We start from the raw sequence: 55,598 nt of genomic DNA, 5'->3' as shown, positions 1-55,598 counted from the left end.
GCCATGGTGCTGCCCTATGCGGCCCTGTTTGCCTCAAGAAAGTCCTGCGCAAACCGCTGCAAGACGCCACCGGCTTCGTAAATCGACACTTCCTCTGCAGTATCCAGGCGGCAAGTCACCGGCACCTGCAGTTGCTCGCCATTGCGCCGGTGGATCGACAACGTCAGCGTGGCGCCGGGCGTGCGCTCACCCACCACGTCGAAGGTTTCGCTGCCATCGATGCCCAGGGTCTTGCGATCGGTGCCCGGTTTGAACTCCAGCGGCAGCACGCCCATGCCGATCAGGTTGGTGCGGTGAATCCGCTCGAAGCCTTCGGCGACGATCACTTCCACACCGGCCAGCCGCACGCCCTTGGCCGCCCAGTCGCGCGAAGACCCCTGCCCGTAATCGGCGCCAGCGATGACGATCAGCGGCTGCTTGCGCGTCATGTAGGTTTCGATCGCCTCCCACATGCGCAGCACCTGGCCTTCCGGCTCCAGCCGCGCCAGCGAGCCGGCCTTGACCTGCCCATCGACCACCGCCATTTCGTTGATCAATTTGGGGTTGGCGAACGTGGCGCGCTGCGCGGTGAGATGGTCGCCGCGATGGGTGGCGTAGGAATTGAAGTCCTCCTCCGGCACGCCCATCTGCGCCAGGTATTGCCCAGCCGCGCTGCCGGCCATGATCGCGTTCGACGGCGACAAGTGGTCGGTGGTGATGTTGTCGCCCAGCACGGCCAACGGGCGCATGCCGCGTAGCGTGCGCGCACCGGCCAACGCGCCTTCCCAATACGGCGGACGCCGAATATACGTACTGGTCGGGCGCCAGTCGTAAAGCGGGTTCACGCTGATCCCCTGCCCCACGCTGCGCTTGAACATCGGGTCGTACACGCTGCGGAAGTGTTCCGGCTTGACGCTGCGCGCCACCACCGCGTCGATCTCGGCATCGCTCGGCCACAGGTCCTTGAGCGTGACCGGCACGCCGGCGGCGTCGATGCCCAACACATCCTTCTCGATATCGAAGCGCACCGTGCCGGCAATGGCGTAGGCAATCACCAGCGGCGGCGAGGCGAGAAACGCCTGCTTGGCATACGGATGGATGCGCCCATCGAAATTGCGGTTGCCCGAAAGCACCGCCGTGGCATACAGATCGCGATCGATGATTTCCTGCTGGATCGCAGGATCCAGCGCCCCGCTCATGCCATTGCAGGTGGTGCAGGCAAACGCCACGATGCCGAAGCCCAACTGCTCCAGCTCGCTCAGTAAACCGGCCTCTTCCAGGTACAGCTGCACGGCCTTGGATCCGGGCGCCAGCGAGCTCTTCACCCACGGTTTGCGGGTCAATCCGCGTGCATTGGCGTTGCGCGCCAGCAAGCCGGCAGCGATGACATTGCGCGGGTTGGAGGTATTGGTGCACGAGGTGATCGCTGCGATGATCACTGCGCCATCGGGCATCTGCCCCGGCACCTGCTCCCACGCACCGGCAATCCCACGATCCGCCAGCTCGGTAGTGGCCACGCGTTTGTGCGGATTGGATGGCCCGGCCATATTGCGTACCACGCTGGCCAGATCGAACTGCAGCACGCGCTCGTACTGCGCGGTGGCCAGATCGTCTGCCCATAGGCCGGTATGCCGCGCATAGGTCTCCACCAACGCGACTTGCGCATCGTCGCGACCGGTCAAGCGCAGGTAATCGATGGTTTGCTGGTCGATGTAGAACATCGCCGCCGTCGCACCGAATTCCGGTGTCATGTTGGAAATGGTCGCGCGGTCGCCGATGGTCAGTGCGCGTGCACCATCGCCATAAAACTCGAGATACGCGCCGACCACGCGCTGCGCGCGCAGGAATTCGGTCAATGCCAGCACGATGTCGGTGGCGGTGATGCCCGGCGCCGGCCGGCCGGTCAGTTCCACGCCGACGATGTCCGGCAGGCGCATCCACGAGGCGCGCCCCAGCATGACGTTCTCCGCTTCCAACCCGCCAACGCCAACCGCGATCACGCCCAGCGCATCCACGTGCGGCGTATGGCTGTCGGTGCCCACGCACGTATCCGGAAACGCCACCCCGTCCAGCGTGTAGATCACCGGCGACATCTTCTCCAGATTGATCTGGTGCATGATCCCGTTCCCCGGCGGAATCACTTCCATATTCTCGAACGCACGCTTGGTCCATTCGATGAAGTGGAAGCGATCGGCATTACGACGATCTTCCACGCTGCGATTCTTGGCGAACGCCTGCTTGTCGAAGCCGGCGTATTCCACCGCCAGCGAGTGATCCACGATCAACTGCACCGGCACCACCGGATTGACCTGTGCCGGGTCGCCGCCCTGGTCGGCAATGGCATCGCGCAAGCCCGCAAGATCCACCAGCGCGGTCTGACCCAGGATGTCGTGACACACCACCCGTGCCGGAAACCACGGGAAATCCAGATCGCGCTTGCGCTCGATCAATTGCCGCAGGTACGCCTCCAGCAGTTGTGGCTCTGCCCGCCGCACCAGGTTCTCGGCATGCACGCGTGCGGTGTATGGCAAGGTTGCATACGCACCGGGCTGCAGCGCATCGACGGCGGCGCGTGCATCGAAGTAATCCAACGAGGTGCCCGGCAAGGGCTTGCGGTACTGGCTATTCATGGCTGGCGATATCGAAGCAGGCGGGGGGAAATCGGGGATCGGGAATCGAACTTGGCGTTGCAGAGGTTTGCAAGTCTTGCTGCTGACCTGGCTTGCGAGGTCCGATCGCCTTCATCGAAGGCGACCGAAACCCAGAAATCAGCGGCTGCGCAAAGCGTCCTCAGCTGCGCTGATCCAGCGGCACGAACACCTGATCTTCCGGCCCGGTGTAATTGGCCGAGGGGCGAATGATCTTGCCGTCCATGCGCTGCTCGATGATGTGCGCGCTCCAGCCGGCTGTGCGCGCCAGCACGAACAAGGGGGTGAACATCGCCGTCGGCACGCCCATCATGTGGTAGCTCACCGCACTGAACCAATCCAGGTTCGGGAACATCTTCTTGATGTCCCACATCACGCTCTCCAAACGCTCGGCGATGTCGTACATCTTGCGGCTGCCCTGCTCATCGGACAGCTCGCGCGCCACCTCCTTGATCACCTTGTTGCGCGGGTCCGACACCGTGTACACCGGATGTCCAAAGCCAATCACCACTTCCTTGCGTTCCACCCGCGCCTTGATATCGGCTTCTGCTTCGTCCGGGGTGTCGTAGCGCTTCTGCACTTCGAACGCCACTTCGTTGGCGCCGCCATGCTTGGGGCCACGCAGCGCACCGATGCCACCAGCGATGGCGCTGTACATATCGCTGCCGGTCCCGGCAATCACGCGGCTCGCAAAGGTAGATGCATTGAATTCGTGCTCGGCATACAGGATCAGGCTGGTATGCATCGCGCGCACCCACGAATCCTTGGGGGCAAAGCCGTGCAGCAGGTGCAGGAAATGGCCGCCGATGGAATCGTCGTCGGTCTCCACCTCGATGCGCTTGCCGTTGTGGCTGTAGTGATACCAGTACAGCAGCATCGAACCGAGCGAGGCCATCAGTTTGTCGGCGATGTCGCGCGCACCCGGGTGGTTATGGTCGTCTTTTTCCGGCTGCAGGCAGCCCAGCACCGACACGCCGGTGCGCATCACATCCATCGGATGCGCCGACGGCGGCAACTGTTCCAGCGCAGTTTTCACCGCTGCCGGCACACCGCGCAGCGAGCGCAGCTTGGCCTTGTAACCGCGCAGCTCGCCGCTGTTGGGCAGCTTGCCGTGCACCAGCAGGTACGCGATTTCTTCGAACTCGCTGGTGGTGGCCAGATCGAGAATGTCGTAACCGCGGTAATGCAGATCGTTACCACTGCGCCCCACCGTGCACAGGGCCGTGTTACCGGCGGCAGTGCCGGACAGGGCAACGGACTTTTTCGGCTTGAAACCAGCAGTAGCAGTGTCGTTCATGCGATGAGCTCCCAAACTGTGTGGTGTCGCGGTGTGGCGTGCGAGGTGGCAATGAGATGATCAGCAGCGCGCAATCATGCGCCTTTGCGCGCAAACAACGCATCCAGGCGCTGCTCGTAATCGTGATAGCCGATGCGTTCGTACAGCTCTTCGCGCGTCTGCATGCTGTCCAGCACGCCCTGCTGATGACCGTCGCGCCGAATCGCGGCATAGACCGCCTCGGCCGCCTTGTTGGCTGCGCGAAATGCCGACAGCGGAAACAGCTGGATCGCCACGCCAGCCTGCGCCAGCTGGTCGCGCGTAAACAACGGGGTCTTGCCGAACTCGGTAATGTTGGCCAGCACCGGCACGCCTACCGCATCGACGAAGCGCTTATAGGTGTCCAGGTCGTAGGCAGCTTCGGCGAAGATGCCGTCCGCACCCGCTTCCACGCAGGCGATGGCACGTTCGATCGCCGCATCCACGCCTTCCATCTGGATTGCATCGGTGCGCGCAATCAGGAAGAACGCCGCATCGGTCTTGGCATCGGCCGCGGCCTTGACCCGATCCACCATCTCGCCCTGGCTCACGATCTCCTTGCCCGGCCGGTGACCGCAGCGTTTGGCGCCCACCTGGTCTTCGATATGGCAACCGCCCGCGCCGGCCTTGATCAGCGACTTGATGGTGCGCTCGATATTGAACGCGCTCGGCCCGAAGCCGGTGTCCACGTCCACCAGCAGCGGCAGCTCGCACACGTCGGTGATGCGGCGCACGTCGATCAATACGTCTTCCAGCGTGTTGATGCCCAGGTCCGGCAACCCCAGCGACCCGGCCGCCACGCCGCCGCCGGACAGGTAGAGGGCCCGATAGCCGGCGCGCCGGGCCAGCAGCGCATGGTTGGCATTGATCGCGCCGATCACCTGCAGCGGCGATTCGGCAGCCAGTGCAGCGCGAAACCGCGTGCCAGCAGAGGGAGTGGACGAGGACGTCATGGCGGTTCCTTGGATGGGATCCACCGTACAGGCGCAAGCACCATGCCAAGTACAAGTCGTTGATTTGATGACAATCCCACACGCCAATTGTTGCAAAAATGCAACGGCTGATCCACTATGAAACATCATTGAAACGCGACACCGTCATGCGCCCCCCTGCCCCTCCGGAAACCGCAGACGTCTCCTTGCCCATCATCTGGACCGTCAGCGTCTCGCGCCTGACCGGCCTGCTGGCCGATGTCATCCCCGAGTTCGACCAGCGCGCGCGCATCGAGCAGATCAACCTCGGCTTTGCCGAAGCGGTCGAGGTCATCGGCCAGCGCCTGCGCCGCGAGCGCTGCGACGCGCTGGTGGCCGGCGGATCCAATGCGGCGTACCTGCGCAGCCGGCTCGCGCTGCCCTTGGCGCCCATCCAGGCCACCGGGTTCGATCTGATGGAAGCGCTGGCGCGTGCGCGCCGCATTGCGCCACGCATCGGCGTGGTCACCCACGCTACCGATGTGCCGTCGTTCCGCGCGTTTCAGCACAGCTTCGATCTGGAGATCGAACACCGCCGTTTCGTCACCGCCGAAGACGCACGCGACTGCATTGCCGATCTGCGCGCCAGCGGCATCCAGGTCATTGTCGGCACCGGCATGGCGATCGACTTCGCCGAGCAGGCCGGGCTGCCTGGCGTGCTGCTGTATTCGGCCGATTCGGTGCGTCATGCGCTGGAACAGGCCATCACGCTGGGCACCGCTCCAAGCATCGATCGCGTCGCCGGCCGTGCCGCCCCGCGCCGTGCACGACGCGCCGACGCCCTGCTGGGCGAAGACGGCGCAATGCTGCGCGTGCGCGAGCTGGTGCAGCTCTACGCACCGCATACCGGCACCGTGTTGATCAGCGGCGACACCGGCACCGGCAAGGAACTGGTCGCACGACAACTGCATGCCGGCAGTCGTCGCCGCGGCCGTTTCGTGGCGATCAACTGTGGCGCCATCAGCGAATCGTTGCTGGAGGCGGAACTGTTCGGCTACAGCGACGGCGCCTTCACCGGTGCACGTCGCGGCGGCCACACCGGCCTGATCGAAGCCGCGCAGGACGGCACGCTGTTCCTCGACGAAATCGGCGAATTGCCCGTGCCGTTGCAGACTCGGCTACTGCGCGTCCTGGAAGAACGTGAAGTAGTGCGTGTCGGCGCAACGGTGCCCGTTGCGATCGACGTGCGCGTGGTCGCCGCCAGCCTGCAGGACCTACAGCAGTTGGTCGAACAAGGCCGCTTCCGCCGCGACCTGTTCTATCGTCTTGCCGCGCTGCGCATCGCACTGCCTCCGTTGCGCAATCGCCGCAACGACATTGCGTTGTTGCTTGCGCATTATTTCCAGCAACTCGGCAGCATCGCATCGCCGTTATCGCCAGCGGCATTGCAACGCCTGCAACAGCACACCTGGCCCGGCAACGTGCGCGAACTGCGCAATCTGGTCGAACGCCTGTGCATTCACTGGAAATCCCAACCGCACGACAGCCTCAGCCTGGAGCAACTCGAACGCTGGGCGCCGGAATTATTCGATACGCATTTCGGCAACCACGAAGCACCGCGTGAGCTTGCCGATTTGGCAACCTCTCGCCTGCAGCTCACTGCCACCGCAGTCCGCGCAGCGCTCGACCGCGCCAACGGCAACCGCGCCCTTGCCGCGCAAGCGCTCGGCGTCTCGCGCACCACGCTGTGGCGCTGGATGCAGGCGCAGGCGGTGGCATCGCGTGCATAAGGCAAGCGCGAACTCGCGCGGCTGACCAGGCCACACATAGAGGCGCGGCCTTCCACACTCAGGCGACAATGAATGGCATGCACGCTCGGCGCATGAATGCCCGAGCCACGCTGATCGCGATATGGACGCACTCAGAACGACACGAGGCAGCGATCTGGTGAAACGATCAACTCGCCGACCGCAAACGCCGCGCGCCTTCATCGCATGTCTTTGAAAAGCGTCTCGCCGTCACTTGACCCGCGTGTACTCGGTATCGCCCGTGCTCAACTTGCCGGTCGCCTCATCGATCGCGTAGTTGACCGTGCCGACCCCGTTGGACACCTGCAGCACGCCCTTGGTCAGCAGCGCCGGATGGTTGCGGGTCTTGACGCCATTGCCGAACAGCTCCGGCTGGGTGTCGCGAATGATGAAACTCTCGCCATTGTGCTCGATGCTCAGCACATTCTTTTCCGACTTCACGTTGACCCACTTGCCCACGTACTGCTCGCCAACGTCGCGCGCGCACCCGGCCAACAGCAATGTCGCAACCAGCGCACTTCCAAGCAGCGTCTTCATCGCCACTCCATCTCGATCCGGGGCCTTGCAGGATGGCAAGTCCCTGTCGAGCTCGCAAGGCACCGGCCCTAGCGAAAAGTGCTTAAATGCAGCATCTGTCGCCAATAGTGCCGAACGCCGCTCTCAATTCAGCATGGTGATACCAGCACCGGAGCCAGTTGCTCTGGCAGTCGATAGGCCAAGCAAACTGTGCAGCGCCCAGTTCAACGATGAATCTGTGTCGTCAAAGCGCTGTCGGGATCGAGCAGATGGATCGCGTCGTTGATGAGTAACAGTTGTTCATTGAGAAAAATCATCTCGCTGACTGTCAGTCCCTGCATTCCAGCAACAAGATCCAGCTACCGCCACCGAAGCGGCAACTTTGCATTCCCGAAATTCCAGTCGTCCCTACGATGGGCATATGCGTTGCGCAAGGCGCGCAGCAAGACAACGGCGGGCTCACTTTGATAGCTCCGCTTGAGGTCTGATGCCAACGCATACTTCCACATGGCATCAGAGATTTCGACGATTGCTTGACGCGCGGTATATCGAACTACTTCCTGCGCACGCTCGCGCAACTGTTCTGGGTAGACCTTAAAGGTCCAGTTCACCCCAAGACCGGGAAATGGCTCGGTCGCAATGTCGTCGCCATCGATAATTAGCTCAAAGGGGACCCCTGCGTCCCGAGCCTCTCGCATGTAACGGAAGCCAGCGATCGCATGCCATATCGCCGAGTTGGCGGCAGTGACCGCCTGTATCGCTGCATCGAAAGGTGACTGCCGCGTAGTCATATCACCAAGCCTGGGGTTGATGCCCTGCAACTACGAAAAAACCGGCTTTCGCCGGTTTTCGTTTGACTCTGAATTCATGGTGGGCGGTACAGGGTTCGAACCTGTGACCCTTGCCGTGTGAAGGCAATGCTCTACCGCTGAGCTAACCGCCCGGTGACGCCAGCCGCACATTATAGGGCAGCGGCGGCGGTCGTCAACAACTGTTTACCTGCCCTCTTTCACGCCAGCCAGATCGCACGTTCATCGCAACGGTCTGCAGCGATGACCTAGCAGCTCCACCGCGAACCTCACTGGCGTCTTGCCGTGCCCCTGGCGCTTACATCGTATGCGTCGGCTTGTCCGAGGTGGTCAACCCGGCCAGCAGCGTCTCGATCTTGTTGCGTACCGCCTCGCCTTCCGGGCCGTCGGGGAACTGCACGCCGATGCCGGCGGCGCGGTTGCCCTGCGCGCCGGCAGGCGTCGTCCAGATGACCTTGCCGGCGACCGGCAGGCGCTCGCTGGAGTCCGGCAGGGTCAGCAGCAGGAAGACTTCGTCGCCCAGCATGTAGCGCTTGGGCGTGGGCACGAAGATGCCGCCGCCTTTCACGAACGGCATGTAGGCGCTGTAAAGCGCTGGCTTGTCTTTCAACGCCAGCGACAAAATGCCTTGGCGTGCATTCATTGCACTCATCGAGTTCCCCTAGAACGTGGCTGGCGCTCTCCCTCGCGCCAGGACAGCAATAATTCCGTCACTGCCAGGTCGGCGCGGACGGTGGTGCGCAGCAGATCGCGGGTGCGGTTGGCAGCGTCGAACCAGGTCGCCAGCTTGTGCAACCGCGATGGATCGGTCAAGCCGGCCGATGCCTGTGCCAATGCCAGATCGGCGGCATGGCGCAGGCGCTGGTCGGCCTGGCCATCGCTGGTCCAGCGCTGCGCGACATCGACTGCGCCGGCGCGGCCACTGGCGATCTGCTCCAGATCCTGCGCGACCGCACGCCGCACGGCCAGGCCGTCTTCGCGCAACCACTGCGCGGCCAGGCCGGGGTGGCCGCGCGCGGCGTCCAGCGCTTCCTGCGCGGCGCGCTCGCTCACGCCTTGCGACAGTAACCAGGCCAGTGCCTCGTGCGCAGGCGGCAGCTTGAATTCCAGGCGCTGGCAACGGCTGCGGATGGTCGCCGGCAGACGCGCCGGTTGCGCGCTGATCAACCACAGGTAGCGCCCCGGCGACGGTTCTTCCAGGGTCTTGAGCAAGGCATTGCAGGCCGAGCGATTGATCGCATCGGCCGGGTCGACGATCACCACCTGGGCGATGCCGTACTGCGGGGTCAGCGCGAGCTTCTGCGAAATCTCGCGCACCTGCTCGATGATGATCTCGGTACGCAGTTTGTCGCCGGTGCGATTGGGAATGAACGAGACCAGTTGCAGGTCCGGATGGGTACCGGCGGCAATCAGCTGGCGCGTGCGCTGCGCCAGCGTCGGGTCGGGCGAGGCGGCCAGGACGTGCTCGGCCAGGGCCAGGGCGACGGCACGCTTGCCCAACCCTTCCGGGCCGCAGATCAGCAGCCCATGTCCAAGCCGCCCCGCATCCAGCGCAGCCACGGTCTGGTCGAAGGCGCGCTGCTGCCAGGGCGAAAATGCGGCGGTCATGGCGTGGTCTCCGTCTGCGGCGTACTCGGCAGGCGGCGGCGCTGCAGATAGCGCGCCACCGCTGCGTTATGTTCGGCCAACGTGGCCGAAAACGCGTGCGCGCCGGTGCCATCGCCCACCGCCACGAAATACAGCGCCTCGCCGGGCGCCGGCCGCACCGCCGCCAGCAGCGCCTCGCGCCCCGGCATGGCGATCGGCGTCGGCGTCAGGCCGGTGCGGGTATAGGTGTTGTACGGCGTATCGGTGGTCAGGTCGCGGCGACGGATATTGCCGTCGTAGCTGCTGCCGATGCCGTAGATCACGGTGGGGTCGGTCTGCAGCTTCATACCCAGCTGCAAGCGGCGCAGGAACACCCCGGCAATGAGCGGGCGCTCGGAGGCCAGCGCCGTTTCCTTCTCGATGATCGAGGCCAGAATCAATGCCTGCTCCGGCGAGACGAGCGGCAGGTTCGGGGCGCGCTGCTCCCAGGCCTGTGCCAATGCCTTGTCCATGGCCGCATGCGCGCGCTTGAGTACATCGATGTCGCTGTCGCCACGCTGGTAGACATAGGTTTCCGGCAGGAAGCGCCCTTCCGGATGCTGCTTGGCAAATCCCAGGCGGGCCATCAGTGCCGCATCGTCCAGCGCATTGATGGAATGTTGCAGCGGCGTGGCGGTCGCCAGTGCGGCGCGCAGCTGACGGAAGTTCCAGCCTTCCACGATCGTGAAGCGGTACTGGATCACCCGTCCCTGGCGCATGCGCGTCAGCAGTTCCCGCGGCGACAGCGCTGGCGATAGCGCGTATTCGCCCACCTTGAGCTTGCCGGCCGCATCGACCTGGCGCGCCAGCAGCTGCCACTCCAGCTCGGTGCCCTGCACCAGGCCGGCAGCGCGCAGTTTGCGCAATGTGGCCTTGAGCGAATCACCGGGCGCAATCACCACGCTGGGCGCGCTCGCAGGCACGGGGGTATCGGCGAAGTGCAGGTAATGCCGCCACGCCACCACGGCGGCAATCGCCAGCAGCGCTGCAAGCAGCAATGCCGTGCCCAGCACGGCCAGACATCCGCGTTTGCCAGTCACCGCCACACCCACCTCGTCATTGCCCCTGCGCCGCGCAGGATACCGCGCGCCGGTGATGTCCCGTTGAAGCGCTCATGTCTGCTCGATCGCACGCAATACGCCCCGTGCCTTGGCGCGGGTTTCGTCCAGCTCGCGCTGCGGATCCGAATCCACCACGATCCCGGCCCCGGTGCGGAACCGCACCTGGTGACCGGCTACCTCGGCCGTGCGGATCAGGATATTCAGATCCATGTCGCCGTCGCGATTGAGCCAGCCGAATGCGCCGGTATAGGCCCCACGCGCGGTCTGTTCGAGCTCGGCGATGACCTGCATGCAGCGCACCTTCGGGCAACCGGTAATGGTGCCGCCGGGGAACACCGCGGCAATCACCTCACCGGGCGTCACTCCGGCACGCAGGCGCCCGCGCACGTTGCTGACGATGTGATGCACATGGGCATAGCTCTCCACGCACATCAACTCGTCCACCTCCACGGTGCCCGGCGCGCAGAGGCGGCCCAGGTCGTTGCGTTCCAGATCGATCAGCATCACGTGCTCGGCGCGCTCTTTCGGATGCCCGACCAGCTCACGGATACGTGCGGAATCGTCGTCGCCGGCAAACCGCGCGCGGGTGCCGGCGATCGGGCGCGTCTGCACCACATCGCCCTGTACCGACACCAGCCGCTCGGGCGAGGAACTGGCCACTGCACGCCCGGCCGCCACGAACAGGCCGGCGAACGGCGCCGGATTGGCCGCACGCAGGCGCGCATGCAACGCGGCCGGATCGACCACCGCAGCGAATGCCGCGTGCCACGCGCGCGAGATATTGGCCTGGAACACATCGCCGGCGCGCAGGTAATCGAGCACGCGCTCCACCGCCGCGGTGAAACGCTCGGGAGCATCTTCGTCCACGGCAAGCGGCCCGGCCCAGGCAGGCAGCGGCGGCAGTGCGGCGCAGGCAGCAATGTCCTCGCCGATCTGCTGCAACAACTCCTCGCGGCCCGGCTCTGCCAGCGCCACGCAGTGCCCGTGCAGGCGATCGCGCAGCACCGCTGCCGGCGCGCGCAAGGCCAGCGCAGTGGGCAAGCCATCGGCGCGCGTCGGCAGTTGCAGAATCGGTTCGACCTGCGCGGCCAGTTCGTAATCCAGCAGCACCGCCCAACCGCCGCGAAACGGCCAGGGGCTTGCAGGCGCGTGCGGCACCCGCTCGGCCTGCCAGGCGGCATCCAGCGCCGCCAGAAAGCCGCCCTCCAGCACTTGCCCAGCGCCATCGCGCGTGCATCCGTCCGGATCCAGCCGCAGGCATGGCCCCTCTGCCAGCAGCAGCACATCCCAGCGACCGTGCTCGGTGCCGGAAGCGCTGGATTCCAGCAGGGCCGGATAACGTTGCGGTGACAGCCGATGCAGCGCCAGCAGGTCGATGTCCGCGTGCAGTGATCGGGTAAGCGTCATCGGTCCGGCATGGCGTGGGATACAGACGCGCCGCTGCCGTACGCAGCGCGCGCGAGGAGTGAATCAAAGGGTGATCGCAGGAGTGAACATCAACCCGCAAGCCGGCAGTGCATGCGGCAGCCAGGCAGGTCGCGCGCCGATGACGGCCACGCGACCGATATGCAGGGTCAAACGCGCTTGAACACCAGCGTGCCGTTGGTGCCGCCAAAGCCGAAGCCGTTGGACATCACCGCATCCACCTGTACCTCGCGCGCCACGTTCGGCACGTAATCCAGGTCGCAGCCTTCGCTTGGCTCTTCCAGGTTGATGGTCGGCGGGATGATGCCGGTGTGCAGCGCCATCACCGAGAAAATCGCTTCCACACCGCCGGCCGCGCCGAGCAGATGCCCGGTCATCGACTTGGTCGAGCTCACCATGGTCTTGTAGGCATGATCGCCCAGGGCGCGCTTCATCGCCATCGTTTCGGCCAGGTCGCCCAGCGGCGTGGAGGTGCCGTGCGCGTTGAGGTAGCCGATCTGCTCGGGGTTGAGCTTGGCATCGCGCATCGCTGCCGCCATGCTGCGCGCCGCGCCCTCGCCGTCTTCGCTGGGAGCGGTCATGTGGAACGCATCGGAACTGGCGCCAAAGCCCACCAGCTCGGCATAGATGCGTGCGCCACGCGCCTTGGCGTGTTCGTACTCTTCCAGCACCAGCACGCCGGCACCGTCGCCCAGCACGAAGCCATCGCGCTGCTTGTCCCACGGCCGCGAAGCGCCGGTCGGGTCGTCGTTGCGGGTGGACATCGCCTTCATGGCGCAAAAGCCGCCCACCGAACTGGGCGACGAACCGCGCTCGGCACCGCCAGCCAGCATCACATCGGCATCGCCGTGCTGGATCATGCGCATCGCGGTACCGATCGAGTGGTTGGACGTGGCACAGGCCGATACTGCCGAGAACGTCGGGCCTTTCAGGCCTTTGATCAGGCTCACCTGGCCGGGCAGCATGTTGATGATGGTGCTGGGCACATAGAACGGCGAAATCTTGCGCGCGCCGCCCTCATGGAATTTGATGGTCTGCTCTTCGATGCCGAGCAGCCCGCCGATGCCGGAGCCGAGAATGGCGCCCACGCGTTCGGCATTGCTTTCGTCGATTTCCAGGCCGGAATCGTCCAGCGCCATGAACGAGGCGCCGACACCGTAGTGGATGAACGAATCCATCTTCTTGACGTCCTTGGCGGACACAAAAAGCGTGGGGTCGAAATTCTTGATTTCACCGGCGATCTTGGTGGTGAACTGCGAGGCATCGATCTGCGTGATCGGGCCAATGCCCGAGCGGCCGTGGACGATTCCATCCCAGCTGGTGGCCAGATCATTGCCCAGCGGCGACACCATGCCCATGCCGGTAACGACAACACGACGACTCATTGCAGATCTCCTCACCACGGAACGGACGGTGCTTGGGGTTTGCGGGTGACACTTGAAAAACACAGGGCCGCATCAGCGGCCCCATGGAATGTCTGATGCGGCAGCGGCTTGATGCACGCCGCCACGATCAGGAACAACGCATCAGCTCTTGACGTGAGCCTTGACGTAGTCGATCGCCTGCTGCACCGAGGTGATCTTCTCGGCCTCTTCGTCCGGGATCTCGCACTCGAACTCTTCTTCCAGCGCCATCACCAGCTCGACGGTGTCCAGCGAGTCGGCACCCAGATCATCGACGAACGATGCGCTGGTGGTGACTTCCTCTTCCTTGACGCCGAGTTGTTCGACGACGATTTTCTTGACGCGTTCTTCGATGGTGCTCATTGGGGATATCGCTCCAGCTGGAGTAGTGGTGGTTCGAGTTTTAGGATCCCCGCACACGGATGTGCGGTGCTCCTGTGAGGGACTCACAAAACGCCATCGCCGCTGCGATGGCCGCGTTGGATAGTGTAGTGGAAGCGACCGGGCCTTGCATTGCATCACAACTCCCGGCCGATCAGCCACTTAGCGCCTCCCGGCGCCGCACGCTTACGGCATGTACATGCCACCGTTGACGTGCAGGGTCTCACCGGTGATGTAGCGGGCCGTCGGGCCGGCCAGAAACGCCACCGCATTGGCGATGTCTTCCGGCTCGCCAAGATGGCCCAGCGCAATCTGCTGCAGCAAGGCGGTCCTGGCCTCGTCCGGCAGCGCCTTGGTCATGTCGGTATCGATGAAACCGGGCGCCACCACATTCACGGTCACCCCGCGCGAGCCGATTTCCTTGGCCAGCGATTTGGAGAACGCGATGATGCCGGCCTTGGCGGCGGCATAGTTGGTCTGGCCAGGATTACCGGTCACGCCCACCACCGAGGCGATATTGATGATGCGGCCCTTGCGCGCCTTCATCATGCCGCGCATGACCGCCTTGGAGGTGCGGAACACGCTGGTCAGGTTGGTGTCGATGATCGCCTGCCAGTCGTCGTCCTTCATCCGCATCAACAGATTGTCGCGGGTGATGCCGGCGTTGTTGACCAGGATCGAGATGGCGCCGAATTCCTTGCCGATGGCATCGATCAGGCCATCGACTGCAGTCGCGTCGGTGACGTTCAACTCACGGCCGTGTCCGCCGTGGGCGGCCAGACGCTCGCCGATCGCCGCGGCGCCGGAAGCCGAGGTGGCGGTGCCGATGACCGTGGCGCCCTGGGCGGCCAGGGTATCGGCAATGGCCGCACCGATGCCGCGACTGGCGCCGGTGACGAGGGCGATTTCGCCCTGCAGGGGCTTGCTCATGATTGCTGTTCCTCGATGGGGGACGCCGCAACCGTGGCCGCGAACGTCGAGGGATGCCGGCACGGCCGGCAGCGGCGTTGGATCAGTGCACCCACGCGTCGAGCGCGCCGGCATAGTCGGCAGGCGTTGCCAGCGGCCGCGCGTCCAGGCTCTTGTCGATACGCTTGATCAGCCCGCTCAGCACCTTGCCCGGGCCGCATTCGGCAATGCGGGTGATGCCCTGGCTGGCGAGCGCCTGCACGCAGCCGGTCCATTGCACCGGCAGGTAGAGCTGCTCCACCAAGGCCTGGCGGATGGCCGTGTTGCCCTCATGCACGCGCGCGTCCACGTTCTGCACCACCGGAATCTGCGGGGCGTGCCAGGTCAGCCCGGCCATCGCCTCGCCAAGCTGATTGGCGGCATCGCGCATCAGCGGGGTATGCGAGGGCACGCTCACTGCCAGCTTGACCGCCTTGCGCACGCCGCGCTCGGCCAGCAGCGCCAACGCGCGATCCACCGCCGCAGCGTGGCCGCCGATCACGATCTGACCGGGCGAATTGAAGTTGGCCGGCACCACCACGTCGCTACCGGACGCCTGGTCACAGACCTCCTGCACCACGGCGTCTTCGGCGCCCAGCACCGCAGCCATCGCGCCAACGCCCGCCGGTGCCGCAGCCTGCATGAACTGGCCGCGCAACCGCACCAGATGCGCACCATCGTGCAACGACAGGGCGCCAGCCGCGACCAGCGCGGTGTATTCGCCCAGGCTGTGTCCCGCCAGCAGCACCGGGCGCTGCCCGCGCTGGGCAGTCCACAGACGCCACACCGCCACGCCCGCAGCCAACAAGGCGGGCTGGGTGTATTCGGTGCGATTGAGCATTTCTTCCGGGCCGCCCTGGGACAATGCCCACAAGTCGACGCCGGCGCCCTCGGAGGCTTCGGCGAACGTTTCACGAATCTGCGGGTGCAGTTCGGACAGTTCGGCCAGCATGCCTAAGGACTGCGAGCCCTGGCCGGGAAACACGAAGGCGAGAGTGGATTCGGTCACGCGTTGCTGCCTACAAAAATCGAGCCGGGATCATACGTGCGAAATCGCCCCGGCGTCTGTACTGCCGCGTATGCAGAAGGCTCCGCGAACGTGTCGCGACGTCGCGAAACCGCACACCGGGCCTGGTCGGGCCGGGCGCGCGCAACGGCAACCGTCGCGCTGACGCGCCGCTATTCGGGTTCAATGGTGAAAGCGTTGCCGGCAAAGGCGGCGCGGCCAGCGCCCGCAAGGCCGGCGGGCGAGGAAGTGAAGGGCCAGGCGCACCCGGTGCTGCCACCTGCGCCTCGTCTACCCTGGCAATGGGAATGTTGCCGCTTGTCCACGCAGCATCCCGTCCTCATCGACGAGTTGCCAGACCACACCGTCGGCGATCCGGAAGCGGGAACCATCCTTCGCGATCCGCACACCCGCGTAGTTCCTGACGACGCCATCGCGGGTGACCGCATCGAGCAAACGCTGACGTTCCGCGCGTTCCGGCAATTCTGCCGATAGCCGCGATGGCATGCCGACGAACTCGCCCCAGCTGTAGCCGAATACGCGCTGCGCCGCCTGGTTCGCATAGACAAACCGCGGATCTGCCGCGGTATCGTGCGCAAGCAGGGCGAACGGCGCATCGCGATACAGCCAATCGGGCTCGATCTGTCGATCTGCGACCAGCGGGCGGCCTGCAAACCGCTGGTAACTGCCAGTGAGCAAGGCGACGAAAACGGGGTCGTGGGCGGGGTGCATGCGCTGACTTTACTTGCCGGCCGGCCTGTCCGACGCACCGGCCCGCAGACGGGTCGCATCCAGCGAATCAAGCCACTCACGTGACCTAAAACCGGGCGCTACCCTTCACGGAATTCAAGCGCTCCGGAAACCTACACAGGCCCCAGGCGGCAAGATTGCCACCATCGCAAGGAAAGACGAGTGTCCCGCCATGCACGCATCCGCGTGAGTGAACGTGCGCACCTGCTCGGCGCAGGACGCAGAAACGTCAGTAGCGCAGCAGCGCCGAGCCCCAGGTAAACCCGCCGCCGAAGGCTTCCAGCAACAGCAACTGGCCGCGCTGCACGCGACCGGAGCGCACTGCCTCGTCCAGCGCCAGCGGCACCGACGCAGACGACGTATTGCCATGGCGATCCACGGTGACGACCACCTGCTCCATCGGCAGCTCCAGCCGCTTGGCGGTGGCTTCGATGATGCGCAGGTTGGCCTGATGCGGAATCAGCCAATCCAGGTCGTGCTTGTCGTAGCCATTGGCCGCCAGGGTCTCATCGACCACCGAGTCCAGCGCCTTGACCGCATACTTGAAGACGTCGTTGCCCTTCATCAGCAACGCGCCGCCGCCATTCTTGCCTTCGCCGAAGCCCACCGAGACCCCAACCGGGTCCCACAGCAGTTCTTTCTTGCTGCCATCGGCGTGCAAATGGGTACTGAGGATGCCGGTTTCTTCGTCGGCCTTGAGGATCACCGCGCCGGCACCATCGCCGAACAGCACGCAGGTGGTGCGATCGGTCCAGTCGACGATGCGGGTCAGGGTTTCTGCGCCCACCACCAGCACGGTCTTGGCGTCGCCACTGCGCACGAACTTGTCGGCCACGCTGAGCGCGTAGACAAAACCCGAGCAGGCAGCGTTGACGTCCATCGCACCGCAACCGACGTTACCCAGCCGGGCCTGCAACAAGCAGGCGGTCGACGGAAAGATCAGGTCCGGGGTGGTGGTGCCGATGACGATCAGATCGATCTCGTCGGCGGTCACACCGGCCGCTTCCATCGCCTTCAGCGAGGCGAAATACGCCAGATCGCTGGTGGTCTGGTCGTCGGCAACGATGTGACGTTCACGGATGCCAGTGCGCGAGAAGATCCATTCATCGCTGGTGTCGACGATCTTCGACATGTCGTCGTTGGTCAACACCTTTTCGGGCAAATAGCTACCCGTGCCCGCGATTCTGGAATAGATCCGCTTGCTCATACTGTTCCCTGTTGCAAGAGCCGCGGTGACCGGCGGCTCCTGAAGAAGCGAGAGTCACCCGGCCGCGTCGAACGCGGCGGGCGCCACGGATCAATCTTCTTGGACGGCCGACGACTTGGTCGCGATCACCTTCTTGCCACGGTAGTAACCGTCGGCGGTGATGTGGTGGCGCAGATGGATCTCGCCGCTGGTCGGGTCGGTCGACAGCTGCTTGGCGGTCAGGGCATCGTGCGAACGACGCTGGCCGCGACGGGACGGGGTGACACGGGATTTCTGCACAGCCATGGGATTGCTCCAACTTTAGTTCGATAACTTGTCTGTTGAGTCGAACAGCACGCTCTACGCCCGCGTCGACCTGTCTTACCGCCCTTAACAGCGGCGGTTACTGTTTCTTCAACGCTACCAGCGCCGCGAACGGACTGGCCTTGTCCTGCTCTTCCTGGGTCGGAACCCATTCGGCGTCGATCGCTTCGCTGCCCGGCGCCACCGGCACCACCGGCACCGACAGCACCAGTTCGTCCTCGACCATGTCGACGGCCCGCAGCATGCCATCTTCCGGTACCAGCAACGCTTCGTACTCGGCCGGCAATGCAGCTTCGTCGGCCTCGTCACGGATCAAACCAAGACGCTGTCTGATTTGCACCGGATACAGGAAGCGTTGCAGGCTGCGCTGGCAGGCCAGCGGAAGCTCCACATCGATACTGAGTTCGACATAGGCGACCTTGAGCAGGGGATCTTGATCGAATTGAAGCGAATAGACACATTCGCCATCGGTATCGACAAGGCTTCCCTGCAGGCGGGTCATCGCAGATAGCGGGATGCGGCCATCGAAGCGCCTGCGCGCTGCGACCATCCGCCAAGCATCCAGCATTTCGGGCACGTTCGCGGACATAAGCCGCAGAATGTTAAAGACCCGCGGTAGCCCTGTCAAATGACCCCATTCATGCGATTGCCGCATGGGCCGCAGGACGGCAGACTCCCGTGACCACCCCGGTAGCGCCCCATGATGCCACGCCTGATCCTTGCGTCCACCTCTGTCTATCGGCGCGAGCTGCTTACCCGCCTGCAGCTCGACTTCGACACCGTCCGGCCGGAGGTCGACGAGCAGGCGCAGCCGGGCGAATCCCCGAGCGCACTGGCCAGCCGCCTGGCCGTGGAAAAAGCCGCCGCGGTGGCAGCCCGCTTCCCCGCCGCCTGGGTGATCGGCTCGGATCAGGTCGCCGACCTGGACGGCCAGCCGCTGGGCAAACCCGGCACGCGCGAGCGGGCCCGAATGCAGCTGACTGCCATGTCTGGCCACACCGTGCGCTTCCATACCGCCGTCAGCCTGGTCGGCCCGGAGCGCCAGCTGCACGCGCTGGACCTGACCGAGGTGCAGCTCCGCGCGCTGACGTCCGCCGAGATCGAACGCTACCTGGACGCCGAACCGGCCCTTGATTGCGCCGGCAGCTTCAAATGCGAAGGCCTCGGCATCAGCCTGTTCGACGCGATCCGCTCGCAGGACCCCACCGCCCTGGTGGGCCTGCCGTTGATCGCGCTGGCGCGGCTGCTACGGGAGGCGGAATTCGACCTGCCTTGAGTGATCGACAGCGATGACTCAGAAGGGCGCACGACCTCACCTGCCAGGCAAGCAGGGCGCCAGAACCGATTCAACCGCTTGAACCACCAGACGCGAAGGCAAGCCTAAAACCAGGCGCTCCTTCTTACCTTGAAAGCACGAAGACACGAGGGAGCAACGCTGCGTGCCGACCAACCAACCCACTGCGCCCCTCCCACACGCGTTGCCATGCCTAGCGGAGCTTCATCGCATACCAGTACCAGCCGCGATGCCGATGTCTCTGCCTTGAAATCAAATCGAACCGCCGAGGCATCTTTCAAGAGGTTACGGACAGGTGTCGCAGCAACATCGTCAATGGCAACTGGATCGGTGGGGACCTGCGTGCCCTCCAGATAGCGCGTTTCTGGCCAAGCGAAGATGGACGTATCTGCTGCCTTCAGTACCGGCAGCGCGTCGGCAACTTCCGCAAGAACCGTCTCTCCGTGGATGGCATCGACATCAATCACGCCGGCCGCTGCTGCGGTTGCCGTCATGTTGGCGGCAGTCTGCATGCGCTGCGCAAGGAGCGCCATCCATAGCGTGCTCGGCACCAGGCAACAGGCCAGCGCCAGGCCCGCCAACGCGACACGGCGCGGGTGCAAATTTCCATACCGAACGAACGACCACAACAATAGACCGCTCCAGAACAGGACCGACCAAGGCAAGTAGCGCGCCGCGAGCAATTGCTCGGGAAACGACTGAAAATACACGGCTCGCGCCAACGCGATTGCCGCTCCGACGGCAAGCGCAAACCAGGCCATCGAGATCGCCGTCAGCTCTGCAGCCGATTCGGCCCGCTGACGCCAGCGCGAGTAGGTAATGCCCATCAACCCACTTACGCCCAACAGCCCGACCACTCTGTGCGGCCAGGCCGAGATCATGACCGGGCCGAATACCGATGTGTACCCATGTGAGATTGCAACGGCCATTGCCCTCAATGATTCCACCGGCAATTTTTCTGCAACGCTCACGTCAACCAGTGGCAGCAAGGCATAGATAAACGGCGCCGACAGCCAACCCAGCACAATATCCAACTGAGAAAGTGGCGCGATGACGCGCGCATTTTGCATGTGCGCATCACCAAAGCCCACGACCAGCAGCAGGGATACAGAAAAGCCCGTTAGCACAATGCACCACTGGAGCCATGACGCCCTCCGCAGCAACAACATCACCAGCAAGGCAACGAACGTGGCAATCCCCGCACCAAAACAGAAGGTCGCTGCGAGCCCGCACAGTGCCGCAAGCACGGCACGCCACCAACCGCCACCGCGACCGAGCAAGCAACAACCGCCGACCAGAAACGTGGTAATCAGATAGACATGCACTGACTCATTTGCATGCGCCAGTGCCCGCTCGTTTCCCAGCCAGAAAACACTTAGCGTACAAACCAGCCCGGCGGCAGCGTACGCCATAGCACCCAGACGCTCAGTCCGAACCAGACGTAGCAGCATCCACACTGTCAGCAAAGCCAGCGCAACACCCGCCCAGATCTGCAGCCATTGATTTCCATCAAACCATCTGAGCTCGGCAAGACGCAGCAGATTGGGCAGGACCTCACGATGTCCGTTATCCACCGCAAGTACATTGCGCGGCCAAGGCTGGCTCAGCAGGTTGTTTGCGAATCGCCATGGATCGGCATAGAGCACCTTGGGCGACAGCGCGACCATTGCCAGCACGCCGACCGCGAGATAGAACCACTTTGCACCAAACAGCAACTGGCGCGAGAACCTGTTCCAAGCCCGGCCTGCTCCCAGCCGGTGGCCGGAGTCGCTGGATAAATCCCTATATTTGCGCTGCAATTGCTTTTCCTTTATTGCCTTGTCGGCCAGCGCCGGCCCTGTCACGACGGAGGAGCCAAGCACAAGGCCTGATGGGTGCATCTTGGCGACCGCCAGCGCGGCCAAACGTTTTCGCTCAGTATCTCTGATCGAGTTGCAACACTCCTCACCCACAGCCTACGTCTTCGGCCCGAGAAACAGGACAACGTAGAAGTTTGCTTGAACAGCGTGGCGACTCTTGCCGACCGCTCTAACGGGCGCTCGATCGGTGCAACTGGGCATCATTTCTGACAGTAATAAGTGGTTGCTCCCACCAATCTTCCACGCTGCCGTCGCGGCCGTGCAGGCGTAGCCCCAACCAATGCGTGCCGGACGGCAAGGCGTGGGTGTCGAGCGTGGCGGTGAAGCCGACGTTGGGGTGCTGTGGGTCGTTGGAGATTTTCCAGTATGGGCGCACATCGAGCGGCGTGCCGTACCTAGCCTGCGCGACCGGGCGACCGTCGAGCAGCAGCTCGACATTCGCCAGCCCGACGCCATCCTTGAAGGCCCAGCCGCGCACCTCAAACTTGCCGGACACCGAGACCTTCGGCAGCGGCGCATCGATCCAGGCCATCGCCGGGGCCACGCACGGGCCCGGCTGGCGTTGCGCAGGCAGTGCGAACAGCAGAAAGCGCTGATAGCCGTGATCGGTGGACACCACGGTGGGCGGCGGCAGCGGGCCGACCATGTCGCAGATGGCGTGGTAGCGCTTCAACAGCTCGCGATAGCGCTGATCGCTGGGTGAGAGCACCAGCAGCCGTGGTCCGGTGCGCGTGCCATCGCTGAGCAGGCCCCACTGCTGCAGCTGCGCGCTGCGCCCGTGCTTGTCGTTCAACGTGGCAGGCAGCACCTCGATCTTGGCGTCGTGCAATTGGAAGCCGAGCTCGGCGCCAACCTTGAAATTTTCTGCCAACACGCGTGTGCCTGGCGGCATCTGCGCCAATCGGGATTTGACCGCATGGGCCAGATCGTTCCAGCCGGCGAAGTTGCGCGGGTAGTACTTTTCGCCAGCGGCATGCGCGCGGATCGACGGCACCGACACCGCCAGGTAGTAGCCGTATGCGCCAAGCATGCCCAGCAGTGCGATGAGCCACGCCGCGCGGCGCTGCGGATGCGGCCAGCGCATCAAGATCACCGGCACCGCCACCAGCAACGCCAGGTAGCCGGGCAATGGCCAGTGGAAGCTGATCCGCTCGGCATCGCTGAAGAAGCCCAGCACGAAGATCGCCACGGTCGAAATGCCGCCGAGCAAACCGAAATAGCGCCACTGCGCGCGCGAGCCGCCGCCGCTGCGGGTGCCGGCCAGACCGACCTTGACCATCGCCCAGGCCAGTAGCGGCGTCACCGCCACCGTCTGGATCAGCACAAACCACAGCCCGCCGATCTGGAACCGCCACGGGTGCCGGTCGACCAATTGAAAACGCAACCCGGCTTCGTCGTGGTCGGTATTCCAGAACAGCAGCGGCAGCCAGCTCACCGCGCCGACGGTCAGTGCCATCCAGATGCGTGGGTCGCGCAACACCGCACGCCCCTGCGGGATGCACAGCAATGCGATGCAGCCCACCCCGATCACCCCGACAAAGCGGTAGTGGCTGAGCGCGCCGATGACCAGGCCGATGGCGAGCTCCAGCGCGCTGGTGGCATCGACCTCGCGCAACAAGCGCGCCCCGGCATCCATGCACAGCACCGCCGCCAATGCCATCGGCACATCCGGCACGGCCAGAATGCCCAGCGTTGCAGACAGCGGCATCAGCAAGGTCAGGCTGCCAGCTTGCCACCCCATCGTGGAGCCGAACCAGCGTGTGGCGATATGCGCGATCAACCAGGGAATCAGCGCGGAAATGGCCAGAAACGGTAGCCGCAGCGCCAGCAGATGATGTCCGCCCAGCTCCACGCCCAGTCGCGCCAGCCAGGCGGTCATGCCCGGCAGATCCGAATACGCCGCCGCCAGATGCTGGCCTTCCTGCCAGTAGAAGGCCTCGTCAACGAAGAGCGGCAAGCGTGCGGCGATCAACAGCTTGACGGCTGTCGCCAGTGTCCACAGGATCACGAAGGTGCGATGTGCGCGTTGGTCCCCCTGCATTGCCCTGTGCACTCTTCTTTTCACCTACGGAATTGTGATGTCGACACCGCTGCGTTCCACGGAAATGCTAACCGATGCGCTGCGCCAATCGCTGCGGCGCGCGCAAGACCAGGTCAATTCGCTGCTGCTGGGCAAGGCGCAGGAAGTGCGGCTGGCATTCGTGGCCTTGCTGTCCGGAGGACATTTATTGATCGAGGACCTGCCCGGCCTGGGCAAGACCACGCTCGCCCACGCGATGGCCTCCAGCCTGGGGCTGGGCTTCCAGCGCGTGCAGTTCACCTCCGACCTGCTGCCGGCCGATGTGCTGGGCGTGTCCGTTTACGACGCCGCCTCGCGGCAGTTCCAGTTCCATCCCGGACCGGTGTTCACCAACGTGCTGCTGGCCGACGAAATCAACCGGGCCCCGCCGCGTACGCAGAGCGCGCTGCTGGAAGCAATGGCCGAGCAGCAGGTGACCCTGGATGGCGTGACGCATGCATTGCCGGAGCCGTTTTTCGTGATTGCCACGCAGAACCCGGTCGATCTGTCCGGCACCTTTCCGCTGCCCGATTCGCAGCTGGACCGTTTTCTGCTGCGGCTGAGCCTGGGCTACCCCAGCGCCGATGCCGAGCGTGCGCTGCTGTCGGGTACGGATCGGCGCGAACTGATTGCCCAGGCCGCCCCGCAACTGAGCGACGCCGACGTGGTCGCGCTGCGCGGGGTGGTCAACCAGATCCATGCCAGCGATGCGCTGATCGGCTATGTGCAGGCCCTGTTGCTGCGTAGCCGCCAGCATGCTGGGGTGCGCGTAGGCCTGTCGCCACGCGCTGGGATCGCCTTGCTGCGCGCGGCCAAGGCCTACGCATTGCTGCTTGGGCGCGAGCACGTGCTGCCCGAAGACGTGCAGGCGCTGTTTGTGGCCGTGGCCGGGCACCGGCTGGTGCCGGAAGCCGAATCGTCGTCCGGGCCGGCACTGGCCAAGGCGCTGCTGCACAGCGTGCCGGTGGACTGACCTGGTGCGCGCGCACCTGCGCGGCATCGTCCGCCGACTCAGCCTGCTGGCGCGGCCGCGGGGCGCGGAGGGCTTGCCGATCGTGCTGGATCGGCGGCGCATCTATGTGTTGCCGACCCGCTTCGGGCTGTTCGTCACGGCGTTACTGCTGGCGATGCTGCTCGGCGCACTGAACTACAACAACAATCCGGCGCTGCTGCTCGCGCTGTTGCTGGCCACGGCCGGGATCGCCAGCAGCATCATGGCGCACCTGCAGCTATCGGCACTGCGTATCGAAGCGGTCTCGGCCGAACCGGTGGTCGCCGGCGAACCGCTGCGCATGCGGGTGTCGCTGGCGCGCCGCGATACCCGCTTACGACGCGGGCTGCGGCTGGATCATCTGGACAGCAGCGGCTTCTGTGCGTTGATCGAGCACGACATGGCCGAGATCGACCTGCTGGTGCCGACCGAGCGCCGCGGCTGGCAGGATATCGAGCGCATCCGCCTGTCCAGCACCCAGCCGCTGGGCCTGGTGCGCGCCTGGTCGTGGGTATGGCCGGAAACGCCGTTGCTGGCCTACCCCCGGCCCGAAGAACAGGGTCCGGCGTTGCCCGAGGGGACGGGCTCGCCCAACAAGACGCGTCTGCATGCGCAAGGCGAAGAGCTGCACCAGCTGCGCCCGTATCGCGCTGGCGACGCTCCGCGCACGATTTCCTGGAAACACTCGGCACGGCGCGACACGCTCTTGGTGCGCGAATACGAACAGCCGCTGGGAATCGACGTCACACTGGACTGGCGGGCGCTCAGCGCGCTGCCGTACGAGCGCCGCATTGCGCGCCTTGCCCGCTGGGTCAACCTGGCCGAGCGCGACGGGCGCCGGTATCGCCTGCTGTTGCCTGGCCAGCCACCGTTAGGTCCCGCGCAAGGACCTTCGCACCACCACCTGTGCCAACGCGCCCTGGCCCTGCTTCCGCATGACTGAGCCCTCGCCCCCGATCAGCCAGGCCAGCCGCGCCTGGGTACTGGCCACCAGTTGGCTGGCCTTGACCCCGCTGCTGTTGCAGTTGCCCGGCCTGCTTGCGGCCACTGTCGCGGTGGCGGCGGTGCTGGTCGGCGTGCTGAGCTGGCGCGGCACCTTGATGGCGCCGGTGCGGCTGTTGTTGGTGATCGCAATGCTGGCGGCGGTGTATTGGCAGATCGGCATGCGCTTTGGCCGCGACACCGGCTGCGCGGTGCTGGCATCGATGCTGGCGATCAAGGCCTCCGAACTGCGCACCTTGCGCGATGCCCGCAGCCTGTTGGGTTTTGCGTTGTTCGCACCGTTTGCCGCCTTTCTGCTCGACCAGGGCCCGGCAACGATGGGCCTGGCATTGTTGGCGGTGGTCAGCGCCTTGCTGAGCATGCAGCGGCTGGCCGACGAAGAACAGCACACCGCCACGCCGGCCCTGCGCCTGCAATTGCGCAGTATGGGCAAGCTGGTTGCCATCGGCGTGCCGCTGGCGCTGGCCACGTTCTGGTTGCTGCCGCGGCTGAGTGCGCCGCTGTGGGGCGTGCCCGAGCGCGCGCTATCCCGGCCTGGCCTGTCGGACAACATGTCGCCGGGCGAATGGATCGACCTGATGGCCGACGACAGCCCGGCCTTGCGCGTGCAATTTGCCGGCAAGGCGCCGCCGCCGCAACAGCGCTACTGGCGCGGCCCGGTGATGTGGGACTTCGACGGCCGCACCTGGCAGCGCGCGCACTGGACCGGCCGCGGTCAGCCCGCTTCGGTCACCGCAGGTCCGCAAACCTACCGTTATCGCCTGGATTACGAGCCCACCGATCGCCGCCAGCTGGTGTCGCTGGATCTGCCTACCCAGGGCGTGCCCAACGCCGAGTTATCGCCGGACTACGAACTGTTCGCGCAACGGCCGTTGAGCGCACTGACGCGCTGGGACCTGCAATCGGCGCCGCCAACACGCTTCGATACCGACCTGCCCGACCAGTTGCGCAAGCGTGCACTTGCCCTGCCGCCCGGTTTCAATCCGCGTACGCTGACGCTGGCACGGCAATGGCGTGGCGAGGCCGGCAACAACGACGATGCGGTGGTGCAGCGCGCACTGCAGTGGATCACCCGAGAATTCGCCTACACGCTGGACACGCCGCTGCTCGGCCGCAACAGCGTCGACGAGTTCCTGTTTCAGCAAAAGGCCGGTTTCTGCGAACACTTCAGCTCCTCGTTCGTGGTGCTGATGCGCGCGGCCGGCATCCCGGCGCGCGTGGTGACCGGGTATGCCGGCGGCACCTACAACCGGTTGGGCAATTACTGGGTGGTACGCCGCATGGACGCGCACGCCTGGGCCGAAGTCTGGCTGGCCGGGCGTGGCTGGGTTCGCGTGGACCCCACCGCCGCAGTGGCGCCGGAACGCATCTACGACACCCTCGAAGATCGCCTGCAAGCCGGCGGCGGCAACGACTTCGCCGACCTCGGCACATGGGCCAGCCTGGGCCAGGTCAGCGACTGGCTGCGGCGCGGCTGGAACGAGCTAGTGCTGTCCTTCGATGCCGACCGTCAGCAACGGCTGCTGCAACCCTTCGGCATCGATCGCCTGGACACCTCGCAGCTGGCCGCCATCTTCGGCGTGTTCGCGGTAAGCGCGCTGGCGTGGATGGGTTGGCTGCTGGCACGTGGCGAACGTGAGCGCGACCCGTTGCTGCGTGCCTGGCACCGCCTGGGCCGCCGCTACCGCAAGCTCGGCCTTGCCCGTGAACTGCACGAACCGGCCGGTGTGTGGGCGCAACGTGTCGCCCGCTCACACCCGAATACGGCACTGTTGGCACTCAGCCAACGTTTCGCTGCCGCGCGATACGCTGGCGCTGATTCGGACAGCGCCACTCTCTTGAAAGACTTGCTGCAGCATCGCCCGCGAACCGGAGCTTCCTCATGAGTACCCGTTTTCTTGTTCCTCTTATCGCTGTGCTCGGGCTCGCAGCCTGCGCCACCGCACCCAAGCCGCTGCAGGGCCAGTTCCCCGCGGTCAGTCCGAGTGATTCAACTGCCAGCGCCCAGGTCGGCACGTCCGTGCGCTGGGGTGGCAAGATCATCAAGACCACGCCTGGCCAGGGCCAGACCTGCTTCGAGCTGATCTCGCGCCCGCTCAATGCCAGCGGTCGCCCCGACCGTAATGCCGTGGATGCCAGCGATGGCCGCTTCCTGGCCTGCCGCTCGGGCTTCTATGATCCGGCGGTGTTCGAGCCGGGCCGCGAAGTGACCTTCATCGGCAAGATCGAAGGCTACGAAACCACCAAGATCGGCGAATACGACTACAAGCTGCCCAAGGTCAATGCCGACGTGGTCTACCTGTGGCCGGTCGTGCGCGACGTGGAAGTCGTGCCGGCTTACCCGTATGGCCCGTGGGGCGACCCGTGGGGCCCGCGCTGGGGCGGCGGTTGGGGCTGGGGCCGCGGCTGGTGGTAATGCGCCGCTGAGCTGGGTTACTCGCAAAAACGCCGCTCGCAGGGAGCGGCGTTTTTGTTTGTGCACGACGATCGCTGCATGACGCGGCTTGCGCGCAACGCGCGATCCGACGACGCGTCAAGGCGTGCCGAAGCGGCCCAGCGGCGCACCGGCCAGCAAATGCAGATGGAGATGGAACACCGTCTGGCCGGCATGCTCGCGGCAATTCATCACGATGCGGTAGCCGTCTTGCGCCAGCCCTTGTGCGCGCGCATAGGTCGCCGCTGCGATGGCCAGCTTGCCAACCAGCAGCGCCTGCTCCGGCGGCACATCGTCCAGGGTCGGAAAGGCATGCTGCTTGGGAATGAAGAGCACATGCACCGGCGCCTGCGGCGCGATGTCTTCGAAGCCCAGCACCTCATCGTCCTCGTAAACGATGGTGGCCGGAATTTCGCGACGAATGATTTTGCCGAAGATGGTGTCGGTCATAGACGGGATTCGGGATTCGGGATTGGCCAAAGCTTACCGCGCGCGCCGACCGGCTTTTGCGAATCCCCAATCCCGACTCCCCAATCCCGGCCCTCAAAGCACCTCACTGCGGGTGCCGAAGGCGTGCGACAGGGTGCCGCGGTCCACATACTCCAGCTCGCCACCCAGCGGCATGCCCTGGGCGAGCCGGCTTGGGCGTACTGCGTGCTGGCGCGCCAGTTGCGCCAGGTAATGGGCCGTGGCCTCGCCTTCGACCGTCGCATTGGTGGCGATGATCATTTCGGTCACTTCGCCGGCAGCCAGACGCTCGCCGAGCCGATCCAGCCCCAGTTCGCGCGGGCCGATGCCATCCAGCGGCGACAGGCGCCCCTGCAGAATGAAATACAGCCCGCGGTAGCCGGTGGCATGTTCGATCGCCAGGCGATCGGCCGGCGACTCCACCACGCATAGTTGCTGCCGGTCGCGGCTGCTGCTGGCGCAAATGCTGCAGATTTCCGATTCGGTGAAGTCGCGGCATTGCACGCAATGCCCCACCTTTTCCACCGCGTTGCCCAACGCAGCGGCCAGCCGCCGCCCGCCCTCGCGCTCGCGCTCGAGCACGTGATAGGCCATGCGCTGGGCCGACTTCTGGCCCACGCCGGGCAATACCCGGAAGGCCTCGATCAGTTGTTCGAGCAAAGTGGACATTGGGTGGCCGGGATTGGAAATTCGGGATTTGGGATTCGCAACGGCAAAGGCCTTTGCGCTTGGCTAATCCCGAATCCCCACTCCCGAATCCCCTCGCTTAGAACGGCAACTTCATGCCCGGCGGCAACTGCATGCCGGCGGTCGCAGAGCCCATGCGGTCCTTGGATTCGGCGTCGATCTTGTTGGAGGCGTCGTTGAAGGCGGCGGCGATCAGATCCTCGGCCATCTCCTGGTCGGAGAGGATGCTCGGGTCGATGCGCACCTTGCGGCACTCCTTGGCGCCGGTCAGCGTCACGCTGACCATGCCACCACCGGCAGTGCCGATGACTTCCAGCTTGGCCAGTTCTTCCTGGGCGCGCTGCAGGTTTTCCTGCATCTTCTGCGCCTGCTGCATCAGTTGGGCAATATTTCCACGCATGGGTCGTTACTCGTCGTAAGGGCGGATGGAATCGGGCACGATCCGCGCGCCTTGCTGCTGGATCAGCAACTGCACCGTCGGGTCGTTCATGAAGGCTGTTTCGGCCGCGCTCTGGCGCTCGCCTTTCTGGCGGTTGGCACGCTCGTGCAAGGTTTCGACATCGGCGCTGCCGGTTTCGATGACGATGCGCGGCGGGTTTCCCAACACCGGTGCCAGCGCCTGCGCGAGGTTGGCGATGGAGCGCTCGGAGTTCAGATATTCGAAGCCCGGCGCCAGCGCCAGCCGCAGCACGCCATCGCGATGGCCGATAAATGCGGCGTTGGCGGCCAGCTGCCGCGACGGGCCATTCAAGCCGCTGCGCGTGACCAGCTCCAGCCATTGCTCGGCATCGGCGATGCGGCCGTCATCGAGCAGGGCCGTCGCGTCGGTCGCCGAGCCTGATGCAGCCCCTGCCGTTGCCGATGGCGCGACCACCGCTGGCTCCTCAAGCGACGAGGGCTCGACAAGCGAAGACACTGCGACCGAAGCCGGAGCCTCCACCACAGCGTCGGACGCAATCGCATCGGGGTGCGCGAGCTCGACGGTGGCAGCTGGCGGAGCCATCGCCGCTTCAGGCGCAAGCACGGCCATCGTGTCGGGTGCCGGCGCGACCTGCGCACGCACCGGCGCATCGTCCACTGCCCACGGCGGGGTGTCGTCATTACGCGCACTGGCTGCAGACGCACGGCTGTCCGGAGAAGACTCTTGGGGGGCAAGCACGACAACGGGAGGCGCAGCCGAAATCGGCGTTGCCCGGGTCGCTGATGCCGGCAAGGACGCTTCCGCAGCCGGCATCGTATCCGTCACCGCAGCAGGCGAGGCCACTACGGCGGGCGCTGCCGCTGCCGGCGCAGCAGCCTGACCGCCGGCAGCGCCAGAACGCGCACCACCGCCCGCCGTGGCACCGCGACCGTCGTCCGAGCCGCCAGCCGGCACCGCCGCTACGGGGCGGAAGGCAAGCATGCGCAGCACTGCCATTTCGAAACCGGCGCGCGGGCTGGGCGCCAGATACAGGTCGCGTCGCCCGTTGAGCGCCATCTGGTACCACAGTTGCACCACTTCCGGCCGCAGCTGCGCCGCAAACGGCGTCGGGTCGATCCCGTCGCCGACAAAGGCCACCGATGGCACCAACTGCTGCACCTGCACCCGGTGCAGGGCCTCGGCCAGGGCCTCCAGCACACCGCTCCAATCGGGCGAAAATTCGGCCAGCGCGGCCACCACCTGCAACAGGCGCGCGCCATCGCCATCGGCAAGCGACTGCAGCATTGCGCCGACCTGGGTGCGATCGACCGTACCCAGCATGGTGCGCACCACATCCTCGCGCAGCGCGCCGCCGGCATAGGCGATGGCCTGGTCCAGCAGCGACAGACCATCGCGCAGCGAGCCGTCGGCCGCCTTGGAAAGCTGCACGATCGCCGAGGGATCCGACTCGATCTGTTCGGCGGCCAGGATGCGCGTCATCTGCCCCTGAATCTGGTCTTCGTCCAATCGCTTGAGGTTGAACTGCAGGCAGCGCGACAGCACCGTCACCGGCAATTTTTGCGGGTCGGTGGTGGCCAGCAGGAACTTCACGTGCTCCGGTGGCTCTTCCAGCGTCTTCAGCAGCGCGTTGAACGCCGCCTTGGACAGCATGTGCACTTCGTCGATCAGATAGACCTTGAACTTGCCGCGCGAGGGCATGTACTGCGCGTTTTCGATCACCTCGCGCACATCGTCCACGCCGGTGTTGGATGCGGCATCGATCTCCAACAGGTCGATGTAGCGCCCGGCGTCGATGTCCAGGCAGGCCGGGCACGTCCCGCAGGGATCGGCACTGGTGCCGGTCTCGCAATTGAGCGATTTGGCGAAGATGCGCGCGATGGTGGTCTTGCCCACGCCACGGGTGCCGGTGAACAGGAACGCGTGATGCACGCGCCCACTGTCGAGCGCGTTACTGAGCGCGCGGACCACGTGTTCCTGGCCTACGAGTTCGGCAAAACGCTTCGGGCGCCACTTGCGGGCGAGAACGAGATAAGACATCGGGCAACCGGCTCTGTTTGAGCCGATATTGTGCCACGCCCGGTCTCAGCGACTGCGGCTGGAAGATTCAGCTTGTGGTACGGGCCGGCGACCGCTAGAATTTGCGGCCCTGTTCGACCACGGTCGGGCAGGCACGGAGAGGTGTCCGAGTGGTTGAAGGAGCACGCCTGGAAAGTGTGTAAGCGTCTAAACCGCGCTTCGGGGGTTCGAATCCCCCTCTCTCCGCCAGTTTCATGATTTGCGCAAAGACACCCATGTCGCAAATCGCAGGGCCATGCCAATGGCCCACGTCTTATGGTGGCCCCGTCGGTCCCTCGCGACGCTAGATCGAAAATCCCGCCAGGGCCGGAAGGCAGCAACGGTATCGATTGATGCGGGCGCCGAGGTCAACCGGCGGGGACACCACCCCAACTTTCGGCAATGCCAGGCGAACTAGCTGGAACCTCTGCCTTGGGCGCGATTGATCGAACAACTGCGATCATCACGTGCAGCGCTGCGCGCATGCGCAAAGCCGAGGCGAAAAGCCGACCAGTCATTCGTATCCGCCGTGGCGACGGCGCCCCCATCCCCGCAACGTGAGCGCTTCCCACGGCGCGATGCGGGCGCCGAGGTCAACCGGCGGGGACACCACCCCAACTTCGCAAGACTCCAGGCGAGCTACCCGGAGGATCGACTTGCGCACGATTGATCCAGCGAAAAGCAGCAGTCAGCTCGTGCTGCGCCGCGCGGCTATGCAAGGCCGGCGCCGGCTCGCGCGCGGGTGCGTGCCGGACCGCATCCGCCTGCTACGGTTGCGATTGGGGATGCAACCAACCCGCATCGCCTTCCAGGTAATGCTCGTTCTTCCAGATCGGCACGCGCGCCTTGACCTCATCGATGATGTAGCGGCACGCATCGAATGCGGCGCCACGGTGCGCCGCACTGACGCCGACCCACACCGCCATGTCGCCGATGCGCAGCTCGCCCACGCGGTGCACGCAATGCGCGTGCACGATGGCGTATCGCTGCATTGCTTCGTCCAGCACACGCTGCCCTTCGGCCTGTGCGAGCGCGGCATAGGCTTCGTAGCGCAAGCCGGCCACGCCGCGGCCTTCGTTGTGATTGCGCACCCAGCCTTCGAAGCTGGCGAACGCGCCGGCATGCGGATGTTCCGCCCCCGCACGCAGCCGATCGATCGGCAACGGCACCTCGGAAAGCGCAAAGATCGCTGCAACCTGTTCGCTCACGCTCAACCTCCCGACACTGGCGGAATGAACACCACTTCGCTGCCATCGCGCAGCGCATCCTCCCAGCGCGCGAATGCGCCATCCACGGCCACACGCAACTGCGCAGGCGTCCAGCGCAGGCCATGCCGCGCATCGAGTTCCGCGTACAGGCTGCGCAGATCCTGTGCGCCGCTCTGCACGCGCTCGTCGGCAATTCCTGCGGCCTCGCGCAGGCTGGCGAAATACAGCACCGTCACCGTGGCGGTCATTATGCCGCTCCGATGTCGCGCTTGCCGCCGCGCTTGGACACCAATTTGGTCGGACCAATGCTCATGCTGTGCGACAACGCCTTGCACATGTCATAAACCGTCAACGCCGCCACGCTGGCACCGGTGAGCGCTTCCATTTCCACGCCGGTACGATGCACGCAGCGCACCGTGCAACGGATGTCCAGCAGCTGCTCGCCCGCCCAGTCGATCTCGAAACGGCAGGCATCGATCGGCAATGGATGGCAGAACGGAATCAATTCGTGCGTGCGCTTGACCGCCATGGTGCCGGCAATCACCGCCGTCTCCACGATGCCGCCCTTGGCACTACGCAAGCCGTTGGCGCGCAACTGTGCGGCCACGGCCGCCGGAAAGCGCACGCGGCTTTCCGCAGTGGCGCTACGGGCGGTAACCGCCTTGTCCGAGACATCCACCATGGTGGGGAGCCCGGCATCATCCAGATGGGTCAGGCGGGCGGAGCGGGAATTTGCAGGCATGGGAAGCGACGCGAAGACAGGCACTCAGGATGCGGCATTCTCGGTGAACAAGGTGCCTTGATGGAACAGCAGCTGCCATCCAGCAGCATTGCTGCGCCACAACGAGCTGCGCAAGGCCTGCCGCTCAACACCCTGACGGCGATCCACCGACCGATAGCGCACCTGCGCAAGATCCGGTGCCAGCCGCGCGCATTCGAAGTCTTCTGCGCAGTACTCGGCAGCGACACCGGGGGCGCGCAGGGCCGCGATCACCTCGCTCCGCGTGTACCGGCGGCCCGACGTACCGAACTCGACAAAGGCCGGATCGAGCAGCGCTTCCAACACCTGCACATCGGCACGCTGCTGCGGAACGAGCAGACGCAGCTCCAGCGTGCGCAGTTGCATCAGCAGCGCGTCCTCGCTCATCCGCCGATCAAGAACATCTCGACCGGCTTGCCGCGCCGCGGCACCGAGGCGCGCACTTCGCTGTAGCGGTCGCCACGCACGCTCCAGCGCTGGCGCAGATGCGTCGCCAGCGCAGGCTCGCCGTTGGCCAGGGCCGGCTTGAGGTCGTGGCCCTGACTGGCGAACAGGCAGGTATACAGATGCCCGTCGGCCGAGACGCGCGCACGCTGGCAATCGCCGCAGAACGGCACGCTGACCGAACTGACGAAGCCCACTTCGCCAGCGCCATCCGCAAACGCGTGGCGCTGCGCCACTTCACCGGTGTAATTGGCGTCCAGCGCCACCAACGGCCAGCGTGCATGGATGCGTTCGTGCAATTGCGCCGAGGTCACCACCGCATCCGCCGTCCAGCCATTGCAACTGCCCACATCCATGAATTCGATGAAGCGCAGCACGTGCCCGGTGCCGCGGAAGTGCTCCACCAACGGCAGCACCTGATCTTCGTTGACGCCACGCTGCACCACGCAGTTGATCTTCAGCCGCTGGAAACCGGCCTGCTCGGCGGCGGCAATGCCAGCCAGCACCTGCGCAATTTCGCCGCGATCGCCGCTCATGCGCCTGAACAACGCCGGTTCCAGCGCATCCATGCTGACGGTGATGCGGCGCAGCCCAGCCTGTCGCAGCGCGACGGCCTGGCGCCCAAGCAAGGTGCCGTTGGTGGTCAGCGCCAGATCTTCGATGCCCTCGATCGCGGCCAGCCGTGCGATCAGGCTCGGCAAGTCGCGCCGCAGCAGCGGCTCGCCGCCGGTCAGGCGCACCTTGGTCACCCCGACCGAAACGAAGGCACGCACCAGGGTTTCCAGCTGATCGAAACTCAACCGCTGCTGCGAGTCGAAGCCGTAATCGTCTGGCACGCGATCGGCCGGCATGCAATACCCGCAGCGGAAATTGCAGGCCTCGATCACCGACAGGCGCAGATCGCGCAGCGGACGGCCATAGCGGTCCTGCATCGGCGCCGTGGCAAGATCCGGCAGCAGCAAGGCGCCCATCAGGGCACCGTCGCTGCGGTCGGGTTCGCCAGCGCAAGGTATTGGCCGGGCACGGCAACGCGGTGGCCACGTGCACGCAGCACATCGCCGTCGGCGTCGCTGGCGTAGTGGTACAGCAGCATGCGGTTCAACAGGTCCTGCGGGTATTCCCGCTCCAAATCGTCCACGCCAGTATGCGACGGGTTGCCGTGAACGCCGCAGTCATGCGCGATGAGCTCGCTGTCGTCCGCATAACGCTTCAGCATCTCGGGGATCGGCCGGGTATCGCCAGTCCAGACCAGCGCCCCCTGCAAACGCAACCCGTAAGCCGTCTCGGGCCAGTGGTGGCGGACCGGGAACACTTCCAGCCGCACGCCGTCGTGCCAGAACGCATCGCCGACCGGCACCAGCTGGAATGCGTCCCAGAAGTTCGCCCCGCCCTCGGCCAGCACATTCGGGTAATCGGCGATGCGCCGCTGCAGCAGCGGCACGACCGGCGCCGGCACGTACAGGCGCGTGCGCCCGCGGCGCTCGGAAAAATAACTGTCGACGAACACCCGTTCCAGGCCACCGACATGGTCCAGATGCACGTGGGTGATGAAGATTGCCTGTGGCAGCTGGCCATAGTGAGCCTGATAGGCGGTCAGCCCCTCGCTGCCGCAATCGATGGTCAGCCAGGGCGCACCGGCGCGCTCGAGCGTGGCCATCGGCGAGCCAAGGGCCACCGCCGACGCATTGCCGACTCCCTGCACCCGCAAGCCCCAGTCCATCAGTAGCCCCGGCCCCAGGCCAGTTCGTAGGCGCGATGCAGGCGCGCATAGTCCTTGTCGACATCCTCGCGGCTGCGGTTGCCGCGCAGCTTCAACAGCGAGCGATGCAGCCGCCTGAGGTTGCGCTCGCGCCAGCGCGTGGCCGGAATGCGCAGCACGCCGCGGTCGAAATCGATCAGCCAGCCATGCCCGCCGGCATCGAACAGGATGTTGTGCGCGTTGAGATCGGCGTGATCCAGGCCAGCGCGATGGAAGCGTGCAATCAGCTGGCCGGTCGCCTCCCACGGCGCACCGCGACCGGCCACCTGGGCGTGGTCGGCCAATGAGCGCACGTTTTCCAGCCGCTCCATCAACAGCGCAGCGCGATAGCCCACGCCTTCGCGCAGATAGCAGGCGGCCAACGGGCGCGGCACCGGCAACTTGCGTTTGATCAGTTCGCGCATCAGCCGGAACTCGGCAAAACTGCGCGTGCGCCCTGCCCCTTTCCACAGGTAGCGATCGCGGCTCACGCGTGCGGCCATGCCGCCGCGCAGGTACTGCCGCAACACGCTATGGCCGAATGGCGCATCCACGAACCACGCGCCGCCACGCCCGCCCGCGTCCACCGGCCGCGCCCTGTCGCCCCACGATTGCGGCGAAAACAGGCTGGCATCGGCTTGCCGCAGCCGTTCGCGGTCGAACAGAATGGCGCCATACCCGCGACCTTCGCGGTACGGCGCCAGCGCTTCGGTGGCATCGAAAGAAACCATCTATCGAGTCTAACAACACCATGGCTGTAACGCCCGCATCGCTGTGTTTGCTGCGCTTGTCCGCCCTGGGCGATGTCACGCACGTGGTGCCGCTGGTACGCACGTTGCAGGCCGGGTTTCCTGAAACCCAACTGCATTGGGTCATCGACAAGGCCGGGCTGAAATTGCTCGAGGGTCTGCCCGGCGTGCAATTCCACGCCTACGACAAACGCAGCGGGGTGGCCGGCATGCGCGCACTACGCCGGTCGCTGGCACCGCTGGGCCGCTTCGATGCCTTGCTGCAGATGCAGGTGGCCTTTCGGGCCAATGTGCTGTCGGCCTTCGTGCCGGCGCGGCGACGCATCGGCTACGACCGCAGCCGCTCCAAGGACCTGCACGGCCTGTTCGTCAACGAGCGCATCGCCGATCGCCCCGGCATCCACGTGCTCGACGCCATCGGCAGCTTTGCCGAGCCGCTGGGCCTGCGCCAGACCCAGGTGCGCTGGGACCTGCCGGTGCCCGACCAGGCGCATGCCTGGGCACGCGCGCAATGGGACGACGATGGCCGCCCTGTACTGATGATCTCGCCCTGCTCCAGCCACCCGCGTCGCAACTGGTATCCCGATCGCCTCGCCGCGCTGGCCGATCATGCCGCCGCGCAGGGCTGGCGGATCGTGCTGTGCGGCGGCCGCAGCGACCTGGAACGCAGCACTGCCGATGCCACCGTTGCGGCCGCACGCACGCCGGTGCTGGATCTGGTTGGCAAGGACACCCTTAAGCAACTGCCTGCCCTGCTCGCGCGCGCGGACCTGGTGGTCACGCCGGATTCCGGGCCGATGCATATCGCCAACGCCATGGGCACCAAGGTGCTCGGCCTGCATGCGGCCAGCAACCCGCGACGAAGCGGCCCGTACTCGGACGTGCGCTATTGCGTGGACCGCTACGACGCCGCCGCGCGCAAATTCCTGCACAAGCCAGCCGACCAGCTACGCTGGGGAACGAAGATCGAATTCGACGAGGTGATGTCGCTGATCACCGTGGACGATGCGATCGCCGCCTTCGAGCGTTATCGCGCCGACCACCCGCGCTGACGATCGGCGATCAATCGCCGCCGGACCGCCACACGGTTGGCGCAAAAGGCGACGCAGCCAGCACTTCAGCACCGGCTCTGAAGCTGCTCGGCGATCAGGCGCCGGGCAAGTTGCAGAGGCGCCCGCACCAATGGGCGTGAGATCGAGCGAAGACGCTTCCTGCAACAACTCGCGCTGTCAGACCACCTGCGCGATCAAACCGTCAACACGCTCAGGCGCCGGTAGCGCGATAGTCCTGATAGGACTTTTCTTCCACATACGAAGAACCCAGCGCCAGGTTGATCTCCTTCTTGATGCGCGCGCGCTCGTCGTTTTCGATATACACGCTGCGCGCCAGCTGCACGAAGGCGTCATCGAAGCTCTGCGCCTGCTCCTTGAGGCGGATGTCGTCCTCGATCACCCACAGTCGCTCATTGACGGCCTTGAGCTCGGCGCGCAGGCGCACGATGTCGTGGCCGGCGGCCGGATGCGCCATCCAGCTGGTTTCCAGCGCAGACAGCTCGTTGCGCACATTGGTCAACTTGGCTGCATCGCGCATGCGCTCGGACTTGATCTGCAGGATCGCGATCTTGTCGAGCAGTTCACCAAAAGACACGGGCACCAGGATCTCGGACATGACAGGCCTCCAACGGGGATCGGGCGGATTGTAGTCATCGCCGCGGCCGGCGACTGCCACACATAAACAAAAGCCCCCTTGCGGGGGCTGATGCGAATCTGGCGGAGAGGGGGGGATTCGAACCCCCGAGGCGCTATAAACGCCTGCCTGATTTCGAGTCAGGTACATTCAACCGCTCTGCCACCTCTCCAGATGGTCCCCAGTGTCCTGGGGCCGTGCATCATACGGGCACATGGCCCGCGCCACAAGCGGCCCGGGCCGGCGCAGGCAGGTCCAGGCGTGAACCGGTGCTGCGGCACCCGTGCGTGGCGTGTTGCCGCTAACCGGCCGGGCCGCGATGATGGTGGCGCATCTTCTCCTTGGCGACCCGGCCCCATGCTCGAATTCGGACACCTCACCCATGTCGGCCTGCGCCGTGACCTCAACGAGGACACCTACTACGGCGACAGTGAGCTGGGATTGTGGCTGGTCGCCGACGGCATGGGGGGGCATGCCTGCGGGGAAGTGGCCAGCGCACTGGCCCGCGAGACCATCGTGCGGGAGATCCGCGCCGGTACCCCGCTGGCGCAGGCGGTACGCATCGCCGACGAAGAGATCATCAAGACCTCGCGCCGCTGCAACGACACCTTGCCGATGGGCACCACCGTGGTCGCCGCGCGCGTACTCGGCCAGCGTTTCGAAGTGGCCTGGGTTGGCGACAGCCGCGCCTACCTGTGGCGCGATGGCCGGCTGGCGCAGCTGAGCCAGGACCACAGCTATGTGCAGGAGCTCATCGCCCAGGGCACGCTGACCAGCGAGCAGGCACGCGCGCACCCGCATCGCAACGTGGTGACCCAGGCACTCGGCGTGACCGACCCGGCACATCTGAATGTCGCCATCATGCAAGGCGAACTCAAATCCGGCATGCAGCTGTTGCTGTGCAGCGACGGCCTGACCGAAGAGGTGGACGATGCCGCCATCGCGGCCACGTTGTCGCAGGCCGATTGCAGCGCGCAGGAATGCGTGGAATGCCTGGTCGCCGCCGCACTGGATGGCGGCGGTTCGGACAACATCACCGCGATCCTGGTGCGCAGTTACTGATGTAGCGCCGCGCGCGAGCAAAATACCTCAGGCAAGACGCCTCACCCGGCGACCGCAATCTCCTCGACCGGCGGATCCCACAACGCACGCCCTGCCTTCTTGCGCAGCTGCGCCAAGCGTGCCTCGTGGGCCTGCAATTCGGAAGCGGTCACCGCAATGCGCGGACGCGGCAACAGCAGCGCCGGGTCGAACGCAATCACGCCGCTCGCCGCATCGGTCTGCTGACCGGCGTCGGCACTGGCAAACCCGATTTCCTCCTGGCCGGAGGTCAGCGCGATATACACATCGGCCAGGATCTGGGCATCGAGCAACGCGCCGTGCAGTTGGCGATGCGAGTTGTCCACGCCCAGACGCTTGCACAAGGCATCCAGGGAATTGCGCTGCCCCGGATAGCGCTCGCGCGCCATCATCAAGGTATCGACCACCGTGGCGCGCTCGACGATGCGCCCGTAGTGATCGCCCAGCAGCGCCAGTTCGTTGTCCAGAAACCCCAGGTCGAACGCAGCGTTGTGGATGATCAGTTCCGCGCCGTCGATATAGGCGAGAAACTCATCCACCACCTCGCCGAACAGCGGTTTATCGGCCAGAAATTCCAGGGTCAGCCCGGTCACCTCCTGCGCGCCCGGCTCGAAGTCGCAGTCCGGCTTCAGGTAACGATGGAAATTGTTGCCGCTCGGGCGCCGCTCCAGCAGCTCCACCGCACCGATTTCGACGACGCGGTTGCCCTTGCGCCATTCCAGGCCGGTGGTTTCGGTATCGAGAATGATCTGACGCATGTGTCCTCTTACGATGTCGCAAGACCATCGCGCTGGGCGATGGCCTGATTGCGGGCGAGCACGTCGACGCGCTCGTTGTCCGGGTCGCCATTGTGGCCTTTCACCCAACGCCAATCGATGCGATGGCGCTGCGTGGCCGCGTGCAACCGCTCCCACAACTCGCGATTTTTGACCGGATCGCCACCGGCGGTCTTCCAGTTGCGTCGCACCCACCCCGGCATCCATTCGGTGATGCCCTGGCGCACGTACTGCGAATCGGTATGCAACACGATCTGGCACGGCTCGGTCAGCGTTTCCAGCGCCATGATCGCCGCCATCAATTCCATGCGGTTGTTCGTCGATACCGCCTCGCCGCCGGCCAGCTCCTTTTCGCGGCCGTTGTAACGTAGCAAGGCCGCCCAGCCGCCCGGGCCGGGGTTGCCGAGGCAGGAGCCATCGGTATGCACTTCAATGGATTTCATCAGGTTCCAGAGTTGAACGTAAACAGGTCAGATCGTGGCCACCGGCTGTGGCCAGCGGGCAGGCAGGGCGATCGGCGTCGGCCCTATCGCCGCGGCAGCACGCTTTTCCACTTCCAGCAGATACACCGCGCGCCATGGTGCCCGGCCGGGGTCGGTGGACTCGCCGCTGGGGCGCCAGATCGGCCCCAGGTAGCGCTCGGCCTGCACGCTATGCAGACCGGCACGCTGGGCCAGGAGGCGCCAGCGATCCGGGCGCAACGCGACCGGCCCGCGCCGCGCCCAGCGGAAGCGGTAGGGACTCATCGGATTGAGCGTGAACAGCCACAGACGGCCGCCGGGCATCAGCAGACGCTCGCATTCGGCCAGAAAGTCCGCTGCCCCGCCAACCACTGCATGTTGCGCCACGATCGCCTGCAGGCTCTCGGTCGGCAGCGGAAACGGCAGCGCGCAGCGTGCGTCACCCGCAAAGCGGCCGGCACTGCGATGCAGGCGCAAACCGCGCCCTTGCAGCAACTCGCGCGCAGGCATGTCGGCGGTCGGCGTCAGCCACAACCACGGCTGCGACGGCCGTGTCTGTAGCGCTTCCAACGCCAGACGACGCTCCAGTTGAAGCAGGCCGCGCCCCGCGCCGGTTTCAAACCAGGATGAGACGCCAGCTTGACGTGAGAATGGCGGGGCAGGCATGGTCCCAATTCTATGCGACTGATCGCCCTGCCCGCATTCGACGACAACTACATCTGGGCGCTGATCGCTGCAGATGGCCGCGCCATGATTGTCGACCCCGGTCAGGCCGAGCCGGTCCTGGCTGCCGCGCAGCACCAGGGCCTGGTGCCGAGCGCCGTCCTGCTCACCCACCATCACGGCGACCATATCGGCGGCGTTGCCGAGCTCCAGCAGCGCTGGCCGGACCTGGAGTTGTTCGGCCCGGCCGACGAACGCATCCCGGCGGACGCGCATCAGGTAGGCCACGGCGAGCGCTTGCGCCTGCTCGATGTCGAGTTCCAGGTGCTCCAGGTGCCCGGCCACACCCGCAGCCACATCGCCTTCGTCGCTGACGGCTACCTGTTCAGCGGTGATACCCTGTTCAGCCTAGGCTGTGGGCGGATGTTCGAAGGTACCGCTCCCCAGATGTTCGACTCGTTGCAGCGCCTGGCCTCCCTGCCTGGCGAAACGCTTGTGTGTTGCGGCCACGAATACACCCTGGCCAATGCGGCCTTCGCGCTGCACGTCGATCCCACCAACGCTGCCTTGCAGCGCCGTCAACAGGAAGCCCAGGCCATGCGTCATGCAGCCCGTCCTACCCTGCCGATTTCGCTCAAGAGTGAACTGGCCACCAATCCGTTCTTACGCACCGGCCGCCCCGAGATCCGCGCTGCAGTGGCACCGCGCGCAGCCGGCGAGCTTTCCTCTGAAGTCGATGTTTTCGCCGAACTTCGGCGCTGGAAAGACGAATTTCGCGCATGAGGCGCCTGGTTTTGACAGTGCTGGCCGTCTGTTCGGCCATCGCACCGGCAGCCGCATCGCCCAATGACGCAAGCTCCGCCCCCGCCAGTAGCCAGACCGCGCAAGCCAGCGCGCCAAGCCTCCGCAACGGGCGCGAGATTTTTTCGGCCTTCCTCGACGGTCGCGCCGACCCGGGTTGCGACAGCGCCCATAGCGATGCCCGCTGGGAACAGCATTTTTCGCGCGCCCCGGCACGTCTGGCAGACGATGCGCAGGATGTCCTGCCGTTATTCGGTTATGTCGTCGACGAGTTGCGCAAGGCCGACATGCCGACCGAATTTGCGCTGATCCCGTTCGTGGAAAGCGGCTACCGCCCCGGGGCCCGCAACGGCAGCGGCCCTGCCGGCCTGTGGCAGTTCATCGCGACCACCGCGCGCAACCACCAGGTGCCGGTCGGTGCGCAATACGACGGACGCCTGTCGGCAGTGGACTCCACCACTGCGGCGGTGCGCTATCTCAAAACCCTTTACGGCATGTTCGGCGGAGACTGGCGCTTGGCCCTGATGGCCTACAACGCCGGCGAGTACCGCGTGCTGCAGGCAATGCGCAGCGCCGGGATGAACGCGCAAAACGCACGCCCCTCCGAATTGCCGGGCATGTCCAAGGTCACCTACGACTATGTGGAGAAACTGCACGCACTTGCCTGCGTGCTGGATCACGCGCAACAGCAGGGCAACCTGCTGACGTCGCTGGATCGCCAGGTGCCCGTCCTCACCGAACATGCGTTGCCGGCAGGCACCAGTCTCAACGCCTGGGCCGGACAGCGCGCGATCGAGCCGCAACTGCTCGCGCGCCTGAATCCCGCCCTCGCTGGCGCGCGCGCTGCGCCGCGCGGCGTGCACGTGCTTGCGCCGCTTGCGCCGCCGCAGCCCGGTGCAAATAGCGCCATGGTCGCCTCTGCCGAGGTGGGAACTGGCGCCGCCAGCAGCACTCCCGCACCGACCGCCGTTGCCTCTGCAGCCAGCAAGGCGTCGATCTCGCCAGCACGTACCCACACCGTGCGCAATGGCGAATCGGCCTGGGCGATCGCGCGCCGCTATGGCATCACCGTGACGACGCTGCTCGCCACCAACGGCCTGGACAAAAGCGCCATTCTGAAGCCTGGCATGGTGCTGTCGTTCGACGACTCGCCCTAAAGTGACGCGCCAAGGTGCGACGCACCTTGGACGTTGTCGTGGGCACAGGCAGGCGGTAGGCGGTAGGCGGCATGATCGCGCCGATCCTGAACTTCGCTCACCAACCCAGCCTTCTCGTCAGGCCGCTTCGGTCGCGAAAGATGGATCTTGAGCGTTGCCTGGGTGCAAAGGCACAGTTAGCGCCTGCTGCGCGTCGCGCCGGGCAACCGACTTGGCGCTGTACGGGCCAGCCGAGCTCCGGCAAAACTCGAAGCTTGCAGGCCTCTCTGCAATGCGCGCCACGATGTGTGCGGGGCTCCCCGGCGAGTCAATCCCGCCTAGCCATTCAGCTGACCCGGCCACCAGAGATCATCAGCGGGACACCTGGCATGTCTGTCAGGAGCGCTCCCCGCGCGCGCCGTCGCCCAATCGAGCGTCAGCGACGACTGCCAGATCGTCAGGCGACTAGCCGACAACCGGCGATTGGCGCCCAGGAATCGCAGCTCCCGCCAGCCATGCAGGCGCGCAGACACCGCCGGCAAATCGATATGCGCCGCGGAAGATCGACGGCGACTGCGCGCCAGCCGGCCTGTGTTCTCCACGACAAACGCCCAAAGAAAAAGCCCGGTTGCCCGGGCTTTTCTCACCAATCGATTATCCAGCCTTACAGCTGGGCTTCTTCGATCTGGATCTTGTAGCGCTTGCGCATTTCCTTGACGTAAGCCTGCGCCGCGTTGTTCCCGTCGATCTGGCTCAACTGCTCGCGCAGCATCGTCTGCTGCTCGGCCGGCATCTGCTTCAGATCGCCCGGCGTCGCCTTGCTGATGACAAAGACAGCAAAGCGCCCGCCATCCAGCTCCACCTTGCCAACCGACGGCTTGCCTTCGGTCGGTCGCGGCGCGCTGAAGATCGCACGGTTCGCAGCCGGGGTCGGGATCGGTGCCGTCCGCGGTAGCCCCGGGATCGGCTGCACCTGCAGCTTCTCGCTGGCGGCCAGCGCCTGCAGCGTCTCACCCTTCTGCAAGCGTGCCAGCAAGGCATCGGCAGCAGCCGCGGCGGCCTTCTCGGCACGGTCCGCACGGATTGCCGCGGTCACCTTGTCGCGCACCTTGTCCAACGGCAAGGCCTGTTCGGCGGTGTGGTTGGTGACACGCAACACCACGCTATGGTTCGGCGCGATGGTGATGGGATCGCTCACCGTACCGTCCTGCACCAGCGTTTCTGAGAACGCCGCGCGCAGCACAGCCGGGTTGGCAGCAACACCGCTGGCATCACTGCGCGAGAACGGCCCCAAGGTCTGCACCGGCAAGCCGACCTGCTTGGCCGCCGGCTCCAGCGCGGTGGGGTTCTTGTAAACCTGGTCCACCAACTTGCCACTGACATCGGCAAAGGCCTTGTCTGCGTCAGCCTTGAGCTGCTCGGCCGCCAGTTGGTCGCGCACCTGCTCGAACGACTTGCCCTGGCCGCCCTTGACCTCACGCAGCTGGATCACGTGGTAGCCGAATTCGCTCTTGATCGGGCCGACTACCTCGCCAGCCTTCATCGAGAACAGCGCGTCCTCGAACGGCTTGACCATCGTGCCCTTCTCCACCCAGCCCAGGTCGCCGCCGGCATCCTTGGAGCCGGGGTCCTGCGAATTGGCTTTGGCCAGCGCAGCAAAGTCGGCACCCGGCTGCTTGGCCTCGGCAGCGAGCTTGGCAGCCTTTGCCTCGGCAGCCTTTTGCGCGGCGGCATCGGCGCCGGCGCTGATCAGGATGTGCGACGCAAGACGCTGCTCCGGCTCGACGAAACGTGCCTTCTCGTCTTCATAGCGCTTGCGCAGCGTGGCCTCGTCGGCCGCAGTGGCTGGCGGCATCGTGGCGGCGTTGAGCTCCACGTATTCGATCATCACGGTTTCCGGCTGACGGAAATCCTGCGCGTGCCCGTCGTACCACTGCTTGATCTGCGCATCGCTCACCGGCGCGGTATCTGCGGCCGGTGGCGGCAGCATCGCCAGCTCCACATCGCGCGTTTCGCCCATCAGCTTGAGCAGGCGCTCGAACTCGGACTTGGTGGCAAAGCCGGACTCCGCCACCGCCTGCGGGATGACCGACTGCTGCAGGCTATCGCGCACCAGCGCATCGAACTGCGCTGGCGTGCGCGGCGGCGTGCCCTGCGCGAGTGCGGCGCGGTACTGGTCGGGACTGAACTTGCCATCGACCTGGAATGCGGGAATGTTGGCGATGTAATCGCGCACGGTCGCATCACCGATGACGATTCCAGCATCTTCCGCCCCCAGTCGCACCACCTGTTCGTCGACCAGTTGGTCGAGCACCTGCAGCTTGTTTTCGCGGGACTCGAAGGTGCGCGGATCGAATTTCTCGCCCTGACGCTGACGCTCCTGCATGCGCGCCTGCTCAAAGCGCGCGCGGAAATCCTGCGTGCTGATTTCATGGTGCTGCCACAGCAAAGAGACCGGCCACCACGACGGTGCCGATTTCCACCAGGTCGGCGGCGCCTGCACCTTGGCTACGTTGTTGGCGCCAATGCCGCCGAGGTAGCTGTTGTCGATGACGAACAGGAACGGAATCATCAGCAACCCCAGGATGGCGGTAGCGATCCAGCCTGACGTCTTGTCGCGAAGTTTCTGCAGCATTGGCAAATCACGGCCTGTGGGCGAGCCGCGCAGTGTAACGCGCTTGACGCCAGGCACCCAGCCCAATGCCCGTGACGATGGCGTCGTGGCGCATTCATCGGTCCAGGGTGGACGGCGCCAGCCGGGCCAGATACCCGAGTACCTTCAGACGCAGCAGAACGCGCCGCTGCCGGATGCGCTGCAATACGCCGCACCGGCATGCCTGCATGGACCCACACCCATCAACCGACATCCAAAAAAAAAGCCCCCGGCACAGAGCCGAGGGCTTCGTATAACTGGCGGAGCGGACGGGACTCGAACCCGCGACCTCCGGCGTGACAGGCCAGCATTCTAACCAGCTGAACTACCGCTCCGCTTTAAACTTGGACATCTGCCCCCACTCCATTCGCATGACGAATTTCGTGGAGAAAACGAAGCCCCCAGTTGCTCAGGGGCTTCGCGTGTAACTGGCGGAGCGGACGGGACTCGAACCCGCGACCTCCGGCGTGACAGGCCAGCATTCTAACCAGCTGAACTACCGCTCCGCGCTTGAAACATTTGCCTGGTGCTTAATGGTGGGTGCTGAGGGTTTCGAACCCCCGACCCTCTCCGTGTAAGGGAGACGCTCTACCGCTGAGCTAAGCACCCTAGCGAGTCGATTAGTTTACTGCATCCTTCAGGGCTTTACCAGCCTTGAATGCAGGATTCTTCGAAGCAGCGATCTTGATGCTGTCGCCGGTCTTCGGATTGCGGCCGGTGCGCTCGGCGCGCTCGCGGACCTGGAAGGTACCGAAGCCAACGAGGGTGACGGCGTCGCCCTTCTTCAGTGCCTTGGTGATTTCGCTCACAACCGCGTCAACAGCACGGCCAGCTTCAGCCTTGGAGATGTCAGCGGCAGCGGCAACGCCATCGATCAATTCGGTTTTATTCATTCTTGAAACTCCCTTTGCGGCAGATGCCGCGGAATCGACAATCGGCGCTCTTGCCGTAAGCGAAGAACCCGACACAAGTGGTATCGCATGACGCATCACATTTGCCGCGCCCACGAGTCGTGCATTTATACCAGCGCCCCCAACAGCACGCAAGCCAAAACCCAATAACGACGCGGGTTTTGGCTTGTTTTGGCGAGGCTCAGACAGCCCTCGTTAGTGCTTGACGCGGGTACCCGGCGTGCTACGCGACTTGCCGCGCACGGTCACGCGCGAGGCCGCCTTGCGTGCCTTTTCCTTGCCGGCCTTCTTCGGCGCGAGCGGACGTTCCAGCGCCAGATCGAGTACCTCGTCGATCCACTTCACCGGCACGATCTTCAGATCGCGGGTCACGTTCGGCGGGATGTCGGCCAGATCCTTGCGGTTCTCGTCGGGGATCAGCACGGTGCGGATGCCGCCGCGCAGGGCCGCCAGCAACTTCTCCTTCAAGCCACCGATCGCCGATACCCGCCCACGCAGGGTGATCTCACCGGTCATCGCCACGTCGGCGCGGATCGGCACCCGGGTCAGTATCGACACCAGCGAGGTCACCATCGCGATACCTGCGCTCGGACCGTCTTTGGGCGTGGCGCCGTCGGGCACATGCACATGCACGTCCTGCTTCTGCAGGAAATCCACATCGATGCCAAGCCGCTCGGCGCGCGAACGCACCACCGACAATGCAGCCGATGCCGATTCCTTCATGACATTGCCGAGCTGGCCGGTGAGGATCAGGTTGCCCTTGCCCGGCACCAAGGTGGACTCGACCTGCAGCAGTTCGCCGCCGACTTCGGTCCATGCCAGACCCGTGACCAGACCGATCTCGTTTTCTTCTTCGGCACGGCCGAAGTCGAAGCGACGCACGCCCAGATACTTGTCGAGATTCTTCGCGTTGACGGTGACCAGTGCCTTCGGCTTGCCCTTCTTGGCTACCGCCTTTTTTGCCGCCGGCTGCGGACCTGCGAGCGCGATCTCCTTGACCACCTTGCGGCAGATCTTGGCCACTTCGCGTTCGAGATTACGCACACCCGACTCACGCGTGTAGTAGCGCACGATGTCCTGGATCGCATCGCTGGCGATTTCGATCTCTTCCGGCTTCAGGCCGTTGGCCTTGATCTGCTTGGGCACCAGGTAGCGCGTGGCGATGTTGAGCTTCTCGTCCTCGGTGTAGCCGGGGATGCGGATCACTTCCATGCGGTCCAGCAACGGACCCGGGATATTGAGCGAGTTGGAGGTGGCGACGAACATCACCTCCGACAGGTCCAGGTCGACTTCCAGATAGTGGTCGTTGAACGAGTTGTTCTGCTCCGGATCGAGCACCTCCAGCAATGCCGACGACGGGTCGCCACGGAAGTCCATCGACATCTTGTCGATCTCGTCCAGCAGGAACAGCGGGTTCTTGCTGCCGACCTTGTTGAGGTTCTGCACCAGGCGGCCCGGCATCGAACCGACATAGGTCCGGCGGTGGCCCCGAATCTCGGCCTCGTCGCGAATGCCGCCCAGGCTCATGCGCACGAACTTGCGGTTGGTCGCCTTGGCGATCGACTGCCCGAGCGAGGTCTTGCCCACGCCCGGCGGCCCGACCAGGCACAGGATCGGCCCCTTCATCTGCTTCACGCGCGACTGCACGGCCAGGTACTCAAGGATGCGTTCCTTGACCTTGTCCAGGCCGTAGTGATCGGCGTCCAGCGTGTCTTCGGCAACCTTGAGGTCCTTGCGCACCTTGGTGCGCTTTCTCCACGGCACGCCCAGCAGCCAGTCCAGGTAGTTGCGCACCACGGCCGCCTCGGCGGACATCGGCGACATCTGCTTGAGTTTGTTGAGCTCGGCCTTGGCCTTGGTTTCGACCGGCTTGGGCATGCCCGCCTCGGCGATCTTGCGCGCCAGCTCTTCCAGCTCGCCGGGCGCATCGTCCAGGTCGCCCAATTCCTTCTGGATCGCCTTCATCTGCTCGTTGAGGTAGTACTCGCGCTGGCTCTTTTCCATCTGCGACTTCACGCGGCCGCGGATGCGCTTTTCCAGCTGCTGCACGTCGATTTCGCCATCGACCAGGCCGACCAGCAATTCCAGCCGCTCGCCGATGTCGGTGATCTCCAGCAGGCGCTGCTTGTCGGCCAGACGCACACCGATGTGGGCGGCGATGGTGTCGGCCAGGCGGCCCGGCTCATCGATGCCGGCCAAGGTCTGCAGCAGCTCCGGCGGCAGCTTGCGATTGGTCTTGACGTACTGTTCGAACAGCGACATCAGCGACCGCGCAATCGCTTCCACCTCGCGCGGCTCACGCGCATCGCTGGCTTCGATTTCGGTGCCCTGCCCCTGCAACGCGCCGTCCTGCTCGACCACCTTGTCCACGGTGACCCGCGACAGACCCTCGACCAGCACCTTGATGGTGCCATCGGGGAGCTTGAGCAGTTGCAGCACCTGCGCCAGAGTGCCGACGGTATACAGATCGCCGGCAGCCGGGTCGTCGGTCTCGGCCGACTTTTGCGCAACGAGCAGGATGCGCTTGTCCGCCTCCATCGCTTTTTCCAGCGCACGCATCGACTTGTCGCGGCCGACGAACAGCGGGATCACCATGTGCGGAAACACCACCACGTCGCGCAGCGGCAACACTGGCAGATCGAGAATTTCTGGTTGGGACTGGGCCATGGGGCACTCCGCAGGAATGGGGGTTTTTGGGGCAGTAAAAAGCCGATGGCCCCGTTATGGGGCCATCGGCGAGGTGTTGCAAGTAGCGTTCGGAAAGCGGTTATCCGCCAGCGAGGCCGAGGCCTGGCGAGGCGGCCAACGGACTCAGTCTCCGGACGCAGCCTTGGCGGGCGCCGGTTGCGCCTGGTAGATCAGATACGGCTCGGATTTATGCTCGATCACCGACTCGTCCACCACGACCTTGCTGACATTTTCCTGCGACGGCAGCTCGTACATCGTGTCCAGCAGCACCGATTCGACGATGGTGCGCAGGCCGCGGGCGCCGGTCTTGCGCTTGAGCGCCTTCTTGGCGATCGCAGACAGGGCATCGGGGCGGAACTCCAGCTCCACGCCTTCCATGTCGAACAGCTTCTTGAACTGCTTGGTGATGGCGTTCTTGGGCTCGGTCAGGATCTTGATCAGCGCCGGCTCGTCCAGCTCTTCCAGCGTGGCGACCACCGGCAGACGGCCGACGAACTCGGGAATCAGGCCGAACTTGATCAGATCTTCCGGCTCGACTTCGGCCAGGATCTTGCCCACTTCCTGCTTGCGCTCGCTGCTCTTGACCTTGGCGCCGAAGCCAATGCCGCCGGCATCGTTGGAACGCTGCTGAATCACCTTGTCCAGCCCAGCGAACGCGCCGCCGCAGATGAACAGGATGTTCTTGGTGTCCACCTGCAGGAATTCCTGCTGCGGATGCTTGCGGCCACCCTGCGGCGGCACCGAGGCAACCGTGCCCTCGATCAGCTTCAACAGCGCCTGCTGCACGCCTTCGCCGGACACATCACGGGTGATCGACGGGTTCTCGCTCTTGCGCGAGATCTTGTCGATTTCGTCGATGTAGACGATACCCTGCTGCGCCTTTTCGACGTCGTAATCGCACTTCTGCAACAGCTTCTGGATGATGTTTTCCACGTCCTCGCCGACATAGCCGGCTTCGGTGAGCGTGGTGGCATCGGCGATCGTGAACGGCACATTGAGCAGGCGCGCCAGCGTTTCGGCCAGCAACGTCTTGCCCGAACCGGTCGGGCCGACCAGCAGGATGTTGGATTTCGCCAGCTCGACGTCATCGTTCTTGCTGCGGCTCTCGATACGCTTGTAGTGGTTGTACACCGCTACGGCGAGCGTGCGCTTGGCGCGCAACTGCCCGATCACGTATTGATCTAGCACCTCGAGAATCTCGCGCGGCTTGGGCAGGCTGGAACGTGCCGACTGCGCCTTCTCTTCGAGTTCCTCGCGGATGATGTCGTTGCACAGCTCAACGCACTCATCGCAGATGAATACGCTGGGACCGGCAATCAGCTTACGGACTTCATGCTGACTCTTACCGCAGAACGAGCAGTAGAGAATCTTGTTGCTGTCGCCGGAACGACCTTGGCGGTCTTCGCTCATGCTTCTGTTACCCAGTTACCCCACCCGATGCACGGGGGTTCGATTTCGAGAATAGCACAGGGTCGGGAGGACATTCGCCCCGCCCGACCCTGCCGGTTTTTCCTACAATTTCAGTGGCTTGACGATCAAGAGGGCTGGATCGACTCTTCCGGACGACGCTCGAGCACCTGATCCACCAAGCCGTAGGCCTGCGCATCGACCGCGCTCTTGAAGTTGTCGCGTTCGGTGTCGCGCGCGATGGTCTCCAGCGATTGGCCGGTGTGCTTGGCCAGGATCTCGTTCAAGCGCGAACGCAGGGTCAGGATCTCGCGCGCGTGGATGTCGATATCGGTCGCCTGGCCCTGGAAGCCACCCAGCGGCTGATGGATCATCACGCGCGAATTCGGCAGCGCATAACGCTTGCCCGCCGCACCCGACGCCAGCAGCAATGCGCCCATCGAGGCGGCCTGGCCGACGCAGATGGTGCTGACGTCCGGCTTGATGTACTGCATGGTGTCGTAGATGGCCATGCCGGCGGTGACCACGCCACCGGGCGAATTGATGTAGATGCTGATGTCCTTTTCCGGGTTGTCCGCTTCCAGGAACAGCAGCTGGGCCACGATCACGTTGGCCATATGGTCGTCGATCGGACCGACCAGGAAGATCAGACGCTCCTTCAGCAGACGCGAGTAGATGTCGTACGCACGCTCGCCACGGCTGGTCTGCTCGACCACCATGGGCACCAGGTTCAGGGCTTTGGTCACAATGCTCATCAGTCTTCCCGTTGTGGCAGCGGCCTGTGCCGCTGCCCGTGTTCGAAATCCGCACCCCAGACTGCGGGCGCGGTTCTTCTCTTACTGCCGGATCAGACGCGGATGGCGTCCTGGAACGACAGCGACTGCTCGGTGTGCTGGGCGCGCTCGGCGATCCAGTCGATCACCTGCTCTTCCATCACGCGGCTCTGCAGCCCGTTCATCAGTTGGGGGTCGTTGCGGTACATCTCAATGACCTGTTCCGGCTCTTCGTAGGTCGAAGCGATCAGACGCAGCGTTTCGCTGACGCGCTTGGATTCCAGGCGCAATTCGTTGCGGCGCGCCACCTCGCCCACGAGCAGGCCGACCAGCACGCGCTTGGCGGCGGCATCCATGAATCCTTGGTGCGCGTCCGCCGGCACCTGACCCGGATCGCGACCGCTGCGGCGGACCTGCTCGACCTGCTGGGCCAGCATCGAACGCGCTTCGTTCTCGACCAGGCGCGGCGGCATTTCGACATGCGCGTAGGCGGCAATCAGCTGCTCGCCCACTTCGCGACGCAGGCGGTTCATCAGCGCACCCTTGAGCTCACGCTCCAGGTTGGTACGGATATCGGCGCGGAACTGCTCGGCATCGCCACTCTTCACGCCAAAGCTCTTGATGAACTCCTTGTCCACTGCCGGCAACACCGGCTCGGAGACTTCGACCGCCTTGACGTGCACCTGCACGGTCTTGCCGGCCAGCTGTGGCACGCGCCATTCGGCGGGGAAATCGACGGTCAGGGTCTTTTCTTCACCCTTGGTGAGGCCTTCCAGGCCCTTTTCGATCTGGTCGAACATCACGCCCGAACCCAGCACGCTGCTGCCGGTCTCCACGCCTTCGGCGGGCAGACGCTCGTCGCCGGCCTGCGACCAGGTCTCCAGCGCCACCAGGTCGCCGACCTGCGCACCGCGCTCGACCGGATTCCAGGTGCGGCGCTGCAGGCGCAGGTTTTCGATCATCTGGTCGATGTCGGCATCGGTCACTTCAGCGGTCGCGCGCACCACCGACAGCTTGGTCACGTCGATGTCGCCGAAATCCGGCACCACTTCGAAGGTGGCGACGAAGTCGAAATCGGTCTCGCCCTGATCGATACGCGGGTTGCCGGCCAGGCGCAGCGAATGCTCGCGCACGGCCGAATCGAAGGTCTCGCGCAGCAGGCCTTCCATCGCCTCGGCACGCACCTGCTGACCGAAGCGCTGCTCGATCACCTTGGTCGGCACCTTGCCGGGACGGAAGCCCTTGATGCGCGTGGTCCGCGCAAGCTCGCGCAGGCGGCCACCAACGTGCGTCTCCAGGCGCTCCTGCGGCAGGGTGAAGGTCAGGCGGCGTTCCAGATTGCCGGTGGATTCGATCGATGCTTGCATGTTGACTCCTGCCACCGACAGCGCACAGCGTCGGCACGAGATGGAAGATGCGGGTTGACGGATGGCGAGAATGCCGCCGAGCCTTGTAGTTTCGCCGATAACGGCGGCCGCTGCCAGCGGCATGCGTGCAGCGGCCTCACGGACAGAAGCGACTGGTTTGCAGGAAATGCAGCGGCCGGAACCCACACGGCCGCGCGGCGTTGGTGCGAAAGGGGGGACTCGAACCCCCACGCCTTGCGGCGTCAGAACCTAAATCTGGTGCGTCTACCAATTCCGCCACTTTCGCAATGCCGTAGATGCCCGGCTATTGTTGCAGGGATGCCGGTAAAGAAAAAGCGCTGCGAGGCCTGGGCGCGTGATGACTGCAATGGGCATGGGCTGCTTGGCGCGATGACTTGAGGCTTCACGCAATGCAGGGGGCGGCAGCGGCCAGCCCCGCCTGAATCCAGACAAAGCCCATGTTCGCTACCGGCACATTGCAGCAACCGGATTTGCGAAAATTCCGTTAATTCCAGCCCGGGGGCAGCAATTGCAATGACAGACCGATATCGCCAGATCGTGGCACTGTCGCGCGATTGCATCAAAGAGATCGACCTGGATGGGCGAATCACGTCGGTCAACCGCAACGGACTGGTCGGACTTGGGGCCAGTTCTGCGGATCAGGTTGTTGCCCGCCCCTGGCGCGAGCTGTGGCCACCCGAGGCGGCGGCCATGGTGGATGCGGCCATGGCCGAGGCGGCCAAAGGCGCAACCCGGGAATTCGAGGCCAGCTGCGTGAACCTGGCCGGCGTACGCCAGACCTGGCAGGTCGTTACCAGCCCATTGTTCGACGAGCTGGGCAAGGTCGAGGCCATCCTGGCGGTGAGCAGGAATGTCTCCGACCGCCGCGCGCTGGAGGCAGCCTTTCACACCCTGGACAGCACCCTGTCGGCAGAACGCGCGTTTTCCACCAGTGCCCTGGTGCTGGCGCGCGCGCGCGAAACCTCGCTGTCGACCGAGCTGCACAGCCTGCGCGACTTGCACGAGCGCATCGAAGGCGACCTGGACATCGCGCGCGCCGCGCAGAACGCCGCCGAGAAGATCTCCGAGCAGGCGCAGAAAGGCGAAGCGGTAGGACAACTGCTGGCCGGCGTGGTCCACGACTTGAACAACGTGCTGCAGGCTGCCACATCGGCGATCGACCTGGTCGTGCAGCGCGCGCAGATCGACGCGCACGACGCCAAGTTGCTAAGCGTGGCCGACGCGGCGCTTCAACATGGCTCGGTGATGGCGCAGCGCCTGGTCGGCTTCTCGCGTCAGTACCCCTACAGCCCCGAAGCGGTGGACCTGGCCGAACTGGCAGAACAGCTCAGCCCGTTACTGGAACAGGTGGTCGGCGCAGACCTGCGGTTGCAGCTGCGCACCGCAGAGGGCGGATGCTGCGCGATGGTCGACCGCCACACCGTGGAGCGCGCCATCTTGAACCTGGTGATCAATGCGCGCGATGCCTGCACCAGCGGCGACTGCATCAGTGTGGAAACCGGCGAAACCTTCGTCACCGAGGAGCAGGCGCGACTGGCCAAACCGGCCGGGCACTACATGACCATCGCGGTTGCCGATACCGGGCACGGCATGGACAGCGTGGTGCAGGCGCGGTTATTCGAGGCGTACTTCACCACCAAGCACGCCAATAAGGGCGCTGGCCTGGGATTGGCGCAGGTCTATAGCGCCGTGCGCCAGGCCGGCGGTTTTATAGACGTTTTCTCGGCGCCGGGCCAGGGCGCGCGCTTCGTGCTGGCATTTCCGCGCGTGCAGCGAGGCTAGACGCCTGTTGCGGGTGTTGCACGGACGCGCTTATGAGTGACATGGCTGCTTCCTGCAACTGCTTGCAGATCGCAGAGCACGTCGCGCCAAGCGCTCAGCACAGGCAACGACGGGGTGCAGGAGTGGCGCACGGCGCTACTTCTGGCATCGCCGACGATCTCACCGGGGTTCGATCGCTGACCGCGGCTGCGGCAAGCGCGCTCCAGCCAAGGCATTCGATAGCGAGCGTTGCCCAAGGGCGTTGTAAAGCCATTGGTATCCAGCCGGATCTTGCGCGGGCGACGCCAAACTATCGCGGCCTTGATGCGTTCACAGCAGGCCAACCTGGGCGCCTCTGTTTTCAGTCCGGGAAAAAGAAAAGCACCTAGGCAGACGCCTAAGTGCTTTTATTTGGTGGGCCGTCAAGGATTCGAACCTTGGACCTATTGATTAAGAGTCAACTGCTCTACCAACTGAGCTAACGGCCCTGAAACTGGTCGCACATTGTATGTGCATTTTTGCTTCGTTGCAACACCCTGTGACACATCGGGTCAAACATTCCTGCAATCGCTTGTCATCAGTGGGGTGGCTGAGGGGACTCGAACCCCCGACATCTGGAATCACAATCCAGTACTCTAACCAGCTGAGCTACAGCCACCACTGAAAACCTGCTTCCTACCGTACCGCCGATGGCGCGCCCGACAGGACTCGAACCTGTAACCGCCGGCTTAGAAGGCCGGTGCTCTATCCGGTTGAGCTACGGGCGCCCGGACCGAACTTCGCATTCCCACGCCGTCGAAAGCTCGGAATGGTCGGGGTAGAGGGATTCGAACCCCCGACATCCTGCTCCCAAAGCAGGCGCGCTACCAGACTGCGCTATACCCCGGCGGGACCTTTCAATCCCGAAGGCTCGAAAGGTCGGCTATTTTGGGAATGATTGGCCTCGCTGTCAATCACCCTGTGTAACTTGAACGATCAGCTATCCTCACACCAACGTTCGCCAGTAGGCTGAGCACTATTTTCATGGAGAACATGCATGCGTAGCGGTAACCCTGCCCTTCGGGAATCCACATTCCTCGACTCCGGCTCCGGCTCGATCGTCACCCGCGACGGTCAGGCGATGACCCTCAACGGCACGGTCAACAAGAC

The 55,598-nt window shown here is 64.8% G+C and carries 52 protein-coding genes, 11 tRNA genes, 1 other RNA gene and 1 pseudogene (2 of these 65 running past the window's edge); 14 read left to right on the top strand and 51 right to left on the bottom strand.

Going from position 1 to position 55,598, the window contains the following annotated elements:
- From ACDH77_RS05365 to prpB, 4 genes are all read right to left on the bottom strand, one after another.
- Positions 1–5, bottom strand: the 5' end (the start) of a protein-coding gene (locus tag ACDH77_RS05365) for a hypothetical protein (protein WP_011346645.1). Its footprint begins 553 nt before the window's first position; only the first 5 of its 558 coding nucleotides appear in the window; its start codon is at positions 3–5; the stop codon falls past the left edge of the window.
- Between the two features lie 9 nt (positions 6–14).
- Positions 15–2,609 carry a Fe/S-dependent 2-methylisocitrate dehydratase AcnD gene (acnD, locus tag ACDH77_RS05360; protein ID WP_031421453.1) on the bottom strand — a complete coding sequence of 865 codons (2,595 nt, stop codon included), beginning with the start codon at positions 2,607–2,609 and terminating at the stop codon, positions 15–17.
- 160 nt (positions 2,610–2,769) lie between these two features.
- Entirely contained in the window at positions 2,770–3,924 is a 1,155-nt protein-coding gene (gene prpC / locus ACDH77_RS05355) for a 2-methylcitrate synthase (protein WP_014089551.1), read from the bottom strand.
- A 74-nt stretch (positions 3,925–3,998) separates the two neighbouring features.
- On the bottom strand, positions 3,999–4,895 hold the full coding sequence (prpB, locus tag ACDH77_RS05350; RefSeq protein ID WP_372353754.1) for a methylisocitrate lyase: 897 nt from the start codon (positions 4,893–4,895) through the stop codon (positions 3,999–4,001).
- A 146-nt stretch (positions 4,896–5,041) separates the two neighbouring features.
- Between prpB and prpR the strand changes: the two genes are divergently transcribed.
- Positions 5,042–6,643: a propionate catabolism operon regulatory protein PrpR gene (prpR, locus tag ACDH77_RS05345; protein ID WP_080721355.1), complete on the top strand. Its 1,602-nt coding sequence runs from the start codon at positions 5,042–5,044 to the stop codon at positions 6,641–6,643.
- 228 nt (positions 6,644–6,871) lie between these two features.
- Here prpR and ACDH77_RS05340 read toward each other — a convergent pair whose 3' ends face one another.
- From ACDH77_RS05340 to ACDH77_RS05270, 15 genes and pseudogenes are all read right to left on the bottom strand, one after another.
- The gene (locus ACDH77_RS05340; protein WP_008571594.1) at positions 6,872–7,198 is read right to left on the bottom strand and encodes a hypothetical protein; all 327 of its coding nucleotides are present in this window, start codon (positions 7,196–7,198) and stop codon (positions 6,872–6,874) included.
- 203 nt (positions 7,199–7,401) lie between these two features.
- Positions 7,402–7,968 (bottom strand): annotated as a pseudogene (locus ACDH77_RS05335) (hypothetical protein).
- Positions 7,969–8,045: 77 nt separating this feature from the next.
- Positions 8,046–8,120 (bottom strand) — tRNA-Val (locus ACDH77_RS05330).
- 164 nt (positions 8,121–8,284) lie between these two features.
- On the bottom strand, positions 8,285–8,638 hold the full coding sequence (locus ACDH77_RS05325; protein ID WP_003483889.1) for a PilZ domain-containing protein: 354 nt from the start codon (positions 8,636–8,638) through the stop codon (positions 8,285–8,287).
- On the bottom strand, positions 8,635–9,594 hold the full coding sequence (locus ACDH77_RS05320) for a DNA polymerase III subunit delta' (RefSeq protein ID WP_008571599.1): 960 nt from the start codon (positions 9,592–9,594) through the stop codon (positions 8,635–8,637). Before ACDH77_RS05320 ends, ACDH77_RS05325 begins: the two co-directional genes overlap by 4 nt.
- Positions 9,591–10,664 (bottom strand): endolytic transglycosylase MltG, encoded by a 1,074-nt coding sequence (gene mltG, locus ACDH77_RS05315; protein WP_014089547.1) that lies wholly within the window; start codon positions 10,662–10,664, stop codon positions 9,591–9,593. Before mltG ends, ACDH77_RS05320 begins: the two co-directional genes overlap by 4 nt.
- A 60-nt stretch (positions 10,665–10,724) precedes the next feature.
- Positions 10,725–12,080: an aminodeoxychorismate synthase component I gene (locus ACDH77_RS05310; RefSeq protein ID WP_031421446.1), complete on the bottom strand. Its 1,356-nt coding sequence runs from the start codon at positions 12,078–12,080 to the stop codon at positions 10,725–10,727.
- A 167-nt stretch (positions 12,081–12,247) separates the two neighbouring features.
- Positions 12,248–13,483, bottom strand: a complete 1,236-nt coding sequence (gene fabF / locus ACDH77_RS05305) for a beta-ketoacyl-ACP synthase II (RefSeq protein WP_011346636.1) — start codon at positions 13,481–13,483, stop codon at positions 12,248–12,250.
- Positions 13,484–13,624: 141 nt separating this feature from the next.
- Positions 13,625–13,864: an acyl carrier protein gene (gene acpP, locus ACDH77_RS05300; protein ID WP_002814322.1), complete on the bottom strand. Its 240-nt coding sequence runs from the start codon at positions 13,862–13,864 to the stop codon at positions 13,625–13,627.
- A 204-nt stretch (positions 13,865–14,068) separates the two neighbouring features.
- A complete protein-coding gene (gene fabG / locus ACDH77_RS05295; RefSeq protein ID WP_008571604.1) occupies positions 14,069–14,812 on the bottom strand; it encodes a 3-oxoacyl-ACP reductase FabG in 744 nt (247 codons plus the stop codon).
- Positions 14,813–14,894: 82 nt separating this feature from the next.
- A complete protein-coding gene (gene fabD, locus ACDH77_RS05290) occupies positions 14,895–15,839 on the bottom strand; it encodes an ACP S-malonyltransferase (RefSeq protein WP_031421444.1) in 945 nt (314 codons plus the stop codon).
- 288 nt (positions 15,840–16,127) lie between these two features.
- On the bottom strand, positions 16,128–16,568 hold the full coding sequence (locus tag ACDH77_RS05285) for an MEKHLA domain-containing protein (protein ID WP_029818826.1): 441 nt from the start codon (positions 16,566–16,568) through the stop codon (positions 16,128–16,130).
- A gap of 247 nt (positions 16,569–16,815) precedes the next feature.
- Positions 16,816–17,793 (bottom strand): beta-ketoacyl-ACP synthase III, encoded by a 978-nt coding sequence (locus tag ACDH77_RS05280; protein ID WP_031421440.1) that lies wholly within the window; start codon positions 17,791–17,793, stop codon positions 16,816–16,818.
- Between the two features lie 90 nt (positions 17,794–17,883).
- Positions 17,884–18,078: a 50S ribosomal protein L32 gene (rpmF, locus tag ACDH77_RS05275; protein WP_003483870.1), complete on the bottom strand. Its 195-nt coding sequence runs from the start codon at positions 18,076–18,078 to the stop codon at positions 17,884–17,886.
- Positions 18,079–18,175: 97 nt separating this feature from the next.
- Positions 18,176–18,685, bottom strand: a complete 510-nt coding sequence (locus ACDH77_RS05270) for a YceD family protein (protein ID WP_031421438.1) — start codon at positions 18,683–18,685, stop codon at positions 18,176–18,178.
- Between the two features lie 111 nt (positions 18,686–18,796).
- Between ACDH77_RS05270 and ACDH77_RS05265 the strand changes: the two genes are divergently transcribed.
- Positions 18,797–19,372, top strand: a complete 576-nt coding sequence (locus ACDH77_RS05265; RefSeq protein WP_029818824.1) for a Maf family protein — start codon at positions 18,797–18,799, stop codon at positions 19,370–19,372.
- A 104-nt stretch (positions 19,373–19,476) separates the two neighbouring features.
- Here ACDH77_RS05265 and ACDH77_RS05260 read toward each other — a convergent pair whose 3' ends face one another.
- Complete coding sequence (locus tag ACDH77_RS05260; RefSeq protein ID WP_087944186.1) at positions 19,477–21,294, bottom strand: hypothetical protein; 1,818 nt, start codon at positions 21,292–21,294, stop codon at positions 19,477–19,479.
- A 124-nt stretch (positions 21,295–21,418) separates the two neighbouring features.
- On the bottom strand, positions 21,419–23,290 hold the full coding sequence (locus ACDH77_RS05255; protein ID WP_372353753.1) for a glycosyltransferase family 39 protein: 1,872 nt from the start codon (positions 23,288–23,290) through the stop codon (positions 21,419–21,421).
- Between the two features lie 37 nt (positions 23,291–23,327).
- Between ACDH77_RS05255 and ACDH77_RS05250 the strand changes: the two genes are divergently transcribed.
- The 4 genes from ACDH77_RS05250 to ACDH77_RS05235 are packed head-to-tail and all read left to right on the top strand — an operon-like array spanning position 23,328 to position 27,717.
- The gene (locus tag ACDH77_RS05250) at positions 23,328–24,281 is read left to right on the top strand and encodes a MoxR family ATPase (RefSeq protein WP_031421433.1); all 954 of its coding nucleotides are present in this window, start codon (positions 23,328–23,330) and stop codon (positions 24,279–24,281) included.
- A gap of 4 nt (positions 24,282–24,285) precedes the next feature.
- Complete coding sequence (locus ACDH77_RS05245; RefSeq protein WP_008571614.1) at positions 24,286–25,242, top strand: DUF58 domain-containing protein; 957 nt, start codon at positions 24,286–24,288, stop codon at positions 25,240–25,242.
- Positions 25,235–27,187: a transglutaminaseTgpA domain-containing protein gene (locus ACDH77_RS05240; protein ID WP_008571616.1), complete on the top strand. Its 1,953-nt coding sequence runs from the start codon at positions 25,235–25,237 to the stop codon at positions 27,185–27,187. The genes ACDH77_RS05245 and ACDH77_RS05240 overlap by 8 nt, the downstream gene beginning before the upstream one ends.
- Positions 27,184–27,717, top strand: a complete 534-nt coding sequence (locus ACDH77_RS05235) for a Slp family lipoprotein (protein ID WP_007968994.1) — start codon at positions 27,184–27,186, stop codon at positions 27,715–27,717. The genes ACDH77_RS05240 and ACDH77_RS05235 overlap by 4 nt, the downstream gene beginning before the upstream one ends.
- Before the next feature lie 117 nt (positions 27,718–27,834).
- Here ACDH77_RS05235 and ACDH77_RS05230 read toward each other — a convergent pair whose 3' ends face one another.
- The 4 genes from ACDH77_RS05230 to dnaX form a co-directional block, all read right to left on the bottom strand.
- Positions 27,835–28,185, bottom strand: a complete 351-nt coding sequence (locus ACDH77_RS05230) for a histidine triad nucleotide-binding protein (RefSeq protein WP_008571618.1) — start codon at positions 28,183–28,185, stop codon at positions 27,835–27,837.
- Between the two features lie 93 nt (positions 28,186–28,278).
- Positions 28,279–28,872: a recombination mediator RecR gene (recR, locus tag ACDH77_RS05225; protein WP_008571619.1), complete on the bottom strand. Its 594-nt coding sequence runs from the start codon at positions 28,870–28,872 to the stop codon at positions 28,279–28,281.
- A gap of 97 nt (positions 28,873–28,969) precedes the next feature.
- Positions 28,970–29,290, bottom strand: a complete 321-nt coding sequence (locus ACDH77_RS05220; protein ID WP_014089537.1) for a YbaB/EbfC family nucleoid-associated protein — start codon at positions 29,288–29,290, stop codon at positions 28,970–28,972.
- Between the two features lie 6 nt (positions 29,291–29,296).
- Positions 29,297–31,348, bottom strand: a complete 2,052-nt coding sequence (gene dnaX / locus ACDH77_RS05215; RefSeq protein WP_031421430.1) for a DNA polymerase III subunit gamma/tau — start codon at positions 31,346–31,348, stop codon at positions 29,297–29,299.
- Positions 31,349–31,483: 135 nt separating this feature from the next.
- Between dnaX and ACDH77_RS05210 the strand changes: the two genes are divergently transcribed.
- Together ACDH77_RS05210 and ffs are read left to right on the top strand one after the other, a co-directional pair.
- Positions 31,484–31,576, top strand: a tRNA-Ser gene (locus ACDH77_RS05210).
- A gap of 75 nt (positions 31,577–31,651) precedes the next feature.
- Positions 31,652–31,748, top strand: an RNA gene (gene ffs / locus ACDH77_RS05205) — signal recognition particle sRNA small type.
- Between the two features lie 385 nt (positions 31,749–32,133).
- Here ffs and ACDH77_RS05200 read toward each other — a convergent pair.
- From ACDH77_RS05200 to ACDH77_RS05170, 7 genes are read right to left on the bottom strand one after another with little or no spacing between them, the layout of a single operon-like run.
- The gene (locus tag ACDH77_RS05200) at positions 32,134–32,580 is read right to left on the bottom strand and encodes a molybdenum cofactor biosynthesis protein MoaE (RefSeq protein ID WP_031421428.1); all 447 of its coding nucleotides are present in this window, start codon (positions 32,578–32,580) and stop codon (positions 32,134–32,136) included.
- Positions 32,577–32,822: a molybdopterin converting factor subunit 1 gene (gene moaD, locus ACDH77_RS05195; RefSeq protein WP_008571288.1), complete on the bottom strand. Its 246-nt coding sequence runs from the start codon at positions 32,820–32,822 to the stop codon at positions 32,577–32,579. Before moaD ends, ACDH77_RS05200 begins: the two co-directional genes overlap by 4 nt.
- Entirely contained in the window at positions 32,822–33,316 is a 495-nt protein-coding gene (moaC, locus tag ACDH77_RS05190) for a cyclic pyranopterin monophosphate synthase MoaC (protein WP_031421425.1), read from the bottom strand. The genes moaD and moaC overlap by 1 nt, the downstream gene beginning before the upstream one ends.
- Before the next feature lie 24 nt (positions 33,317–33,340).
- Positions 33,341–33,721, bottom strand: a complete 381-nt coding sequence (locus ACDH77_RS05185) for a DUF4440 domain-containing protein (protein ID WP_008571291.1) — start codon at positions 33,719–33,721, stop codon at positions 33,341–33,343.
- Positions 33,718–34,749, bottom strand: a complete 1,032-nt coding sequence (gene moaA, locus ACDH77_RS05180; protein WP_031421422.1) for a GTP 3',8-cyclase MoaA — start codon at positions 34,747–34,749, stop codon at positions 33,718–33,720. Before moaA ends, ACDH77_RS05185 begins: the two co-directional genes overlap by 4 nt.
- Positions 34,749–35,498, bottom strand: coding sequence for an MBL fold metallo-hydrolase (locus ACDH77_RS05175; RefSeq protein WP_031421420.1), 750 nt, complete (start codon positions 35,496–35,498; stop codon positions 34,749–34,751). Before ACDH77_RS05175 ends, moaA begins: the two co-directional genes overlap by 1 nt.
- Positions 35,498–36,247, bottom strand: coding sequence for a 3-deoxy-D-manno-octulosonic acid kinase (locus ACDH77_RS05170; protein WP_008571294.1), 750 nt, complete (start codon positions 36,245–36,247; stop codon positions 35,498–35,500). Before ACDH77_RS05170 ends, ACDH77_RS05175 begins: the two co-directional genes overlap by 1 nt.
- Positions 36,248–36,267: 20 nt before the next feature.
- On the opposite strand from ACDH77_RS05170, the gene ACDH77_RS05165 reads away from it, so the two are divergent.
- Entirely contained in the window at positions 36,268–37,317 is a 1,050-nt protein-coding gene (locus tag ACDH77_RS05165; RefSeq protein ID WP_031421417.1) for a glycosyltransferase family 9 protein, read from the top strand.
- Between the two features lie 211 nt (positions 37,318–37,528).
- On the opposite strand, the gene ACDH77_RS05160 is transcribed toward ACDH77_RS05165, so the two are convergent.
- Positions 37,529–37,933: a DUF6165 family protein gene (locus ACDH77_RS05160; protein ID WP_014089517.1), complete on the bottom strand. Its 405-nt coding sequence runs from the start codon at positions 37,931–37,933 to the stop codon at positions 37,529–37,531.
- Positions 37,934–38,032: 99 nt separating this feature from the next.
- Positions 38,033–38,123: transfer RNA gene (locus ACDH77_RS05155), tRNA-Ser, on the bottom strand.
- A gap of 185 nt (positions 38,124–38,308) precedes the next feature.
- Between ACDH77_RS05155 and ACDH77_RS05150 the strand changes: the two genes are divergently transcribed.
- Positions 38,309–39,013, top strand: coding sequence for a PP2C family protein-serine/threonine phosphatase (locus tag ACDH77_RS05150; RefSeq protein WP_011346592.1), 705 nt, complete (start codon positions 38,309–38,311; stop codon positions 39,011–39,013).
- Between the two features lie 41 nt (positions 39,014–39,054).
- Here the strand turns inward: ACDH77_RS05150 and dnaQ are convergent, their stop codons facing one another.
- Genes dnaQ through ACDH77_RS05135 form a run of 3 tightly spaced genes read right to left on the bottom strand, consistent with a single transcriptional unit; the run spans position 39,055 to position 40,934 of the window.
- Positions 39,055–39,789, bottom strand: a complete 735-nt coding sequence (gene dnaQ / locus ACDH77_RS05145; RefSeq protein ID WP_008571573.1) for a DNA polymerase III subunit epsilon — start codon at positions 39,787–39,789, stop codon at positions 39,055–39,057.
- Between the two features lie 8 nt (positions 39,790–39,797).
- A complete protein-coding gene (gene rnhA, locus ACDH77_RS05140; protein ID WP_008571574.1) occupies positions 39,798–40,250 on the bottom strand; it encodes a ribonuclease HI in 453 nt (150 codons plus the stop codon).
- A gap of 27 nt (positions 40,251–40,277) precedes the next feature.
- A complete protein-coding gene (locus ACDH77_RS05135) occupies positions 40,278–40,934 on the bottom strand; it encodes a hypothetical protein (protein ID WP_003483816.1) in 657 nt (218 codons plus the stop codon).
- Positions 40,935–40,946: 12 nt separating this feature from the next.
- Between ACDH77_RS05135 and gloB the strand changes: the two genes are divergently transcribed.
- Complete coding sequence (gene gloB / locus ACDH77_RS05130) at positions 40,947–41,714, top strand: hydroxyacylglutathione hydrolase (RefSeq protein ID WP_031421414.1); 768 nt, start codon at positions 40,947–40,949, stop codon at positions 41,712–41,714.
- Positions 41,711–42,889 (top strand): transglycosylase SLT domain-containing protein, encoded by a 1,179-nt coding sequence (locus tag ACDH77_RS05125; RefSeq protein ID WP_372353752.1) that lies wholly within the window; start codon positions 41,711–41,713, stop codon positions 42,887–42,889. Before gloB ends, ACDH77_RS05125 begins: the two co-directional genes overlap by 4 nt.
- A gap of 643 nt (positions 42,890–43,532) precedes the next feature.
- Here ACDH77_RS05125 and ACDH77_RS05120 read toward each other — a convergent pair.
- The 10 genes from ACDH77_RS05120 to ACDH77_RS05075 form a co-directional block, all read right to left on the bottom strand.
- Positions 43,533–45,503 carry a peptidyl-prolyl cis-trans isomerase gene (locus tag ACDH77_RS05120; protein WP_057681039.1) on the bottom strand — a complete coding sequence of 657 codons (1,971 nt, stop codon included), beginning with the start codon at positions 45,501–45,503 and terminating at the stop codon, positions 43,533–43,535.
- Positions 45,504–45,779: 276 nt separating this feature from the next.
- Positions 45,780–45,856: transfer RNA gene (locus ACDH77_RS05115), tRNA-Asp, on the bottom strand.
- A 94-nt stretch (positions 45,857–45,950) separates the two neighbouring features.
- Positions 45,951–46,027, bottom strand: a tRNA-Asp gene (locus ACDH77_RS05110).
- Between the two features lie 28 nt (positions 46,028–46,055).
- Positions 46,056–46,130, bottom strand: a tRNA-Val gene (locus ACDH77_RS05105).
- A gap of 11 nt (positions 46,131–46,141) precedes the next feature.
- The gene (locus ACDH77_RS05100) at positions 46,142–46,414 is read right to left on the bottom strand and encodes an HU family DNA-binding protein (RefSeq protein WP_002806049.1); all 273 of its coding nucleotides are present in this window, start codon (positions 46,412–46,414) and stop codon (positions 46,142–46,144) included.
- Between the two features lie 213 nt (positions 46,415–46,627).
- Complete coding sequence (gene lon / locus ACDH77_RS05095) at positions 46,628–49,099, bottom strand: endopeptidase La (RefSeq protein ID WP_014089513.1); 2,472 nt, start codon at positions 49,097–49,099, stop codon at positions 46,628–46,630.
- Positions 49,100–49,243: 144 nt separating this feature from the next.
- On the bottom strand, positions 49,244–50,530 hold the full coding sequence (gene clpX / locus ACDH77_RS05090) for an ATP-dependent Clp protease ATP-binding subunit ClpX (RefSeq protein ID WP_003483788.1): 1,287 nt from the start codon (positions 50,528–50,530) through the stop codon (positions 49,244–49,246).
- A gap of 125 nt (positions 50,531–50,655) precedes the next feature.
- Positions 50,656–51,282, bottom strand: coding sequence for an ATP-dependent Clp endopeptidase proteolytic subunit ClpP (gene clpP, locus ACDH77_RS05085; RefSeq protein WP_002806026.1), 627 nt, complete (start codon positions 51,280–51,282; stop codon positions 50,656–50,658).
- 92 nt (positions 51,283–51,374) lie between these two features.
- Positions 51,375–52,667 (bottom strand): trigger factor, encoded by a 1,293-nt coding sequence (gene tig / locus ACDH77_RS05080; RefSeq protein ID WP_005913863.1) that lies wholly within the window; start codon positions 52,665–52,667, stop codon positions 51,375–51,377.
- Positions 52,668–52,868: 201 nt separating this feature from the next.
- Positions 52,869–52,953, bottom strand: a tRNA-Leu gene (locus tag ACDH77_RS05075).
- 248 nt (positions 52,954–53,201) lie between these two features.
- On the opposite strand from ACDH77_RS05075, the gene ACDH77_RS05070 reads away from it, so the two are divergent.
- Entirely contained in the window at positions 53,202–54,470 is a 1,269-nt protein-coding gene (locus ACDH77_RS05070; RefSeq protein WP_029818795.1) for a PAS domain-containing sensor histidine kinase, read from the top strand.
- A gap of 391 nt (positions 54,471–54,861) precedes the next feature.
- Here the strand turns inward: ACDH77_RS05070 and ACDH77_RS05065 are convergent.
- The 4 genes from ACDH77_RS05065 to ACDH77_RS05050 all read right to left on the bottom strand — a co-directional run bounded on the left by ACDH77_RS05065 (position 54,862) and on the right by ACDH77_RS05050 (position 55,335).
- Positions 54,862–54,937: transfer RNA gene (locus ACDH77_RS05065), tRNA-Lys, on the bottom strand.
- 93 nt (positions 54,938–55,030) lie between these two features.
- Positions 55,031–55,107 (bottom strand) — tRNA-His (locus tag ACDH77_RS05060).
- Positions 55,108–55,139: 32 nt separating this feature from the next.
- A tRNA-Arg gene (locus tag ACDH77_RS05055) sits at positions 55,140–55,216 on the bottom strand.
- Positions 55,217–55,258: 42 nt separating this feature from the next.
- Positions 55,259–55,335, bottom strand: a tRNA-Pro gene (locus ACDH77_RS05050).
- A 150-nt stretch (positions 55,336–55,485) separates the two neighbouring features.
- Here ACDH77_RS05050 and ACDH77_RS05045 point away from each other — a divergent pair.
- Positions 55,486–55,598: the 5' portion of a Bax inhibitor-1/YccA family protein gene (locus ACDH77_RS05045; protein ID WP_008575005.1), read on the top strand. Its footprint extends 649 nt past the window's final position; 113 of the gene's 762 nt are visible here — the first part of the coding sequence; its start codon is at positions 55,486–55,488; its stop codon lies off the right edge, out of view.

The sequence above is a fragment of the Xanthomonas axonopodis pv. maculifoliigardeniae genome (genome assembly GCF_041519315.1).
GTDB lineage: Bacteria > Pseudomonadota > Gammaproteobacteria > Xanthomonadales > Xanthomonadaceae > Xanthomonas > Xanthomonas euvesicatoria.
The sequence above is the reverse complement of the archived record's forward strand: the minus strand, read 5'-3'. Positions and strand labels throughout refer to the sequence as shown.

What these genes read in the sequence shown, in the direction of transcription:
- acnD (WP_031421453.1), bottom strand. Translation starts at nt 2,609, where the DNA reads ATGAATAGCCAGTACCGCAAGCCCTTGCCGGGCACCTCGTTGGATTAC.
- prpC (WP_014089551.1), bottom strand. Translation starts at nt 3,924, where the DNA reads ATGAACGACACTGCTACTGCTGGTTTCAAGCCGAAAAAGTCCGTTGCC.
- prpB (WP_372353754.1), bottom strand. Translation starts at nt 4,895, where the DNA reads ATGACGTCCTCGTCCACTCCCTCTGCTGGCACGCGGTTTCGCGCTGCA.
- prpR (WP_080721355.1), top strand. Translation starts at nt 5,042, where the DNA reads ATGCGCCCCCCTGCCCCTCCGGAAACCGCAGACGTCTCCTTGCCCATC.
- ACDH77_RS05340 (WP_008571594.1), bottom strand. Translation starts at nt 7,198, where the DNA reads ATGAAGACGCTGCTTGGAAGTGCGCTGGTTGCGACATTGCTGTTGGCC.
- ACDH77_RS05325 (WP_003483889.1), bottom strand. Translation starts at nt 8,638, where the DNA reads ATGAGTGCAATGAATGCACGCCAAGGCATTTTGTCGCTGGCGTTGAAA.
- ACDH77_RS05320 (WP_008571599.1), bottom strand. Translation starts at nt 9,594, where the DNA reads ATGACCGCCGCATTTTCGCCCTGGCAGCAGCGCGCCTTCGACCAGACC.
- ACDH77_RS05310 (WP_031421446.1), bottom strand. Translation starts at nt 12,080, where the DNA reads ATGACGCTTACCCGATCACTGCACGCGGACATCGACCTGCTGGCGCTG.
- fabF (WP_011346636.1), bottom strand. Translation starts at nt 13,483, where the DNA reads ATGAGTCGTCGTGTTGTCGTTACCGGCATGGGCATGGTGTCGCCGCTG.
- acpP (WP_002814322.1), bottom strand. Translation starts at nt 13,864, where the DNA reads ATGAGCACCATCGAAGAACGCGTCAAGAAAATCGTCGTCGAACAACTC.
- fabG (WP_008571604.1), bottom strand. Translation starts at nt 14,812, where the DNA reads ATGAGCAAGCCCCTGCAGGGCGAAATCGCCCTCGTCACCGGCGCCAGT.
- ACDH77_RS05285 (WP_029818826.1), bottom strand. Translation starts at nt 16,568, where the DNA reads ATGCACCCCGCCCACGACCCCGTTTTCGTCGCCTTGCTCACTGGCAGT.
- ACDH77_RS05280 (WP_031421440.1), bottom strand. Translation starts at nt 17,793, where the DNA reads ATGAGCAAGCGGATCTATTCCAGAATCGCGGGCACGGGTAGCTATTTG.
- rpmF (WP_003483870.1), bottom strand. Translation starts at nt 18,078, where the DNA reads ATGGCTGTGCAGAAATCCCGTGTCACCCCGTCCCGTCGCGGCCAGCGT.
- ACDH77_RS05270 (WP_031421438.1), bottom strand. Translation starts at nt 18,685, where the DNA reads ATGTCCGCGAACGTGCCCGAAATGCTGGATGCTTGGCGGATGGTCGCA.
- ACDH77_RS05265 (WP_029818824.1), top strand. Translation starts at nt 18,797, where the DNA reads ATGATGCCACGCCTGATCCTTGCGTCCACCTCTGTCTATCGGCGCGAG.
- ACDH77_RS05255 (WP_372353753.1), bottom strand. Translation starts at nt 23,290, where the DNA reads ATGCAGGGGGACCAACGCGCACATCGCACCTTCGTGATCCTGTGGACA.
- ACDH77_RS05250 (WP_031421433.1), top strand. Translation starts at nt 23,328, where the DNA reads ATGTCGACACCGCTGCGTTCCACGGAAATGCTAACCGATGCGCTGCGC.
- ACDH77_RS05240 (WP_008571616.1), top strand. Translation starts at nt 25,235, where the DNA reads ATGACTGAGCCCTCGCCCCCGATCAGCCAGGCCAGCCGCGCCTGGGTA.
- ACDH77_RS05235 (WP_007968994.1), top strand. Translation starts at nt 27,184, where the DNA reads ATGAGTACCCGTTTTCTTGTTCCTCTTATCGCTGTGCTCGGGCTCGCA.
- ACDH77_RS05230 (WP_008571618.1), bottom strand. Translation starts at nt 28,185, where the DNA reads ATGACCGACACCATCTTCGGCAAAATCATTCGTCGCGAAATTCCGGCC.
- recR (WP_008571619.1), bottom strand. Translation starts at nt 28,872, where the DNA reads ATGTCCACTTTGCTCGAACAACTGATCGAGGCCTTCCGGGTATTGCCC.
- ACDH77_RS05220 (WP_014089537.1), bottom strand. Translation starts at nt 29,290, where the DNA reads ATGCGTGGAAATATTGCCCAACTGATGCAGCAGGCGCAGAAGATGCAG.
- dnaX (WP_031421430.1), bottom strand. Translation starts at nt 31,348, where the DNA reads ATGTCTTATCTCGTTCTCGCCCGCAAGTGGCGCCCGAAGCGTTTTGCC.
- moaD (WP_008571288.1), bottom strand. Translation starts at nt 32,822, where the DNA reads ATGACCGCCACGGTGACGGTGCTGTATTTCGCCAGCCTGCGCGAGGCC.
- moaC (WP_031421425.1), bottom strand. Translation starts at nt 33,316, where the DNA reads ATGCCTGCAAATTCCCGCTCCGCCCGCCTGACCCATCTGGATGATGCC.
- ACDH77_RS05185 (WP_008571291.1), bottom strand. Translation starts at nt 33,721, where the DNA reads ATGAGCGAGGACGCGCTGCTGATGCAACTGCGCACGCTGGAGCTGCGT.
- moaA (WP_031421422.1), bottom strand. Translation starts at nt 34,749, where the DNA reads ATGGGCGCCTTGCTGCTGCCGGATCTTGCCACGGCGCCGATGCAGGAC.
- ACDH77_RS05175 (WP_031421420.1), bottom strand. Translation starts at nt 35,498, where the DNA reads ATGGACTGGGGCTTGCGGGTGCAGGGAGTCGGCAATGCGTCGGCGGTG.
- ACDH77_RS05170 (WP_008571294.1), bottom strand. Translation starts at nt 36,247, where the DNA reads ATGGTTTCTTTCGATGCCACCGAAGCGCTGGCGCCGTACCGCGAAGGT.
- ACDH77_RS05165 (WP_031421417.1), top strand. Translation starts at nt 36,268, where the DNA reads ATGGCTGTAACGCCCGCATCGCTGTGTTTGCTGCGCTTGTCCGCCCTG.
- ACDH77_RS05160 (WP_014089517.1), bottom strand. Translation starts at nt 37,933, where the DNA reads ATGTCCGAGATCCTGGTGCCCGTGTCTTTTGGTGAACTGCTCGACAAG.
- ACDH77_RS05150 (WP_011346592.1), top strand. Translation starts at nt 38,309, where the DNA reads ATGCTCGAATTCGGACACCTCACCCATGTCGGCCTGCGCCGTGACCTC.
- dnaQ (WP_008571573.1), bottom strand. Translation starts at nt 39,789, where the DNA reads ATGCGTCAGATCATTCTCGATACCGAAACCACCGGCCTGGAATGGCGC.
- rnhA (WP_008571574.1), bottom strand. Translation starts at nt 40,250, where the DNA reads ATGAAATCCATTGAAGTGCATACCGATGGCTCCTGCCTCGGCAACCCC.
- ACDH77_RS05135 (WP_003483816.1), bottom strand. Translation starts at nt 40,934, where the DNA reads ATGCCTGCCCCGCCATTCTCACGTCAAGCTGGCGTCTCATCCTGGTTT.
- gloB (WP_031421414.1), top strand. Translation starts at nt 40,947, where the DNA reads ATGCGACTGATCGCCCTGCCCGCATTCGACGACAACTACATCTGGGCG.
- ACDH77_RS05125 (WP_372353752.1), top strand. Translation starts at nt 41,711, where the DNA reads ATGAGGCGCCTGGTTTTGACAGTGCTGGCCGTCTGTTCGGCCATCGCA.
- ACDH77_RS05120 (WP_057681039.1), bottom strand. Translation starts at nt 45,503, where the DNA reads ATGCTGCAGAAACTTCGCGACAAGACGTCAGGCTGGATCGCTACCGCC.
- ACDH77_RS05100 (WP_002806049.1), bottom strand. Translation starts at nt 46,414, where the DNA reads ATGAATAAAACCGAATTGATCGATGGCGTTGCCGCTGCCGCTGACATC.
- lon (WP_014089513.1), bottom strand. Translation starts at nt 49,099, where the DNA reads ATGGCCCAGTCCCAACCAGAAATTCTCGATCTGCCAGTGTTGCCGCTG.
- clpX (WP_003483788.1), bottom strand. Translation starts at nt 50,530, where the DNA reads ATGAGCGAAGACCGCCAAGGTCGTTCCGGCGACAGCAACAAGATTCTC.
- clpP (WP_002806026.1), bottom strand. Translation starts at nt 51,282, where the DNA reads ATGAGCATTGTGACCAAAGCCCTGAACCTGGTGCCCATGGTGGTCGAG.
- tig (WP_005913863.1), bottom strand. Translation starts at nt 52,667, where the DNA reads ATGCAAGCATCGATCGAATCCACCGGCAATCTGGAACGCCGCCTGACC.
- ACDH77_RS05070 (WP_029818795.1), top strand. Translation starts at nt 53,202, where the DNA reads ATGACAGACCGATATCGCCAGATCGTGGCACTGTCGCGCGATTGCATC.